The following is a 45,680-nucleotide window of genomic DNA, read 5'->3' on the forward strand; positions in this document are numbered from 1 at the left end:
GTCGAGCCGCGCCCGCTGCGCCCGCACGGCCTGCGCCTCGGACGGCACGGCCGCCCGCGCGCTCGACCACCCGGACCGCGCGTGGTGGCCGGCGACCCGACCCCACCGCACCGCGAACCGACCGAGCCAGACACCGAGCAGCGCCGTGAGGCCCGCCCCGACCACGAGCAGGCAGGTCACGACGACGAGGAGCACCGACAGAGCGGACACGCGCGACCTCCGGGGCAGGCGGACTGGCGTCGACGCTACGGATCCCGGCTGTGAACTCGCCCGGAGCGTCGACACCGTTCCGGCCTCCGGGGCAGGCGAGCCACACCTGTTGTCGCACCGCAGCACCTGTGCGCGCACGAAAGTCCGTGTTCTCGACCCTGGCCGCTCCGGGCGACCCCGGGTTCCGCACCCCGACCGAGGCGGTGGGGAGCGTGGGGAGACCGGATCGTTACCGTGGCCGGGTGACGGTCTCTCCCCCGCCCGGCCCGCCGACCCGCCTGGGGCAGCCCGCGAAGCTCAAGCCCGGCGCGGTGCGGGTGGTCGCCCTGGGCGGCATCAGCGAGGTCGGCCGCAACATGACGGTCTTCGAGGTCAAGCCGCGTGACTCCGGGTCACGGCTGCTCGTCGTCGACTGCGGGATGCTGCTCGGCAAGACCAACGCCCCCGGCATCGACATCACGCTGCCGGACTGGGCCGCTTACGCCGACCGTCTGCGCGAGATCGACGCCGTCGTCCTCACCCACGGCCACGAGGACCACATCGGCGCGTTGCCCTACCTGCTGCGCGAGCGCGCGGACATCCCCGTCTACGGCAGCAAGCTCACCCTCGCGATCCTCGCCGCCAAGCTCGAGCAGTTCCGGATCCTCAACCCCGACCTGCGCACGGTGACCGAGGGCGACCGGATCACGGTCGGCCCCTGGGACCTCGAGTTCTACGCCGTCACGCACTCCATCCCCGACGCCCTCGCGGTCGCGATCCGCACCGACAACGGGACGCTGCTGCACACCGGCGACTTCAAGATGGACCAGACCCCGCTCGACGGCCGCCTCACCGACCTGCCCGGGTTCGCCGAACTCGGCCGCGAAGGCGTCGACCTGCTGCTGGCCGACTCGACCAACGCCGAGGTCAAGGGCTTCAACCCCAGCGAGCAGGACATCGGCCGCACGCTGCACGACGTCATCGGCAAGGTGCAGGGCCGGGTCGTGGTCGCGTGCTTCGCCTCGCACGTCCACCGCGTGCAGCACGTCGTCGACGCCGCGGTCGCCGCCGGCCGGGTCGTCGCGTTCGTCGGCCGCTCGATGGTCCGCAACATGGGCATCGCGGCCGAGCTCGGCCTGCTGCGGATCCCGCCGGGCACGCTGGTCGAGATCAAGGAAGCCGAGCAGCTGCCCTCACGCCGGGTCGTGCTGATCTCCACCGGGTCGCAGGGCGAGCCGCTGTCCGCGCTGTCACGCATGGCCAACAACGAGCACCCGGTCATCAAGGTCGTCGCCGACGACACGATCATCCTGGCGAGCTCGCTGATCCCGGGCAACGAGAACTCGGTCAACGCCGTGGTCAACGGCCTGTCGCGGCTCGGCGCCACGATCGTCGACAAGAGCAACGCGTTGGTCCACGTGTCGGGTCACGCGCCCGCGGGCGAACTGCGCTACCTGCTCAACATCGTCAAGCCCGCGAACCTCATGCCGGTGCACGGCGAGTGGCGTCACCTGCGCGCCCACGCGGCGATCGCGGAGTCCGTCGGTCTCGCGCCGGAGCGCATCATGCTGGCCGAGAACGGCACCGTGGTCGACCTGCGGGACGGCGTCGCGAGCATCGTCGGCGGGTTCAACGTCGGACACGTCTTCGTCGACGGTCTCGCCGTCGGCGACATCGGCGACACCACACTGAAGGACCGCACCATCCTCGGTGACGAGGGGTTCCTGTCGATCCTGCTGGCCGTGGACTTCGGCGCGGGCCGGGTCATCGTCGGCCCTGAGCTCACCGCCCGCGGCTTCTCGGAGGACCCCGCCGCGCTCGACCCGATCGCCGCCGAGCTCGTCGAGGTGGTCGAGAAGGCGCTGGCCGACGGCGTCCGTGACGCCTCGGCGCTGTCGTCGATCGTGCGTCGAACCGTCGGTCGTTGGGTCGACCGCAACTACCGCCGTCGGCCGATGCTCGTGCCGATGGTCGTGGAGGTCTGACGGTGACGGTGACGGCCGGTGTGGTCTCGCCGCGCCTGACCGTCCCGGCCGACATCGCGCGGCCGTTCTACGTCCGCGCCGACGGGTCCTCGCTGCCGCGCAGCGAGTCCGACCACGACGACCCCATGGTCAAGAACCCCGCGACGATCGAGAAGATGCGGGTGGCGGGGCGCATCGCGGCCGACGCCGTGTACGAGGTCGGCCGGCACGTCGCACCCGGCGTCAGCACCGACGAGCTCGACCGCATCGGCCACGAGTTCATCGTCGCCGCGGGCGCGTACCCCTCGACCCTGGGCTACAAGGACTACCCGAAGTCCTTGTGCACCTCGGTGAACGAGGTCATCTGCCACGGCATCCCCGACTCCCGCGTCCTCGCCGACGGCGACGTCGTCAAGGTCGACGTGACGGCGTTCAAGGACGGCGTGCACGGCGACACCTGCGCCACGTTCTTCGCGGGCACCCCGGCCGAGGACGTCCGGCTGCTGGGCGAACGGACCTACGAGGCGATGATGCGCGGCGTGCGGGCGGTCCGCCCCGGCCGTCCGGTGAGCGTCATCGGCCGCGTGATCGAGAGCTACGCCAAGCGGTTCGGGTACGGCGTCGTGCGTGACTACACCGGCCACGGGGTCGGGTGGTCGTTCCACACCAGGCCGACCGTGCTCCACTACGACGAGCCGCGCGCCGACACCGAGCTGGTGCCGGGGATGACGTTCACGATCGAACCCATGCTGACCCTCGGCGGCGTGAGCTGGGACCTCTGGGACGACGACTGGACCGTCGTGACCCGCGACGGCTCCTGGGTGGCCCAGTGGGAGCACACGCTGGTCGTCACCGACGACGGCGCCGAGATCCTCACGCTCCCGTCCGCGAACTGAACCCGTCCGTACCTGGCGCTGATCCGGCGTTAGCACGAACCGGACTGAACCGGGACACTCCGCCCACTAGCGGGGGCTCTTTCACAGCGCCTAGCGTGGGGATTCGTATCCGCCTCTTCAGCGCGCGCCCTCCGGGCGCGCCGGGGCGGTGCAGTCCGTGTGTCACCGAGCCGAAGGACGAGCATGCCCGTACCGCACTCCCGGCGCGTCATCGCGCTGGCCACGGCGGCGATCGCCGTCGCCGGCGGCGCCACCCTGGCCGCCGCGCCGGCCGCCTCCGCCGCCCCCAGCGGCACCGTCACCCTCCAGAACACGCTGCCCCGCTGGCTGTCGAAGGCCACGGCGGCCACCGGCGCGACCCCCAAGGTCGCGACCAGCCAGACCGTCCGGGTCTACCTCGCCCCGAACGGCGGCCTCGCCGCCCTGAAGGCCAAGGTCGCGGACCTCACCACCCCCGGCTCGGCCCACTACGGCCAGTGGCTCACCACGGCGCAGTACAACGCCGCCTACAAGCCCACCGCGGCCGCGGTGAAGTCGGTGACCTCGTACCTGCAGTCGAAGGGCCTCACCGTCTCGGGGACCGCCGCGGGCAACCGCTACGTCACCGCCAGCGGCAGCCCGGCGACGCTCGGGAAGGCGTTCGGCACCACGCTCGCCACCTTCACCCACGACGGCCAGACCGTCACCGCGCCCAAGAGCGCCGTGACCCTGCCGGCCGCCGTCGGCAACGCCGTCCTCACCGTGACGGGCCTGGACACCACCAAGCAGATCAAGACGCACGACCACCTCACGGACCAGCCCGCGGCGCCGACGAAGGCGGCACCGGCCGCCACCCCGTCGGACGACGTCACGCCGCCCCCGGCGTTCGTCAACGCCTACCCGTGCAACACCAACTACGGCAACCTGCTGGCCACGTACCAGGCCGACTTCAGCACCCCGCTACCGAAGTTCCAGGGCCAGACGCTGCCCTACGTGCCCTGCGGCTACACCGGCCCGCAGTTCCGTTCGGCGTACGAGGGTCAGTACGCCGCGGGAACCCCGGACACCGGCCTCGACGGCTCGGGTGTCACCGTCGCGATCACCGACGCGTACTCCTGGCAGCTGATCAAGAAGGACGCCAACACCTACGCGGAGAACCACGGTGACGGCAGCTACGTCAAGGGCCAGCTGACGATCGTCCCGTCGCCGACCGGTTACAACCGTCAGGCCGACTGCGACCCGTCGGGCTGGAGCGGCGAGGAGACCCTCGACGTCGAGGCCGTGCACGCGATGGCCCCGTCCGCGAACATCAAGTACTTCGCGTCGGCCTCCTGCTACGACGACGACTTCACCGACACGCTCGCGCGGGTCGTCGACGACAACACCGCCAAGCTCGTCACGAACTCCTGGAGTGACTCCGAGGAGAACGAGAGCAGCGCGCAGATCGCCGCCTACGAGCAGGTCTTCATGCAGGGCGCGGTCCAGGGTCAGTCCTTCCTGTTCTCCTCCGGCGACAGCGGCGACAACGTCGCGTCCACCGGGATCAAGAGCGTCGGCTACCCCTCGTCCGACCCGTACGTGACCGGCGCCGGCGGCACCTCCACCGGCATCGCCTACGGCTCGAAGCTGTTCCAGACCAGCTGGGGCACCTACAGCTACTCCCTGGCGGCCGACGGCAAGTCCTGGGGCCCGGGCAGCTTCAACGCCGGCAGCGGTGGTGGCTTCTCCACGCTGTTCAACCGGCCGACGTGGCAGACCGGCGTCGTCCCGACCGGGACCTCCTCGGGTCGCGGCGTCCCCGACGTCTCGATGGACGCCGACGCCAACACCGGCATGCTGATCGGGCAGACCCAGACGTTCTCCGACGGGTCGGTCCACTACAGCGAGTACCGCCTCGGTGGCACCAGCCTCGCGAGCCCGCTGCTCGCCGGCTTCTTCGCCCTGTCGGTGCAGGCCAAGGGTTCCGGCTTCGGCCTGCTGAACCCGCTGCTGTACCAGCAGAAGCACACCATCGACGACGTGCTGCCGACCCCGAACTACGTCGGTGTCGTGCGCGTCAACAACAACAACGGCGAGGACGCGACCGACGGCCTGTCGTACTTCGTCCGCACCTTCGGCCACGACTCCTCCCTCCCGGTCACGAAGGGCTGGGACCCGAGCACGGGCCTGGGCGTCCCGGGCGTGAAGTTCCTGGGGAAGTACACGCCGGCCGCGAAGTGACCCGGTAACACCCGCACGACCACGACGGGGCGTCCCTCCCACCCGGGAGGGGCGCCCCGTTCGTCGTGTCCGGGGCGCGCGTCAGTCCGGTGGGGAGCCCGCGTGCTGGCGGATCCAGGCGTGCATCGCGATGCCCGCGGCGACCCCGGCGTTGACCGACCGGGTCGAGCCGTACTGCGCGATCGAGGTCGTCACCGCGGCGACCGCCCGCACCTCGTCGCTGATCCCGGTGCCCTCCTGCCCGAACACCAGCACGCAGCGGCGGGGCAACGCGAGGGTCTCCAGGGGGACCGCGCCCGGCAGGTTGTCCACGGCGACGACCGGCAGGTCGCGTTCGGCGGCCCAGGCCGCGAGGTCGGCGGCGGTCGGCAGGTGGCGCACGTGCTGGTAGCGGTCGGTGACCATCGCGCCGCGGCGGTTCCACCGCCGGTTGCCGACCACGATCACCTCGGCGGCGAGGAACGCGTTCGCGGTGCGGACGACCGTCCCGATGTTGAGGTCGTGCCGCCAGTTCTCGATGGCGACGACGAACGGGTGCCGACGCGTGTCGAGGTCGGCGACGATCGCCTCGACCGTCCAGTACCGGTAGCGGTCGACGACGTTGCGCCGGTCGCCGTGCTCGAGCAGTTCGGGGTCGTAGCGGGCGTCGTCGGGCCACACACCGGACCACGGCCCGACCCCGACCTCCGCTGACGGCTCCGGGGCGCCGTCCGGGTCGGTCACCGCCTCAGGCGAGACCGAGGTCGGCCATGGTGAACGCGGCGCGGTACTCCAGCCCCGCCGCCTCGACCGCGGGTCCGGCGCCGCGGTCGACGATGACCGCGCAGCCCGCGACCTCGGCCCCGGCCTCGCGCAGCGCCTCGACGGCCGTCAGCACGCTCGAGCCGGTCGTCGACGTGTCCTCGACCGCGACCACCCGGCGGCCGGCGACGTCCGGGCCCTCGATCCGGCGCTGCAGACCGTGGGCCTTGCCCTCCTTGCGCACGACGAAGGCGTCCAGCGCCCCGCCGCTCGCGTGCAGCATCGCGGTGGCGACCGGGTCGGCGCCGAGGGTCAACCCGCCCGCGGCCACGGCGTCCCAGCCGGCGACGAGATCGAGCATCACGCGCCCGACCAGCGGGGCCGCCTCGTGGTGCAGCGTCACCCGGCGCAGGTCGACGTAGAAATCCGCCTCCCGGCCGGAGGACAACGTGACGCGCCCGTGCACGACGGCGATGTCCTTGACGAGCTGGAGCAGGGCGGCGCGGTCGGCGGCGAGGTCGGTCACGGGTGCGACGTTATCGTGCGGGGACCGGAGCCGGATCGTCGCTGCACGGTGCAACGGTCACGGGATCAGGAGTTGCCCAGCGCCTTGCGGATCGCGGTGCGGGGCAGGACCTTCACCGCGGCCAGCAACGACTTGTACCGCAGGCTCGGCACGCTGACCGGTCGCCCGCGGCGCAGGTCGGCGAGACCCTCGGCGACGACCTGGTCGGCCTCGAGCCACATCCACTCCGGCACGCGGGTCATGTCCGCCTGCGCCCGCTCGTGGAACTCGGTGTGCGTGTAACCCGGGCACACCGCGCAGACCCGCACCCCGGTGCCGGTGAGCTGCTGCGCGAGCGCCTCGGTGAAGCCGGTGACCCACGCCTTGGCGCCGACGTACGTCGCGCCGCTCGCCCGCGGCACGAACCCGCCGACCGAGCTGACGTTGACGACGTCGCCTCCGCCCCGGGCCGTCATCGCCCCGACCGCGGCGTGGGTCAGGACCAGCACCGAGCGCACGTCGAGGTCGAGCATCCGCAGCTCGTCGGCGAGGTCGTTGTCGGCGAACCGGCCGTAGATGCCGAAGCCCGCGTTGTTGACCAGCATCGACACCGGCTCGTCGCGCAGGACCGCGGCGACCGCGTCGGTCCCGGCGTCGGTCGCGAGGTCGGCCCCGAGCGACCGGCAGGAGATGCCGTACCGGTCGGCGAGCTCGGCCCCGGTGGCGTCCAGGCGGGCGACGTCACGGGCGACGAGGACCAGGTCGTACCCCTCACCCGCGAGCGCTCGGGCGAACGCCGCCCCGATGCCCGAGGTCGGGCCGGTGACGACCGCGAGCGGACGCGCGCCTGCCGCCACCGTCAGCCCCGCCTCTTGCCCTTGGCGCGGCCGGTGTTGCCCGACCCGCCGCCGGGGCCCTTGCCCTTGTTCGGCGGGCGCGTCGCCGCGGGCGCCGGGGGCTTGTCCATCGACACCGTCGACGACGAACTCGTGGGTCCGGATGCCGGGGCGGTGCGCGGGGGCCGTGGCCCGAACAGACCGCCGCCGCCCGCGCGTGCGGGCCGGACCGGGCGACGGGCGTTGAGGTACCGCGTCACCACCGGCACGTTCACGAGCACCGTCGCGGCGGTGAAGGTGATGACGCCGAGGATGAAGACGACGACGAAGAGGGCAGGGAGCCCGCCGGAGAACAGCGAGGTCAGCTGCAGGATCGAGAACGGCACCAGCGGGAACAGGTTGCTCACGAACCAGACACCGACGATGAACCAGCGCACGATCGGCACCCCGCGGAACGCGAAGAGGCCGAGGGCGCCGAGCACCAGCAGCGGCAGCACGCCGGAGAGCAGCTGACGGGACAGCACGCTCGAGGTGTCACCGTCCGAGGCCTTCGCGACCGGCCCGGTGCCGTTGATGCAGCCGTCGATCTGGTCGCGGATCTGCGCGTTGGTCGACGCCCGCGGGGTCACCTTCGGCTGCGGGGTCGGCGTCCCCGAGACCGTCGCGGTGGGCGTCGCGTTGGCCGAGTTCACCGCGACCGAGCAGCCGACGTACGTCCGGTCGGTGTAGAGCGAGAGCGGGAGCAGGAACCCGAGGATCGCCGTGACACCCAGCAGGATCGCCGCAGCGGTCAGCAGCCGGGGACGGGGCCCGGCGTCGGCGGTCGCGGCGGAGGATCCCGAGGAGGCGGCGGTCACGGGCCCGAACAGTACCGGCGAGACCGTGGTCGACACGGTCCTCACCTGCGGCCCACCGCTCGTGGGGACGGAGCGCCCGTCTGCTTCGTTACCCTTCTGACAACCTCACGACCAGACGGCACCGTCGGTGCCCACGACCGGGGACACCCGGGTGACACCTCGAGGAGACGGGTGAGCGCACCGCAGCCGCCGGAGGATCCGACCGCGCCCCCGGGCCGCCCGGATCCGGACCCGACGCGCCCCGACGACGCCCCGTCGGACGCCACCCGCACCTACGAGTTCCACGGCGAGGAGCTCGACTTCGACCCGTACCGGTTCGGCGCGCCCGAACCGGTCGCGCCCGTGTGGGGCCCGCCGGCACCGGCTGCCGGAGGCCCGGCGGGTCCGACACCCGGCCCCGGCGACCGCTGGAGCCCCGGTGGGGGCGAGTCCGCTCCGGAGGTGCGTCCGGGTGACTACTGGCCCAGCGGCGGTGCAGCCCCTCACGGTGACGCCGTCTTCCCGCCCGCGGGCTACACCCCGCCGCCAACCGGCTCGGACACCCGCGTCGACCTCGGCAAGGCGCCCGGCGGCTACCCGCCGCCGACCCATCAGGGCTACCCGCCGCCGCACCAGGGGGGCTACCCCCCTCCCGGCGGCTACCCCGGTCGGCCCGGACCGAGCGAGGCCGACCGCTGGCGCGGCGGCAACAAGCTCGCGGGCTGGGGACTTGGGGTCGGCCTGGTCGGCTGCGTCCTGTTCTTCACCACGTTCTTCGCGATCCTCATCGGCGGCACCGGGTTGGGGCTGTCGATCGCCGCGTACGTCAAGGCCCGCCGCGGCGCCCCGAACAAGGGCCTCGCGCTGGCCGGGATCATCGTCTCGATCGTGGCGATCGTCCTGGGGATCGCGCTGCTGATCTACGCGTTCAGCCAGTACGACCTCAGCTGCATCGTCAAGCTCGACGGCGACACCAGCCGTATCGACGAGTGCGTCCGGTGAGCACCCCGTGGGGCGACGGCCCGCCGCCCGGGCCGTACGGCGAACGCCCGGCCCCGCAGCAGTACGGGGCGGTCGAGCCCTACGGGGGCGGACCGGTCGACCCGTACGCGGGCCAGGCGGCCCCGCCGGTGCCGACGTACAACCCGTACGTCAACCCCGGTTCGTGGGAGCCCGCGCAGTACCTGCCGCGCCAGTCCGCGCCCGGCACGATCGTGGCCGGAACCATCGTCGGCTACGTCTTCTCGCTGTTCCTGTTCGTGACCGGCCTGTTCCTGTTATTTTTCGGCTCGATCATCGGGTCGTCGTTCGGGTCGGACTCCACCTTCACGAACGGTGGCGCCACCCTCGTGCTCGGCGGCCTCGGCAACTGGATCGCGGTGGCCCTGTTCATCACCGGCGGCGTGCTCGCGAGCCTGCGGCGTCCGGCCGGGCTCTACATCACGCTGGCCGCGAGCGGGTTGGTCGTCGTCCTCGCCGTGTACTGGATGATCGCCTACCCCGAGGGCGTGGTCGTCTTCTGGGCGTTCCTGCACGTCGTGCTGGCGCTGGTCCCGGCGGGCCTCGTCGCGCTGCCGCCGGGCAACCGGGCCTGGCTCGCGGGCGTGCCGGGCAGTGGTCCGCCGCCACCCGGGCCGTACACGCCGCCGCCGTTCCCGACCGACCAGTACGGACGTCCCTTCGGTACCTGACCGATCAGGCGACTGACGGCTCAGGACGCCGGGGCGAGCGCGGAGCCGGCGGGCAGGTTCCGGAGCACCGTGTAGACAACCAGCAGCGTCACGACGACCACCGGAACCGTTGCACGCGGCAACGGATGGCCGCGCCACCGTGCGATCACCGGTGGCCGCCCGGTCACGGTCCGGAAGGCCCGCCAGGCGAACCACGGTGCGAGCGCGAACACGACCAGGCTGGACGACGCCGCGGCGCCGATCTGCAGGTGCGCGAGCAGCCACACCGCGCGCAGGCCGCCGCAGAACGGACACCAGAGGCCGGTGGTCACGTGGAACGGGCAGAGCGGCACGTCGTGGTGGACGGGGTCGAAGGCTACGACCCCTGCCGCAGCGACGCCGACCGCCACGAGAGGAGCGGCGGCGGCGCGCAGTCGCTCGCGTCGGAGCGACGTCTGCCCCGCCCCGGTCGACCCCACGAGGGGCGCGACCGGGACGGGGCCGACGGATGTGCTGATGTCGCTGACTACTTGACCGAGATGACCACGGAGTTCACGGCCTTGTCGTGCCAGCCGCGGTACCGGCCCGCGGGCGGGCTGTCCAGCCAGGCCGACCACAGACCGGCGAAGCAGACGTAGTTCGCCAGACCCTGCACGAGATAGCGCAGGAACGCCCGCCCCATGCCGATCGGCTGCCCGTTGTCGTTGTCGACGACCTTCACGCCCATGATCTTCTTGCCCGGCGTCTGCCCCTTTACCCCCAGCATGTAGATCCACGCGACCAGCACGGCGACCCACAGGATCAGGAAGATCACGAACGTGATGATGATGCCGGCGCTCGCACCCGCACCGCTGTCGCAGTTGTAGTTCCCCGCGTCGTCGAAGTTGCAGTTGACCGTCGACGCCGAGCCGATGATCCCCGTGAACAGGATGATCACGGCGATGAGGGCGAGCACGTTGAGGATGAGGCCGTCGATGACGTAGGCGATGACGCGATTCCCCATCGACAGCGGCCCGACAGCGCCCGGCGGCAGGTTGCCCTGCGAGGAGCCGTAGGGGTTGTTGCCGTACTGGTTGGTCGCCGGGGCGCCGTAACCACCGGCCGCCGCGCCGTACGCCGGCGCCTGCTGGCCGTACGACGGTGCCTGCTGGCCGTACGAAGGGGCCTGCTGGCCGTACGACGGCGGCGGGTTGCCCTTGTCGAGGTTGGGTGCCGGTGGCTGCTGGCCGTACCCGGGCTGCTGCCCGTAGCTCGGCGGCGCCGGCGGCTGCTGACCGTACGAAGGCTGTTGGCCGGGCTGGCCTTGACCGCCGGGCTGGTCGCCTGGGTTCCAGGACGTCACGAAGGCATCTCCTCATCCGTGCCGCCCGGTGTGGCGGCGGGAGGATTGTTGCGTAGTGGTCGCTCGGATGCCAACAGATGACACCCGGAAACAGCCCGTAGGGGCACGGGGATGCGCCGATCAGCCACGGGTGCTCACCGCCTGCAGTCCGAAGATCTTGTCGGGCCAACTCTGGTACCGCCCGGAGGCGCCGTCGAAGAACATAGAGAACAACATCAGCAGGAACGCGAGGCCGTAGCAGCCCACGAACGACACCCCGAGGAAGCCGGCGCGGCCCAGGCCGCGCGCGAGGCCCGGATCGGCACCGTCCTTCGTGCGGATGAACCGGACGCCTGCGAGCCGGTCACCGAGGGTCGCGCCGGTCAATCCGATCATGAGCGATTCGTAGCCGACGATCACCAGCCAGACGCCGGCGATCACCGGGTAGATCCACAGGAACTCCAGACCGCTGGAGCTCGAGGTCGGGTAGCCGTAGTCGTAGTCGTAGCTGGTGTCGGTGGCGTCGCGCAGGATCAGGTACATCACGAACACGCCGAGGGCGATGACCACGACGTAGCCGAGGGAGTCGTACAGGCGCCCGAGGCTGCGTTGGCTCGGGGTCGCCGCTCTCATCGGTGGCGCACCCGGGACCAGCACGACCCCCGGCGGGGCCGGCGGTGGCTGACCGGGTGGCGGGCCGCCGTAGGGGCTGCCGGCGTAGGGGTTTCCGGCGTAGGCGTTGCCGGCGTACGGGTTGCCCGCGTACGGATGGGCGCCGTGGGGGTTGCCCGCGTGCGGATCGCCGTACGACGTGCCGTAAGGCGGCTGCGGCGGCGGGCCGTACCCCGGGGCGTCCGGGGGGCCGTAGCTCGGCGGCCCGCCGTACGGAGCGGCGGGCCCGGGCGGGCCGGACCCGGGCGACGACGTCATGCCGTCACCCTGTCCGAACCCGTCCGGACCCGCCAGCGGGAACCGCCTGTGGATCCCTTCCCCGTCAGGGGCGAGCCCAATCAGGGGGGCCAGTCCCGTCAGGGACCGAGCTGCGTCAGCTGACGACGAGCCCCGAGCGGTCCTCGTTCGCCGCGACCGTGACGGTCTGGCCGTCCCGGATGTCGCCGGCGATGAGCGCCCGCGCGAGCTGGTCGCCGATGGCCGTCTGCACCAACCGGCGCAGCGGTCGCGCGCCGTACACCGGGTCGAACCCGGTGAGGGCGAGCCACTCCCGCGCGGCGTCGTCGACCTCGAGCGTCAACCGCCGCCCGGCGAGGCGTTCCCGCAGCGAGTCCAGCTGGATGTCCACGATGTGGGCGAGTTGCTCGACCCCGAGGGAGTCGAACACGACGACGTCGTCGAGCCGGTTGAGGAACTCGGGCTTGAAGTGCGCCCGCACGACCTCCATGACCAGCTCCCGCTTCAGCTCGCGGCTCTGCCCGGAACCGGCGTCGGCGACCAGCGCCTGCGAACCGAGGTTCGAGGTGAGGATCAGCAGGACGTTGCGGAAGTCGACCGTGCGCCCCTGGCCGTCGGTGAGCCGGCCGTCGTCGAGCACCTGCAGCAGGATGTCGAAGACGTCGGGGTGCGCCTTCTCGACCTCGTCGAGCAGGACGACCGTGTACGGGCGTCGGCGTACCGCCTCGGTGAGCTGACCACCCTCGTCGTAACCGACGTAGCCCGGAGGCGCACCGACCAGGCGGGCCACCGAGTGCTTCTCGGAGTACTCGCTCATGTCGATGCGGACCATGGCGCGCTCGTCGTCGAACAGGAAGTCGGCGAGCGCCTTGGCGAGCTCGGTCTTGCCGACGCCCGTGGGGCCGAGGAACAGGAACGACCCGATCGGCCGGTTGGGGTCGGAGATGCCGGCGCGGGCACGGCGGACGGCGTCGCTGACGGCGCGCACCGCCTCGTCCTGGCCGACGACCCGTCGGCCGAGTTCCTCCTCCATCCGCAGCAGCTTCGCGGTCTCGCCCTCGAGCAGGCGGCCGGCGGGGATGCCGGTCCAGGCGGCCACGACCTCGGCGATGTCGTCGGCCGTCACCTCCTCCTTGACCATGACGTCCTGCGCCGCCTCGGCACTGCTGGCCTCGGCGAGCTGGCGCTCGAGCGCGGGGAGCTCGCCGTACTGCAGCCGCGAGGCGGTCTCGAGGTCGCCGTCGCGCTGGGCGCGCTCGATCTGCGTGCGCATCTCGTCGATGCGTTCCTTGAGGTCGCCGACGGCGTTCAGCCCGGCCTTCTCGCGCTCCCATCGCGCGGTGAGGGCGTCGAGCTGTTCGGTGAGGTCGGCCAGCTCGGCACGCAACCGGGCGAGGCGCTCACGGGAGGCGTCGTCGGTCTCCTTGGCCAGCGCGAGTTCCTCCATGTGCCCGCGGTCGACCTGCCGTTGCAGCACGTCGATCTCGACCGGGCGGGAGTCGATCTCCATGCGCAGGCGCGACGCCGACTCGTCGACGAGGTCGATCGCCTTGTCGGGCAGGAACCGGCTGGTGATGTAGCGCTCGGAGAGTGTTGCAGCGGCCACCAGTGCGCCGTCGGTGATGACGACCTTGTGGTGCGCCTCGTAGCGACCCTTGAGTCCACGCAGGATCGCGACCGTGTCCTCGACGCTCGGCTCGCCGACCAGCACCTGCTGGAAACGCCTCTCCAGCGCGGGGTCCTTCTCGATGTACTCGCGGTACTCGTCGAGGGTGGTCGCGCCGATCAGCCGCAGCTCGCCACGGGCGAGCATCGGCTTGAGCATGTTGCCGGCGTCCATCGCGCCCTCGCCGGACGCGCCGGCGCCGACGACGGTGTGCAGCTCGTCGATGAAGGTGACGACCTCGCCGCCGGAGTCGGTGATCTCGGTGAGGACGGCCTTGAGCCGCTCCTCGAACTCGCCGCGGTACTTCGCGCCCGCGACCATGCTCGCGAGGTCGAGGCTGATGAGCTTCTTGCCCCGCAGGCTCTCGGGAACGTCGCCCGCGACGATGCGCTGCGCCAGGCCCTCGACCACGGCGGTCTTGCCGACGCCGGGTTCGCCGATGAGGACGGGGTTGTTCTTGGTGCGACGGGACAGCACCTGCACGACGCGGCGGATCTCACTGTCGCGACCGATGACCGGGTCGACCTTGCCCTCACGCGCCCGGGCCGTCAGGTCGACGCCGTACTTCTCCAGCGCCTGGAACGTGCCCTCGGGGTCGGGGCTGGTGACCCGCTGACTCCCACGGACGGACGCGATGGCGTCGGACAGGCTCTTCGTGGTGACGCCGAGCCGACCGAACACCTCGCGGGTGCCGGGGGCATCGGTCAACGCGAGCAGCAGGTGCTCGGTGGAGACGTAGTCGTCGCCGCGCTCACGGGCGTCGCGCTCGGCCGTGCTGATCACGGCGAGCAGGGCCCGACTGGCCTGCGGCGCGCCCACGGTCGAGCCCTGCGCGCTCGGCAACGCGGCGAGCGCGCTCTCGAGGCCCGACCGGACGGTCGCGGGGTCGACGGCGAGCGCCTGCAGCAACGGCCGGGTCAGTCCCTCGGTGTCGTCGAGCAGGACGATCCCGAGGTGGACGGGCTCGGTGGCGGGGTTGCCGCGGTCGGCGGCGAGTCGCAGGGCCGCCGAGACGGCTCCCTGACTCCGGGTGGTCATGTCCATGCAGAGGTACCTCGTGTCCAGGGGTTGATCGGTTCTGCTGGGTGCAACCTAACCAGAGTTGAGTCTGTTCCACTCAAGGGTCGAGTGCGCCGCGACCTGGTGGCTGCCACGTGGTCCCGTGCGGGACGGCGATCCACGGCGGTTCACCGTCACGGTTGGCGGCCCGGGCGAGGGCCCGACGGATCCGGGCGGCCGTGGCGGCGAAGTCCCGGAGATCGCGCGACCCCCACCGGACCACCTCCAGCTCGAGTCGTTCCAGGTGTTCCTGCCGCCACTTCTCCGCGCCGAGGACGACGTTCTCGCCGTCGAGGTCGGTCGTGTACTTCATCGATCCGTCGACCTCGCCGACCACGCCCGCGCCCCAGTAGAAGTCCGTCCGTCCGACGAGCACGCCGTCGGGGGTGAGGATGTGGACTTGGGTCTGCGGTGCGTCGATGCCGTGCTCGGACAGCTGCCACCGACTGCGCGACTCCAGAGGACTCTCCGCGCGCGGGTCGAGCATGTCCGCGGCGAGCCGAGCCGCGGACACGTCGCTGCGCCGTCCGAGCGTGGCGATGACCTCGTCCAGCTCGCGGCGGTCGATGAGCCCGCGCCTCAGCGCTGCGTCCCCGACCACCAGGGCTGACTCGACACCGAACTCCCGCGCCACGTCGGCGACCGTGCGTTCAGGAGAGGTGACGGCCACGCCACCCGTCGTCCCGAGGTGGCCGTCGTGGACCGCCGACCGGTGGGCGTGGACGCCGGCGACGTGGGTGTGCGTGCCGGGCGTCGTCACGCAGGCCCGTGACGACTCGGCCCAGAAGGGCAGGCCCATGACGTGCGCCGCGGCGAGGTGACTGACGGCCGCCCCGCGAACGACGAGCGTCGCGGCCACCGCCTCTCGAGCGAGGCGGAGGTCCGCCGCAGCGAAACGGTTCAGTTCCGATCCCCGCGGCGGAGCGAAGCAGCCCGCGCGCACCCGCTCGAGCGCGCCCGCACGGACGGCGTGGCGGAGGGCGTCGACCGTCCATCCCGCCGCGAGCGCCTCCGCGCGGGTGAACACGCCACACCGGCGGACCGACAGGGACGGCAACGGACGCACATCCGGGATCGTGACCGATCCGCTCCCGCGTCAGCGCCCGTCGTCCACAGGGGGGTCACTCGTCCACAGACGGATGCCCACCGTTTGACGGACACCTCGTGGCTGTGGGAGGCGCTGACGTGGTCGCCGAGCACCTTTCCCGGCCACCTGGTTCCGCTCGACCCTGCGCGACCCCCCGAATTAGGGGTTACCCTCGGTATCGCCTGTGACCGACCATCACGAGGAGCGCCGTGACCACCACCAGTCCCAGCCGTCCGACCGGGCAGGCCCACAGCGGCCCGCGGCGCGACGCCACCGGTCTCGGCATGGCCGTGTTGAACAAGCTCGCCGGGCTGCCGGTGGTCGAGAAGCTGGGCCTGCGGCAGCCGGTCGAGAAGGTCGTCTACCAGGGCACCAAGGTCGGGTTCCGGACCGCCGGCGTCGCGGCCCGGCAGTTCCAGGCCGCCACGAAGCCCAAGGCCGCCGCCCGGCCGCGCAGCGCGGGGTCGTCGGACCTGTTCGACCTGACCCCGACCGACGAGCAGAAGATGATCGTCGACGCCTGCCGTGCCTTCGCAGCCGAGCAGTTGCGCCCGGCCGCGTCCGCCGCCGACACCGCCTGTGCCGCGCCGCCGGAGCTGCTACAGCGCGTCAACAACGAACTCGGGGTCACGTTCGTCGCCGTGCCCGGGTCGCTCGGGGGAGCCGGTGACGAACGCTCGGCCGTCACCAACGTGCTGGTCGCCGAGGCCCTGGCCCACGGCGACATGGGCCTGGCTGTCGCGGCCCTCGCGCCCGCTGCAGTGTGCAACGCTCTGGTGCTCTGGGGTGACGAGGCCCAGCAGGCCACGTACCTGCCGTCGTTCGTCGGGGAGAGCGTGCCGGTCGCGGCGCTCGCCGTGCTCGAGCCGTCGACGTTGTTCGACCCGTTCGACCTGACCACCACCGCCACCCGCACCGTCGGGGGCGGTTTCCGCCTGGCCGGCACCAAGTCCCTCGTGCCCGGCGCCGCCCAGGCCGAGTTGTTCGTCGTGGCCGCGATGCTCGACGGGGCGCCGCGGCTGTTCGTCGTCGAGGGCGGCAGCGAGGGCCTCACCATCGAGTCGGAGCCCGGCATGGGCCTGCGGGCAGCGTCGACGGCCCGCGTCCTGCTCGACGACGTCACCGTCCCCGCCACCGCCGCGCTCGGTTCGACCGACGACTACCGCGACGCCATCCGGCTCTCCCGCCTCGGCTGGGCGTCGCTCGCGGTGGGCGCCGGCCAGGCCGTCCTCGACCACGTCATCCCCTACGTCAACGACCGCACCGCGTTCGGTGAGCCGGTGAGCAACCGCCAGGCCGTGGCGTTCATGGTCGCGAACATCGGCATCGAGCTCGAGGGCATGCGGCTCGCGACCTACCGCGCGGCGGCGCTCGCCGAGCAGGGCAGGGACTTCGGTCAGGCCACGGCTCACGCCCGCCGGCTGACGGCCGAGTACGGCATGAGGATCGGCACCGACGGCGTGCAGCTGCTCGGCGGCCACGGCTTCGTCAAGGAACATCCCGTCGAGCGTTGGTACCGCGATCTGCGCGCGGTCGGACTCATGGAAGGCGCGGTGCTGGTGTGATCAACCTCGAGACCCCGAAGAAGTTCCGGTCCGTCCTCGCACAGACCCGGCAAGCCGCGGTCGAGGTGTTCCGCGCCAACTCCCGCAAGTACGACCTCGCCGAGCACGAGTACCCCAAGGAACTCGACATGCTCGCGGCGCTCTACGACGGCCTCGCCGCCGGCAACGAGAACGCGGGCGGCGCACGCGGGGTGCGGCGTTCGGCGAACGGGTCCGGGGCGGAGAACCGCAACGGCACCAACCTGTCCTCGGTGCTCACCATCATGGAGAGCTGCTGGGGCGACGTCGGTCTCGTCCTGTCGATGCCGCGTCAGGGGTTGGGCAACTCCGCCATCGCGTCGGTGGCGAACGACGAACAGCTCGCGCGGTTCGACGGCCTGTGGGCGTCGATGGCCATCACCGAACCCGGATGCGGATCGGACTCGGCCGCCATCACCACCACGGCGGTGGCGGACGGCGACGACTACGTCATCAACGGCGAGAAGATCTACGTGACCGCCGGTGGACGCAGCGACGCCGTCGTCGTGTGGGCGACCCTCGACAAGTCACTCGGCCGCGCCGCGATCAAGTCCTTCGTGGTCGAGAAGGGCACGCCCGGCATGGAGGTCGTGCGCCTCGACCACAAGCTGGGCATCCGGGCGTCCGACACCGCGACCATCCGCTTCACGGACTGCCGCGTGCCGAAGGAGAACTTGCTCGGGACGCCCGACATCAACACCGAGGGTTCGTTCGCCGGGGTCATGCAGACCTTCGACAACACCCGTCCGCTGGTGGCCGCCATGGCGCTGGGCGTGGCCAAGGCCAGCCTGGACGAGACCCGCGCCTTGTTCGCCGAGGCCGGCATCACCGTCGACTACGACCGCCCCGCGGTGCGCCAACCGGCCGCGGCCGCGGCGCTGCTGGCGATGGAGGCCGACTGGCAGGCGGCGTACCTCACCACCCTCGAGGCGGCGTGGCTCGCCGACAACGCCAAGCCCAACTCGCTGCAGGCGTCCATGGCCAAGGCCAAGGCCGGGCGGGTCGCGAACGAGATCACGCTGCGCTGCGTCGAACTGGTCGGATCGCTCGGCTACTCCGAGCACAGCCTGCTGGAGAAGTGGGCTCGCGACTCGAAGATCCTCGACATCTTCGAGGGAACCCAGCAGATCCAGCAGTTGATCGTCGCCCGCCGCCTGCTCGGCAAGAGCTCGGCCGAACTCAAGTAGACGGCTTCTCGATCGCCACCGACGTCGCGGTGATGATCCCGGCCGCCATCGTCCCGACGGCCGTGATGGTGCTGCCCTTGTGCACGTCGTCCACGGTGCGGTGGCGGGCGTAGGTTGTCGTCGGCGTCGCCACGACCGTGAGTTGCAGGCCTTGCTCCACGGAGATCGTCCACCGCCCGGGAGCGATCACCGCCACGACCTTGCCCTTGGCCGTCGTGCGCGGTGGAGCCGTCACCGTCACCACGGGCACAGGCGCGGTCCTCGGCGTGCTCGCCGGCGGCGCGGAGGGCGCGAAGAGCGACGCGTCGACCGAGGCCGCCCCGGCCGGGACGGTGTCGTAGTTGCGGGTCGCCAGGACGGCCGCGGTGGTGCCGCCGGCGAGCACGACGGCCGTGCCGATCCCGGCGAGCACGGTGCGGTGACGCACGTACCAGGGCCGACGGCGGTACACGATCGGGCGGTCGCCGCCGAGCGGCGGTCCGCTCGGCAGGGGAGGTCGGTGGGACGCGTCGGCCACCCCTGGATGGTGGCTGACGCGTGTTGGGATCGGTGCCGACCCCCGGTCAGCATCGGGTCAGGGTGGTTCACAGACGCGGTCAATACCGTCGGGCCATGGTCGCCTCCCGGTTCCGTCGTCGAGCCGCCGTCCTCACCGCAGCGGCGGGCGCCGTGGCGCTGGTCGGCGGGTGCACGACATCCGCCGACACCCCGGCGTCGCCGTCCGCGAGCACCACGACGCCCACCGCGAGCCCGAGCGCATCGGGGTCCAGCTCCTCGGCGGCGGGGACCGAAGCCCCGGCGCGCGCCGGCACACCCACGGTCGTCGCCGCGGGCCTGGAGGTGCCGTGGGGCGTGGCGTTCCTGCCCGGCGGCGACGCGCTGGTGAGCGAACGGGACAGCCACCGGATCGTGCGGGTCACGCCTTCCGGGGGCACGACCCCGGTCGGCACGGTGCCGGGTGTCGGCGGCGGCGGCGAGGGTGGACTGCTCGGCCTCGCGCTCTCGCCGGACTTCGCCACCGACCAGCAGGTGTTCGCGTACCTGACGACGGACACGGACAACCGGGTCGTCCGCTTCACCTACGACGGCCGGTCGATGAGCGGGTTCACCCCGATCCGCACGGGCATCCCGGCCGCCGGCAACCACAACGGCGGACGCATCGCGTTCGGACCGGACGGCCTGCTGTACGTCACCGCCGGCGACGCGAACGCCCGCGACCGCGCGCCCGACCCCGCCTACCTCGGCGGCAAGGTCCTGCGCATGACGGCCGACGGAAGGCCTGCGCCGGGCAACCCCGACCCCGCCTCGGTCGTGTTCACCCTCGGCCACCGCAACCCGCAGGGTCTCGCCTTCGGCCCCGACGGCGAGCTCTGGGAGGCGGAGTTCGGCCAGAACTCCCTCGACGAGATCAACCTGCTCGAGGCGGGCAACGACTACGGCTGGCCCGCCGCCGAGGGCACGGAGGGCGACACCGGCGACAGCACCGCCCCGCTGGTCACGTTCGCGACCTCCGACGCCTCACCCTCCGGCCTGGCGTACGCGGGCGGTGCGCTGTGGCTCGCCGCTCTCGGCGGTGAACGCCTCTACCGCATCGCTGTGAACGCCGACGGTTCGCTCGCCCAGCCCGAGACGCTGTTCGAGGGCCGGTTCGGCCGTCTGCGCACCGTCACCCTCGCCCCCGACGGCGCGCTGTGGGTCACCACCTCGAACCGCGACGGACGCGGCGATCCCGAGGCCGAGGACGACCGCATCCTGCGCATCCCGCTCACGACCTGACGGCCCGCACGGGGCGCGAGGCTAGGTTGCGGCGGTGACCGGAACGCTCGCCGACCTGTTGCCGGCGGTGGCGTCGGTGCTCGGCGTACCCGGCGGGACCGACACGATCGCGCTGGCCGACCGGGTCGGCGAGGTGGACCGGGTCTGTCTGGTGCTGGTGGACGGGCTGGGGCACGAACTGCTCCCCCGCCTCGCGCCGCACGCCCCGCTGCTGGCCTCGGTCCTGGCGGGCGTCACCGGAACGCTCGACGTGCTGAGCTCGCCGTGCCCGTCGACGACGCCGACCAGTCTGGTGACGCTCGGGACGGCCACGATGCCCGGTGAACACGGCATCCTCGGCTTTACCCTGCTCGTCCCGGGCACCGACCGCGTGCTCACCCACATCTTCTGGCGCGACGACCCCTCACCCGCGGTGTGGCAACCGGTCCCGACCTGGTGGGGGCGGATCGCCGCGGCGGGCGTCGACACCCGCGTCGTCCTCCCGGGGGCGTTCCTGGGCAGCGGCCTCACGATCGCGGCGTACGGCGGGGCCCGGGCGATCGGGCTCGCCGACGGCGACGACGCCACCGGACGCCTCGTCGACGAGGTGCGAGCCGGACCCGGCCTGGTCTACGGCTACACCTCGGTGCTCGACACCGCCGCGCACGTCCACGGCATCGCGTCGCCGGAGTGGGCGGACGCCGCCGCGCGGGTCGACGCGATGCTGGCCCGGCTCGCGGAGTCGCTGCCCCGCCGCACCGCGCTCGTCGTGACGGCCGACCACGGCGGGTTGGACGTGCCGTCCACCCACCGCGTCGACGTCGGGCGGGAACCGGCGCTGCGCGCGGGAGTCCGGGCCGTGGCCGGCGAGCCCCGGTTCCGCCATGTGTACTGCGTGCGTGGAGCCGCGGACGACGTGCACGCCACGTGGTCGGAGGTCCTCGGCCCACGTGCGACGGTCCTCACCCGCGAGCAGGCGGTCACGAGCGGCCGCTTCGGCCCGGTCGCGGACCGCAACCTCCCGCGTCTCGGCGACGTCGTGGCGATCGCCCGCGACGACTGGGCGATCATGGCCACCGACCGTGAGCCGCAGGCCGTCACCGACCTGGTCGGCATGCACGGCGCGCTGACGTCCGCGGAGACGGCCGTCCCGTTGATCGTTGTCTAGAGCAACGATCAGTTCTGACCCGGCCCACCCGTGGGCGGCGCACCCATCCCGCCGCCGTCTCCACCCGCGCCACCCCCGGCCGCCGTGGACGTGTCGACGCCGACGGCCAGGCGCATCGTGTACCCGGACGACACGTCACCGGTGACGGTCGGCAGTTGGCTCACGCCGCCGTCGTCGCCGAAGACGTTGTCGCCGTCGAGGCTGACCTTCGCGAGGTTGGTGACCGACTGCTCGTAGCCCTCCGTGGCGTACACGGTGTCGCAGACGTCCTGCACCATCGCGATCTGCGAGGTCGCGATCGCCGAGGTGGAGTCGGTGATGCTGTCGACGTCGGGATAGACCTCGAAGTGGATGTGCGGCCAGCGGCCGTCGTAACAGGCCGGGAAGATGCTGGTGAACGTGACCTCGCCGTTGCTGTCCGCGACCTGCACCCCGCGCAGGTAGTTCTGCTCCGTCACGCCGTCGGAGTACAGCGAGTAACGGCCCTCGCGGTCGCAGTGCCACACGTACACCGCGACCCCCTCGAACGGCACGTCGCCCGAGGCGAGGTCGGTCAACGCCAACGTCACCGTGACCGGCACCCCCTCGGCCGTCCCGGACATCTCGCCGAAGCTGGTGGTGATGTCGCGGCGCACCACGCCGGACGTCTCGAGGACGTCAGGTCCGTTCGAGCCGTCGCCGGGGTACGGACCCGCGGTCTCCTCGGGGATCTCGCTCTCGGCCGCGGTCGTGGTGCCGGTGGCGGCTGCAGACGACGAGGACGACGAGGACGACGTCGTGGAACTCGACGACGAGCCACCTCCGGCAACACCGGCCGCACCGCAGGCGGTCAGCCCGGCGGTCGCGGCGCCGAGCCCGAGGAACTTCAGCACGGACCGGCGGCTCAGGGTGCCCAGGTCGAACGCGAGGCCCTGGTCGACGACCTCTTCGTCGGGGCGTGGGAGCGGACGTCCCTCGTAGGTGGGGCGTCGGGTCATGGCGGGTCCTCCGGTGGTCGGTCGTGATGTGGGTCCACCCTCACCGGGCGCGGGTCACCGGCACGTCATCGGACCGTCAACAGCAGGTCAAGCGCGGCTGGGGTGGTGGCCGCCCGTCTGAGCCCGGCGGGCACGGGGCAAGGTGGAGGTGTGAGTTCCCGACCCGCCCGCGCCCACGTCGTCGGCGCCGGGCCGAACGGCCTCGCCGCGGCCATCACCCTCGCCGAGCAGGGCATCCCCGTCACCGTCTTCGAGGCGTCGTCGACCGCCGGCGGCGGATGCCGGACCGCCGAGCTGACCCTGCCGGGTTACCGCCACGACGTCTGCTCCACGGTCCAGTCGATGGTCGAACTGTCGCGGTTCTTCCGTGGGCTGGACCTGGAGGGCATGGGGGTGCGGATGCGCCGGCCCGAGGCCTCGTTCGCGCAGCCGCTCGACGGCGGCCGGGCGGCGGTCGCGTACGCCGACGTCGAACGCACCGTCGAGGGTCTCGGCGCCGACGGCCCGGCCTGGCGGTCGCTGTTCGGGCGGCTGTCGGAGTCCGCGCCGGAGGTGCTCGGCGACGTGTTCTCCGACCTGCGCCACGTGCCGCGCCACCCGCTGCTGCTGGCCCGGTTCGGGCTGCCGGGTCTGCTGCCGGCGACGACGTTGGCCCGCACCCGCTTCTCCACCGACGCCGCGCGGGCGTTGTTCGCCGGGCTCGCGGCCCACAGCGTCCGAGACCTCGGCGCCCCGCTGACCTCGGCGTTCGGCCTCGTCCTGGGTGTGAGCGCCCACGCCAGCGGCTGGCCGGTCGTCGAGGGCGGCAGTGGTGTCCTGGCCGACGCCCTCGTCACGCACGCCGAGTCACTCGGGGTGGAGTTCGTCCTCGACCACGAGATCCGCTCCCTGCGCGAGCTGCCACCCGCCGCGTCGACCCTGCTCGACATCGGCCCCCACCAGTTCGCCGCGATCGGCGGCGACGACCTGCCGGCACGCTACCGCCGCACACTGCAACGGTTCCGCTACGGCGGCGGGGTGTTCAAGCTCGACTACGCGTTGTCCGGCCCGGTGCCGTGGACCAACCCCGAGGTGCGGACGGCCGGCACGGTGCACCTCGGCGGCACCCTCGAGGAGGTCGCCGCGAGCGAGGCCGCGATGGAGGCGGGCCGGCACAGTGAGCGGCCGTACGTCCTCGTCGTGCAGGCGGGGGTCGCCGACCCGACCCGCACGCCCGACGACGGCGAGACCCTCTGGGCCTACTGCCACGTGCCGAACGGGTCCGACCTCGACCGCACCGACGCGATCGAGGCCCAGATCGAACGGTTCGCACCGGGGTTCCGTGACCTGGTGGTGCACCGGACGAGCCGGACGTCGTCCGGGTACGAGGCGTACGACGCGAACTACGTCGGCGGTGACATCAACGCCGGTCGCGCCGGGATGTACCAGTCGGTGGTGGGCCCCACGCCGTCGCTGTCGCGGTACGCCACCCCCGTCGACGGCGTCTACCTGTGCTCGTCGTCGACCCCGCCCGGCGGCGGGGTACACGGCATGTGCGGTTGGAACGCCGCCCGCAGCGCCCTCGCCCGCGACTTCGGGACGCGACTGCAGACGCCGGTGCTCACCTGACCGTCGGTCCGCTCAGCGGCCCAGGCGCCGCCGGGCCCGTCGCGCCTCGGCCTTGGGGCCGGTGAACAACGGCGGCAGGAACCGGAACATCAGCGTGGACCACGTGAGATGGGTGAGCAGCGGGGCCTGGATGCCGCCCGTCGCGCGGCGTTGGGCCGCGAACAACGTGCCCATGACGGCCGCGGCGAGCACCAGGGCCGGGTTGCGGGTGGAGACCGTGGCCAGGGTGTAGACCGCGGTCGTCTTGGCCACCGGCTTGGACGTCCCTGCCGCGGCGTACATGGCACCGCGGAAGAAGACCTCCTCGGCGGCCCCGTTGGCCAGGGCCGTACCGAGGGTGAGAGCCGAGTTCCCCTCGTCGGCGAAGGTCAGGATCTTGGTGAGCGCACGGTCGAGGAACGGGATCTCCCGCGCGACGAGCGCGACGGCGTAGAAGACGCCGAACGCGCCGACCCCGAGCGCGACCGGCGTGAGCAGCGGCCGTTCGAGTTCCTGCTCGGTGCGCCGCTGCTGGTATCCCAGGTGCAACGGTCCGGATCCGAACCCGCCGACCACCCAGGTGCCCGCCACGGCCGCCGTGAGCCCGTAGAACTCCTTGGTGTCGGGTTCCGCCGACAGCGACAGGCCCAGCAGCGACGCCCCGACCACCGTCGTCCCCGCCACGACCCGACGACGCCGGGTGAACGCGGCGTCGGACTCCCAGTGGTCGCGCGGGACCTTCTCGGTCAGCCAGGACGGCAGCCGTCGGCTCAGCTGCGCGGCGCGGTCGTTCAGGGCGTTCACGCGTGGGCCCCGCGCGCGGCCCGCGCCCGCTCCCCCAACGCCACCAGGACCATCTCGTCGTAGTCCATCGGCTCGAAGGGCACGACCTCGCGGATCGCGTCGTCCTTCACCACGACCTCGTTGCTCATGGACTCGATGAGCGAACGTCCGGTCTGTCGGTCGACGTCGGTGACCAACGACAACCACCGCGAGGACAACGACTTCGACAACACGGGAACGGGCACGATGATCATGGTCCGCCCCTCGATGACCGCCACCCGCCGCAGCATGTCGACGTACCGCAGGACCTCGGGCCCGCCGATGTCGTAGTGGTGGCAGTCGGGGTCGTCGACGTCGAGCACGCCGACGAGGTAGCGGACCGCGTCCGCGATGGAGATCGGCTGGGTGCGGGTCCGCACCCAGCGCGGCGTGATCATGACCGGGAGGTGCTCGACCAGCTGCCGGGTCAACTCCCACGACACGCCGCCGTGGCCGATGACGATCCCGGCCCGCAGAGCGGTGGTGGGGACGCCGGAGTTCTCGAAGATGTGCTCGACCTGACGCCTCGAGCGCAGGTGGGGGGACAGGTCGTCGTGGTCGTCCCCGAGGCCGCCCAGGTAGACGATGCGCCGCACGCCCGCGGCCTTCGCCGCCGACGCGAACGCCTCCGCGGCCTCGGCGTCGAGCTTCTCGAAGTTCGCCTCGTCGAGGGAGTGCACGAGGTAGTAGGCCGCGTCGCAGCCCTCGAGCGCCGGCGGCAGCGTCTCCGGGTCGAAGACGTCGGCGCCGACGGCCTCACCCGCTCCGCGGTAGGTGTCGGGGTGACGGGTCATGGCCCGGACGTCGTGACCGTCGTCCGCGAGTGCCGCCGCGAGCCGACCGCCGACGAACCCGGACGCGCCGGTGACGAGGATGCGCACACCGTCAACCTGCCCGGATCCGGGCGTCCCTGCACGCTCCGTGGGGTGGTGCACAGCCCGGGTTCCCGGTGTCCGCGCGCCGCGGTGTCTCGTACGGTCGTCGTCGTGGACGACGCGCTGCTCGAGTCCCTGCTGGCCGCGCTCGCCGGGCGGCCGGACGACCTGCCGCTGCGACTGCACGTCGCGGACCAGCTGCTCGCGGCCGGGCGGCACGCCCAGGCGGTCGGGGTGGTGGCACCGGCGCTCGCGGCGGACCCCACGGACGCCCGGATCCAGGCCCTCATGCAGCGCGCGCTGGCCGGTCCTCCTGCCACCACGCCGGAGACCACCGACCCACCCTTCGACTGGGGGCACGCCGAGGCCCAGCTCGACGGCCCACCGCCGGCGTTCGTCGAGACCGGCGAGGCGCCGCCCGCGGCCGACGCGTACGACCTCGAACTGCCCACGGTGACGCTCGCCGACGTCGGCGGGATGGAGGCGGTCAAGGAGCGTCTCGACGCCGCCTTCCTCGCCCCGATGCGCAACCCCGAACTGCGTCGTCTGTACGGCAAGAGCCTGCGCGGCGGGTTGCTGCTGTACGGCCCGCCCGGGGTCGGCAAGACCTTCCTGGCGCGGGCCGTGGCGGGTGAGCTCGGTGCCGGGTTCGTGTCGATCGGTCTCGCCGACGTCCTCTCCCGCTGGCTCGGCGAGTCCGAACGGGCGCTGCACGAGCTGTTCCAGCTCGCCCGCCGCAGCGCGCCGTGCGTGGTGTTCATCGACGAACTCGACGCGCTCGGGGGCCGACGGAGCCAGCAGCGCACGACCGGTCTGCGGACGATGGTCAACTCCCTGCTCACCGAGCTCGACGGCGTGGAGGCGGTCAACGAGGGCGTGTTCGTGCTGGCCGCGACCAACCAGCCCTGGGACGTCGACCCGGCGTTGCGGCGTCCCGGGCGCCTCGACCGCACGGTGCTCGTGACCCCGCCCGACGCAGCAGCCCGCCGCGCCATCCTCGAGACGCACCTGCGTGACCGGCCACTGGCCGGCATCGACCTCGGCCGGATCGCCGAGCGGACAAACGGTTTCTCGGGCGCGGACCTCGCCCACGTCTGCGAGACCGCGTCCGAACGCGCTCTGCTCGACAGCGCCCGCTCGGGGACCGTCCGGCTCATCGACATGCGCGACGTGGACGCCGCGCTCGCCGAGATCCGGCCGTCGATCGGGCCGTGGTTGGACACCGCCCGCACCGTCGTGAGCTTCGGCGACGACGACGGCACCTACGCCGACCTGCGGGCCTACCTCAGGGAGGTCAGACGGCTGTGACCACGACCGGCGGCGAGACGCCCGACACCGTCGCCCTGCTCGAGCGGGCCGATGTGCTGATCGACCTCGACCGCTACGCCCAGGCCCGCGAGACCCTGCGGCCGGTCATCGCCGAGGATCCCGACGACCCGTTCGCGCTGCTGATGCTCGCGCGGTGCGCGCTGGGAGAAGGGGAGGTCGGTGACGGCCTGCACCTCGCCGAGCAGGTCCTCGCCGTCCGCCCCGGGGACGACCAGGCCCACCGGATCGCTGCACTGTGCAACGCCGGTCTACGTCGTGTGGACGCCGCCCGGCAGCACGCCGACGCCGCCGTCGCGGCGCTCCCGACCAGTTGGACCGGCTACGTCGTGCGCGCTCAGGTCGACCTCGTCACCGGCCGGGTCGACGACGTCAGCGTCGCCGCCGCCGAACGGGCGGTGGGCCTGGCGCCGCAGGAGCCCTCCACCCATCTGATCCTCGGCCAGGTGCGGAACGCGAAGGTCGACACCGACGCCGCACGGGCCGCGCTGCAGGAGGTGCTGCGGCTGGACCCCGAGAACGCCGACGCGCTGCGCGGCCTCGGTGAGGTCAGCACGACCCGCCTGGAACTGCACGACGCGGTGCGCACCTACCGGCGGGCCGCCGCGCTGCGGCCGGGCGACCCGCGCATCGGCCGCGACCTCGCGGCGGTGGTCCGGCGGTTCTTCACCGTCTTCAGCCTGCTGCTGCTCGCGGCCGACGGCATCGGCATCCTGCTCCGGAACGTCGGCACCGGCCGGATCTTCTTCACCGCGCTGATCAGCGTGCTGCTGTTCCGCACCGCCCGTCGGTTCCGCCGGGTGCTCGGCGAGGGTGGCCGCTCCCAGCGCCGGGCCATCCGCCGCGCGACACCCGGCAGCGTCATCCGCACGACCGGACTCGCCCTGGCCCTCGTGACGTTCTGGGCCGGCGCGTTCGTCCTGCCCGGGGCCCGGGTGCCGGTCCACCTGGCGAGCGCCGGGTTGGTGGTCGGCAGCGCGGTGCTGTCCGGCCTCTGGCGGTTCGTGCTGGAGGTGTGGCGGCAGGCCCGCGCGGCCCGCTGACCCGACCTCAGCCCTCCATGTGCGGGTAGCGCCAGTCCGTCGCCGGGACCAACGTCTCCTTGACCGAGCGGGTCGAGGTCCACCGCATGAGGTTCTGCGGCGCACCCGCCTTGTCGTTGGTGCCCGAGGCCCGCGCCCCGCCGAACGGCTGCTGCCCGACGACCGCCCCGGTGGGCTTGTCGTTGACGTAGAAGTTGCCGGCGGTGTTGCGCAGCCGCTCCGACGCCCGGGCGACGGCCGCGCGGTCCTGCGCGACGATCGAGCCGGTCAGCGCGTACGGCGAGGCGGAGTCGACCTGGTCCATGACGGTCTCGAAGTCGGCGTCGTCGTACACGTGGACGCCGAGGATCGGCCCGAAGTACTCGGTCGTGAAGACCTCGTCGGTGGGGTCGCTGCCCTCGATGATGGTCGGACGTACGAACCACCCGACGCTGTCGTCGGTGGTGCCGCCGGCGACCACCTGCAGCGACGACGACTCCGTTGCACGCCGCAACGCCGCCTGGTGCTTGGCGAAGGCCCGGTCGTCGATGACGGCGCCCATGAAGTGCGAGAAGTCCGTGACGTCGCCGACCGTGATCGACTCGGTCTCGGCGATCAGGTCGTCCTTCATGCGGTTCCACACCGAACGCGGCACGTACGCCCGCGAGGCGGCCGAGCACTTCTGGCCCTGGTACTCGAAGGCGCCGCGGATCAACGCGGTCCGCAGGACGTCGACGTCGGCGCTGGGGTGGGCCAGCACGAAGTCCTTGCCGCCGGTCTCGCCGACGATGCGCGGGTAGGCGCGGTAGCCCCCGATGTTCTCGCCGACCGTGCGCCACAGGTGCTGGAAGGTCGGCGTCGAACCGGTGAAGTGGATGCCGGCGAGGTCGGGGTGGGCGAGCGCCACCGACGACACGTCGAGGCCGTCACCCGGCAGCAGGTTGATGACGCCCGCGGGCATCCCCGCCTCCTCGAGCAGCCGCATCGTGAAGTGCGCGGCGAACTGCTGGGTCGGCGACGGCTTCCACAGCACGACGTTGCCCATGAGCGCGGGAGCGGTCGGCAGGTTGCCGGCGATGGCCGTGAAGTTGAACGGGGTGATGGCGTAGACGAAGCCCTCGAGCGGGCGGTGGTCGAGCCGGTTCCAGATCCCCGGGCTGTTGGCCATCGGCTGCTCGGCGAGGATCTGCCGGGCGAACGCGACGTTGAAGCGCCAGAAGTCGGCGAGCTCGCACGCGGCGTCGATCTCGGCCTGGTAGGCGGTCTTGCTCTGACCGAGCATGGTCGCGGCGTTCAGCGTCGAGCGCCACGGCCCGGCGAGCAGGTCCGCCGCCTTGAGCAGGATCGCCGCGCGGTCGTCGAAGTCCATCGCGGCCCACGCGGGCGCCGCGTCCTTCGCGGCCGCGATCGCCGCGGTGGTGTCGGCGGCGCTGGCGCCCCGGCCGGTGCCCAGCACGTGCTCGCGCCGGTGCGGCTGCACGACCGAGAACTCCCCGCCGCCGCCGAGCTTCTGCTCACCGCCGATGGTCGCGGTGAGCTCGACCGGCGACTTCACCAGCTCGGTGAGCGACGCCTGCAGCGCCGCCCGCTCGGTCGATCCGGGGGCGTAGGTCCGGACCGTCTCGTTGACGGGGGCGGGGACGGAGGTGATGGCGTCCATGTGGGATGTCCTTCCGCGAATGGTGTGTCCCGCTGCAGCCTGGGGCTGCAGGAGTCCACAGGATCCGGTCGTTGAGGGTGGGTCAGCGGGAGACGAGCGCGCGGACGAAGAAGCCGACGTTGGCGGGGCGTTCAGCCAGACGACGCATGAAGTAGCCGTACCAGTCGTCGCCGAACGGGACGTAGACGCGCAGGCGGTGGCCGGCGTCGTGCAGGCGCTGCTGCTCACCGGTGCGGATGCCGAACAGCATCTGGAACTCGTAGCTGTCGGAGGTCCGGCCGTACTCGACGATCATGCGTTCGGCGGCGTCGATGAGGGCCGGGTCGTGGGTGGCGACCTGCGGGTAGCCCTCGCCCGCCATGAGCAGACGCAGGTTCCGGGCGTAGGCGTCGTCGACCTCGGCCTTGCTCTGGTAGGCGGCCGACGCCGGTTCGGCGTACGCCCCCTTGACCAGCCGGATGCGCGAGCCGGTGTGGGTGAGGTGCGCGAGGTCGCCCTCGGTTCGGCGGAGCATCGCCTGGACGACGGTGGCGACCCACGGGAAGTCGGCGCGCAGGGCCTGCACCGTCTCCAGGGTGGCGTCGACCGTGGTGTGGTCCTCCATGTCGACGCTGACGGTCGTGCCCGCGGCCGCCGCCGCCTCGCAGACACGACGGGCGTTGTCGAGGCTGATCGCGGGGCCGTCGGCGCCGAGGGCCTGGCCCATGGCCGAGAGCTTGAGCGAGACCTCGGCCGCCGGGGTGAGACCCGCGGTGCGCAGGTCGTCGAGGAACCCGACGTAGGCGGCCGCGGTGGCGTCGGCGTGCTCGCGGTCGGTGACGTCCTCCCCGAGCCGGTCGACGGTGACGTCGAGGCCGCGGCCGATGAGCTCGCGGACGCTGGCGAGCGCCTGCTCCTCGGTGGTGCCCGCGACGAAGCGGTCGACCACCTGGCGGGTGACCGGCAGCGACGTGGTCAGCCGCCGCACCCGGTCGTTGCGGGACAGCTTCATGAGCACCGGGTTCGCCATGACGGTCAGTGTTCCCGGCGCCGCCCGGAGGCTCCATGGACAGACGTCGAGCGTCGTTCCACCCTCGTCAGACATATGCTCAACCCGTGCGCCCGGAGCTGCAGGGGATCGTCGAGGAGGCCGCCCGGCTGCTGGGCGCGCCGATCACGCTGGAGGACCGGAACTTCGACCTCGTCGCGTACGGCACCCAGCGGCCCGACGTCGACGCCGTTCGCCAGGGTTCGATCCTCACCCGAGGGTCCACGCCCGAGGTGCGGGAGTGGTTCGAGCGCTACGGCATCGCCACGACCCCCGACCCGGTGACCATCCCCGGCGACAGTCGGCTCGGCATCGCCCCACGGCTGTGCCTGCCCGCGCGGTGGCGCGGGGTCACCTACGGCTACGTCTGGGCCTACGACTGGACCGGCGACGTCCGGTCCCCCGCCGTCCGCGCCGCGGCCGACCTCGCCGAGCACGCCGGGACCTTGCTGGCCGCGCAGAGCCGCACCCGGGAGAACGCCGCCTCGACCCTGGCCGACCTGCTCTCGGCCGACGCCGACGACGTCACCCGGGCGATCGCCGCGGTCCGCGAACGCTCGGAACTGCCGCACGACGTCCCGGTGGTCGTCGTCGTCGCGGGCGCCACCGGCGACGACGGCCGCGACCTGTCGCTCAACCTCTGGCGGCTGCCGCGGGCCGTCCTCGCCTCGAGCACCGAACTCGGCACCACCCTGCTCGTGCCGCTGACCCCCAGGCGCAACCCGGCCCGCGACGCCGACCTCCGCCCGGCCGAGGACGTCGCGCGCCGCACGCTCGACCTGTACGCCGAACGCGTCGCCGACCGGACCTCGCTCGTCGCCGGGATCGGTGCACCCACCACCGATCTGCGCCAGGCCCGCACGTCGTGGCGCCAGGCCCGGCTCGCCGTGCGGGTCGCGCGTGTCGACCCGGCCCGGCGACCCGTCGCCGCCTGGGACGACCTCGGCGTCTACCGCCTCCTGGCCGCCGATCCGGCGCCGGGACTCGTGCTCGACGCACCGGTCCGACGGTTGCTGGACGATCCCGAACTCACCCGCACGATGCGGACGTTCCTCGACCTGGCCGGCTCCGTCGCCGAGACCGCGGCGGCCCTCGGCATCCACCGGCAGACGCTCTACCACCGCCTCGGCCGGGTCGAGACGCTCACGGGACTCTCGGTCAAGCGGGGCGAGGACCGCCTGCGCCTGCACCTCGGCCTCACCCTCGCCCCGCTCCTGACCTGACGAAACGACCGAATTCTGTGTACTCCTGCGGCGTGGGGCCGCAGGAGTACACAGAATTCGGCCAAACGGGGTCAGGCGTACTGCGCGACCTTCGCCCGCCGCGGGAGGAACCAGCCGACGACGAAGGCCACCGCGATCAGCACCAGGGCCACCGTCATCGTCGCCTCGATCGCGTCGAGGTGACGGCCGGCTGCCGCGGCCGCCGCCGGTCCGCCGCGCTCGAGGGCGAGGTGACCGAAGAACACGGTGCCGAGCACGGCCACCCCGAGCGAGGCACCGAGCTGCTGGAAGGCCTCGAGCATCCCGGACGCCGAACCGACCTCGTGGTCGTCGATCTCGCCGGTGATGATGCTGAACAGCGGCACGAAGATCATCCCCATGCCGAAGCCGTAGACCACCAGGCCGGGGATGACGGTGCCGCCGCCGACCGTCGAGCCGGCCGAGACCGCGTGCAGGCACACCAGTTCGACCACCACACCGACGGCCATGATGGCGAGGCCGATGTGCAGGATCGGGCGCCCCACGGCCTGTGCCGCCCACGCCCCGACCCCCGAACCGAAGAACGCGCCGACGGCCAGCGCCGCCATCCACAGGCTGGCGTGGATCGGCGACAACCCCAGTCCGAGCTGCAGGAACAGTCCGACGGTCAACGAGAAACCGACGAGCGCACCGAAGAACACCATCGTGAACACGATCCCGGCGACGTAGGAACGCTTGCGGAGGACGCTCGCCTCGAGCAGCGGGGTGCGTCCGGTGCGCACGCGCCGGCGCTGCTGCGCCACGAACACCGCGAGCACCGGGACGGCCGCGGCCAGGACGGCGAAGATCCAGGTCGGCCAGCCGAGCGTCCGGCCGTCGACCAGCGGGAAGACGAGCAGGAAGCTGACTGCTGCCATGAGCAACGTTCGGACCAGGTCGAGCCGGATCGTGCGCGTACCGGCGCCCTTCGGGAGCACCTTGGCCCCGACGACCAACGCGAACACGCCCATCGGGACGTTGATGAAGAAGATCGAGCGCCAGTCGCTGCCGCCCGGGTTCCACTCGATGAGCAGTCCGGCCACGATGGGCCCCGCCACGGTCGAGATCCCGATGACCGGACCGAACGCCGCGAAGGCCTTGCCGAGCTGGTCCGCCGGGAACAGGTCGCGGATCAGGCCGAACGTCTGCGGGGTCAACAGCGCGGCCGCGAGCCCCTGCACGACCCGGAAGCCGATCAGCGAGGCCGGCGACCAGGCGAAGGCGCACGCCGCCGAAGCCGCGGTGAACCCGGCCAGGCCGATCAGCAGCATCCGTCGACGCCCGTACCGGTCGCCGAGGCGGCCGCCGGTGAGCAGCCCGACCGCGATGGCCAGCGTGTAGGCCGCGGCGGTCCACTCCAGCTGGGAGGACGACGAGCCGAGGTCGCGCTGGATCGACGGCGCCGCCACGTTCAGCACGGTGGAGTCGAGCAGGTTCATGATCATCGCGGTCAGCACCACCGCGAAGCCGGTCCACCGGCGCCGGGCGTCCGGGTCGCGGGGGCGCGCCGGTGCGTCGGCGGGCGCTGTGTCGGTGGGGAGGGCTGCGGGTTCGAGCGTCGTCGTCATGTCGACTCCTGGTCGGTCGGCCGTTCTGGACGACCACACCTTCCCGAGGCATCAGGAACGTTTCGTTCCGCTTGGTCGACTAGTTTCGACGACATGGCCCAGACGTCCGGACGGCTCCTCACGCTGCTGTCGTTGCTGCAGACCCCGCGCGAGTGGCCCGGTCCGGAACTGGCCGCGCGGCTGGAGGTCAGCACCCGGACCATCCGCAACGACGTGGAGCGCCTGCGCGCGCTGGGGTATCCGGTCGAGGCGACGCGCGGCTCGGTCGGCGGCTACCGGCTCTCGGCCGGCGCCGCGATGCCGCCGCTGCTGCTCGAGGACGACGAGGCCGTGGCGATCGCGGTCAGCCTGCGCACGTCCGCGGGCGGCGGGGTCGAGGGCATCGAGGAGACGTCGTTGCGGGCCCTGACCAAGCTGCAACAGGTCCTGCCGCAGCGCCTCGCCCACCGCGTCGACGCATTGCAGTCCTACACGGTGCGGGCCACGCCCGGGGCGCGTGGCGTCCAGGTCGACGCCGCCGTGCTCGGCCTGCTGGCCGCGGCGGCGCGTGACCACGAGATCGTGCGCTTCGCCTACTCCGACCGGTCGGGCGCGGCGACCGAGCGACGCGTCGAGCCCTACCGGCTGGTGAACCTCGGGCGCCGCTGGTACCTCGTGGGCTATGACCTCATCCGCGACGACTGGCGGATGTTCCGCCTCGACCGGATGACCGAGCCACGATCGGTCGGCCACCGGTTCCGCGACCGGCCGCTCCCCGCCGACGACCTCGGGGAGTGGGCGGCCGGCAAGACCCGCACGAGCAACCCGTTCCGCGCCACGGTCGTCGCCCACACCTCGAGCGCGGACATCGCGGCCAGCATGGGAGCGTGGGCCGAGGGCAGCATCGAGGACCTCGGACCCGACCGGTGCCGGCTCACGCTCGGCGCGCGCTCGGCCGCCGACCTCGCGAACTGGCTGACGTTCCTGCGGTGCGACTTCGAGGTCGTGGACTCACCGGAGTTGACCGCGGCCGTCGCCACCCTCGCGGACCGCTTCGCCCGCGCCGCCGCGACCTGAGACCCACCCCCCGGCGAGTGGTCACCTACCCCCTCGAATGGTCAGGAATTCCCGCCCACTCGCAGGCAGAGGTGACCACTCGCCGGCGGGGTGAACGCGCTCGGGCACCCTCGCGGACCGCTCCGCCCGCGCCGCCGCGACCTGACGGGTCAGTAGCCGCGGCGCTCGGTCCCGCCGCCGCCGGTGACCTTCCGGATGTTGCGCTTGAGGTTGCCGAGGACGCCGGCGTGCTTGCCGCCGGTCCGCTTGTTGACGGCGTCGACGGCCTTGCCCACGCCGCGCTCGACGCCCTGCGGGTTCTTCTGTGCGTAACGACGTGCCTTGTCCAGCAGGCTCATGACGGTCCCCCCGTTGACGGTGCGCTGACACGAACGTCATGCCCCGCTGAGCTCGGGGGTCACTGTGGGTCGGCTGGGGACGGGCGTCGCGCACACTCGTGGCGTGACCGCAGCCCTCGACCGTGCGCTGCCGCTGCTGCGGTGCCCCGTCGGTGCGGAACCACTGGCGCGCGTCGACCGGTCGCTGCGGTGCAGCGCGGGCCACAGCTTCGACATCGCCCGGCAGGGCTACGTCTCGCTGTTCGCCGGGGCGCGACCGCACGCCGGCGACACCGCCGCGATGATCGCGGCCCGCGACCGTTTCCTGGCGTCGGGGCACTATGCAACGATCGCGGCGGCCGTGGCGCGGGCCGTGGCGGAGACCGCGCCGGCGGGACCGGTCCTCGACCTCGCGGCAGGCACGGGTTGGTACGCCGCGCAGGTCCTCGACGCCGAACCCGAACGCCTCGGCGTGGCCGTCGACGTCTCCGTTCCCGGCCTGCGACGCGCGGCGCGGGCGCACGACCGGTTGGCCGTGGTGGGAGCGGACGCGTGGGCCACCCTGCCGGTGGCGGACGGCGCGTTCGCCGCCGCTCTGAGCGTCTTCGGGCCACGCGACCCGGCCGAACTCGCCCGGGTGCTGACGGCGTCCGGCGTGGTGGTGACGGTGACCCCGACCCCGGGTCACCTCGCTGAGATCATCGGCCCGCTCGGGATGCTCGAGGTGGGCAGCGACAAGTCGACCCGGCTGCACGCGGCGTTCGGTGGCTTCGACCGCCTCGCCACCGAACGGGTCGAGCGCGTCGCCACGCTCGACAACGCCACGCTCGCCGACCTCGTGGACATGGGGCCGACCGGGCACCACCAGGACCCGGCCGCGACCGCCCGCCGGGTCGCGACCCTGCCCGACGCCGTCCCGGTGACGGTGTCGGTCGAGGTCACGACGTTCCGGCGGCGGTGAGACTCAGGAGCGCCGGACGTCGTTGCGCTCGGCGTCCTTGCCGGTGAGCACGTCGCCCGCCTTGTCCTGCGCCTGGTCGACCTTGTCGGCGTACTTGCCCCCGGTCTTCTGGTCGACCAGGTCGCCCGCCTTCTCGATCCCCTGCTCGACCTGCTCGGCGTGCTCGCTCGCGAACTTCTTGGCGTTGTCGAGGAATCCCATGCGCTCAGCCTAGGGCGGGCCTCACGGCACCCGCATCGTCACGCGGACGACCGGCGGCGGGTAGGGCGAGTCGTCCTCGAGCACCACGGCTGCCTGGTAGCTGCCACCGGACGGCGTGACCGCCACGGCGGTGAGGCGCACCCGGATCGTCGCGGTGGCACCGGGCGCGATGCGGACCGGTGCGTCGGCGACGGAGAGCCACGGCGCGTCCGTCGCGCTGCCCGTGCCCCACCCGGGCAGCACCCAGGTGGACCGCAGCGGCGTGGCCGTCCCGGTCGAACCACCGACGGCGAACAGCCCGCTCGCGCCCCCACCGCGGTAGCTCGCCACCGGCGCCGCCGGCAGGGACGACCAGGCGTCGATCGCCGGGTCGTACGCCCAGGTCCGGTTCGTCAACGCCCGGTTCTCCACCACACCCCCACTGACGACCAACCGTCCGTCGCCGACGGCGGCCGTGCCGCCCCACTGGTCGGTGGGCAGGTCGGCGAGCCGGGTCCAGGTGCTCGTGGCCGGGTCGAACCGCTGCGTGGTGCGGATCTGCGTGTCGTTGTCGTCGGTCCCGCCGGCGCAGTACAGGGCGTGGCCGATCCCGCCGCACGCGGCGAACGACGTCGCCTTGTCGGTCCCCGGCGCCCACGTCCAGGCGTCGGACGCCGGGTCGTACACCTGCAGGTCGTACGAGCCGCACCAGTCCCGTGAGCAACCGCCGACGAGGTAGAGCTTGCCGTCGACCGCCCCCTCGCCCATGGCGGCGTACGGCAGCGGCACCGGCGCCCGCGACGTCCACCGGTCGGTGGCGGGGTCGTAGACCTCGGTGACCGACGACGTGCCGCCCCCGTCCACCCAGCCGCCGGTGACGTAGAGCTTGCCGCCGATGAACACCGCGGAGGCCTGCGCCCGGGCGACCGACGCGTCGGCCTTCCGCGACCACGTGCCGGTCCGCAGGTCCAGGCGGTAGAGCGCCGCGCTGTAGCCCTTCGGCGTGACGCCACCGACCGACCACAGCGCGGTGCCGTTGCTCGCCGTGGCGTTGTCGAAGACCGCAGCCGGAGCGTCGGCCAGCGCGCGCCAGCCACCACGACCGGCAGGGGTCGGAGCGGTCGCGGCGGCACCGGCTGCACCGGCCGCGGAGACCGGGGCGGCGGAGCGGCTGACCGTGGCCGGGACGTCCACGGCGGGCGCACCCGCTCCCGGCGAGGGCACCCCGTAGCCCGAGGCCTGCTCGTGCGGGCGGACGACGACCGGCGCCGTCCCCGTGTTCCGCACGGTCACGTCGACCGTGCCGGTCCCACCCGCGGCCACCGTCGCGGCGACGCCGCGCTGCGCGGGCACGGACCGGCCCGAGCTGAGCGGCAAGGCGACGGTGGTGACCCGGTCGGCGACCACGGTGACCGGCACCGTCACGGGCCGGTAGCCGGGGCGGCTCGCGGTCCAATCGGCCGTCCCGGCCGGGACGAAGACCTCGAACCGGCCGTCACCGATCGCACCGCCGGCGCCGGTGGCCGTGTGCAGGTCGCCGGGTCCGCTGACGTCGACCGCCGGCAGCTTCGCACCGGTCGTGGCGTCCTTCGCCGTCCCGAGCACGAGACCACCGGGGACGACGGCCTGTTCGCGGTCGCCCAAGGCGACGTCGTCGACCTCCCACCAGGTCGCCCACGTGCCGGTGTAGTGGAACCGGACCTGGACGGCGCGCTGGTGCACGGCCGTCGGCAGCGGCACCGAGACGACTCCACTGACCGTCGACGACGTCCCCGCCGGGTTCCACACGGTCGACCACGTGGAACCGCCGTCGACGCTGAGCTCGACCGTCGTGTCCTGGCCGTCGTAGGGGTTGACGTAGGTCGAGAACTGCAACGTGGGGTGGTCGGCCGCGTGCAGGTCGGTGACCGGGCCGGTCAGCAGGCTGTCCTGGTGGTGGCCGCTGCCCGCGGCGTCGGAGTCGACGATCGCGAACCCGCCGCTCCCGCCGGTCTCGTTGCCCCGGGTGCGGGGATCGTCGAAGCGCCACCCGGGGGTGTCGCCGGTGTCGGCGACCGTCCAGCCGGTCGGCACGGCGCCGGCGCCGAAGCCCTGGTTGCGCCCGTCGAAGCGGGTCTCGTACCCGGGCGCGGCGACGCCCGCGGCGTCGACGGTCAGCGGCACGTCCAGCGCGACGTCGGCCGCCCCCACCTTCACCGTGCGGGTGACCGGCAGGTAGCCCGGCAGCCCGGCGGTGACGTGGAGCGTGTAGCTGCGCCCGGCCGGGAGCGCGAGCGTGTACCGGCCGGTCGCGGGCGCCGCGGTGACCGGGCCGCCCGGGACGTCGTCGACGGTCACGGTCGCGGGCAACGCCCAGCCGTGTCCGGACGCGTCGGTGACCCGGCCGGAGACGGTGCGGACCGCCCGGGGCTTCAGGGTGACGTCGGCGGGCGTCGTGGCCCCCGCGGTCACGGTGACGGTGGCCGAAGTGCCGTCGTAGCTGCCGTACGCCGACGCGGACACCGTCCAGCTGCCCGCGGAGAGGGTGAGGTCGTAGTGGCCGTCGGCGTCGGTGACGGCCGTGGCGCGGTCGGTGGCGTCGGCCGTCCCGTCGACACGGGTGGCGGTGACCGCGGCCCCGGCGATCGGCGCGTGCCCGGCCGCCGTCGTGGTCACCTCGCCCGCGAGGGTCCCGTGCGGGCCGGTGACGAAGGCGGAGGTGCCGCGCGGCGTGCCGAGGCCGGTGGGGCCGTCCCACCCGGGGCCGGCGGTGCACCAGACCGCGGGGTCGCAGCTGCCGTTGGACCCGCCCGTGACGTCGAACAGCGCGCCACGGTGGGCCCAGGGGTAGGTCACCGGCTCGGTGCCGGGCTCGGCGCGACCCGCGAGGGCGTAGACCCCGGCCACCACCGGTGCGGCGAGGCTGGTGCCGCCGACCTGGATCCAGCCGTGGCCGGAGTACGAGTTGTAGGAGGCGAGACCGGTGGCGGGGTCGGCCACGGCTGCGACGTCGGCGCTCGCGCGGTGGTCACAGCTGGTGCCGGTCTGCCACGTGGGCTGGGGTTGCTGCACCGAGCACCCGCTGCCGGCGCCGTCCCAGACCGTCTCGCGCCAGCCGCGGTTCGTGCCGGAGGCGCGGGCGAGGCTGGTGCCGCCGACCGCCGTCACGTGCGGCGACGCCGCCGGGTAGGCCACGCCGAAACCGTCGTCACCGGTGCTGGCCACGACCGCGACGCCCGGGTGGTCGTAGTACGCCGCGTCCTGCTCGAGCTGGTCGGGGTTCTCACCGCCGGTCGGGCTGCTGGCGTAGCGGCTGCCGTAGCTGTTGGAGACGACGTCCGCCCCGAGGGCGACGGCGGTGGCGACCCCCTTGCCGAGGTCGTCGACCAGGCTGGAGTCGGTCTCGACCAGGAGCAGGTCGGCCAGCGGGGCGACGGCCGAGACGGCGTCGAGGTCGAGCGCGATCTCCCCCGCCCAGCCCGCGTCCGGCGCGGGGATGTCGGTGCCACCGCGCTGGTCGACCTTGCGGAACTGCCCCGGCTGCAACGCGGGCAGGCCCATCGTCTTCCGGTACACCGCGAGGTCGGCCTCGGCCTTCGGGTTGTCGTAGGCGTCGACGATCGCCACGGTGACGCCCGCGCCGCCGTTGGCCGGCAGCTGGTACGCCGACCGCAGGTTGGCCGGGGTCAGCCCCTTCGGCGTGGTGCCCTTGGACTGCCCGTCGGTGACCTGCGCGACGGCGAAGCACCGGGCGTGTCCGGGCGCGACCTCGGAGGCGCACAGCGGCACCGTGTGGGTCGACCGGTCGGTGGGCGCCGCGGCGGCCGTGGACGTGAACCCGGGGGCGACGGCTGTGGCCACCACCGCGGCGAAGGTCGCGGCGACCACGACGAGACGACGAGTGATCGGTGCAGTGTGCAACGTACGAGCTCCAAGCATCAGGGGCGGCCACGTCGTGGGGCGCGGCCACTCTCTCGGCGCGGAGCAGACGCGGCAAGATGGTGCGCGTGTCGGGTTCACGTCGGATGTCGTCATACGGACAACCGCTGACCGCGGTCGGGATCGACGATCCGGTGGCGTCCGACGTCTACGTCACCCTCGTCCTGGAGCCGGGTGTCGCCGCGGACATCGTCGCGGCGCGGACCGGCCACCCGCCGGCGCGGGTCGCCGCTGCGCTGCAGCGACTGGCCGACGCCGACCTGGTCGTCCACGACGGTGCGGGCGCCTGGGACGCCGTCAGCCCCGACTCGAGCCTGGCGAGCGCCCTGGTGCGCCGGGAGGAGGGGGTGCGGGAGGCCAAGCGGGCGCTCGGGGTCCTGGAACGGGAGTTCCGCGCGGCGCGGCGTTCCGCGCACCCCGGAGACGTCGTCGAGATCCTCACCGGCGCCGAGGCGGTCGGCACCCGGTTGCGGGAGGCGCAGCGCGGCGCGAACCGGAGCATCCGCGGCCTCGACCGCCCGCCGTACGTGAGCGTGCGGCCGGGCTCGAACCGTGACCTGCTCGCGAAGGTCGAGGAGGGGCTCGACGTCCGCATCGTGCTGGACGGCGCGGCCGCCGCGTGGCCCGGCCGGTTGACCGGCGAGATCCTCGAGTGGCGCGCGGCCGGGGACCGGGTCCGGATCGCGGAACAGCTGCCCACCAAGGTGTTCCTCGTCGACGACGAGATCGCGCTCGTCCCCGTCGTCTCGACCGAGGCGAGCCTGCAGCAGTCGGCCTACGTCGTGCACCCCGGGTCGCTGCTCGACGCCCTCGCGGCGTTGTTCGAGCGCGAGTGGGAACGTGCGTCGGTGCTGCCGTCGGTCGAGCAGTCCGAGGTCGACGACGCCACGGCGGCGTTGCTGACGTTGCTCGCCGCCGGTCAGACCGACGCCGCCATCGCCCGCGCGTTCGAGGTGAGCGAGCGGACCGTGCAGCGCCGGGTGCAGACACTGCTGGCCCGCCTGGGCGTCACGAGCCGGTTCCAGGCGGGCCTGCGCGCCCGTGAGCGCGGGTGGATCTGAGCCGGGTCAGCGGCGGGCGGACGGCCGCCACACCACGAGCGCGGTGGACGGCATCGAGCGGGCGACGAGTTCGTCCTGCATCCGCAGGATCTCGGCGCTCATCTCGGCCAGGCGGGAACGCAGGGCGTCGACCTGCGACTCGAGCTCGATGATCCGCTTGATGCCCGCCAGGTTGACGCCTTCGTCCTGCGAGAGGCGTTGCACCTCGCGGAGCAGAGCGACGTCGCGCGCGGAGTAGCGCCGGCCACCGCCGAGCGTGCGCGACGGCGTGACCAGGCCGAGCCGGTCGTACTGCCGCAGCGTCTGGGCGTGCATGCCGGCGAGTTCGGCCGCGACCGAGATGACGAAGACCGGGGCGTCCTCCGGAACGGCGTGGCCGACCGGGCGACTCATCGGGTCACCCCGTTCAGGGCCGCCGTGATCTGCGGACGGGGATCCTCGGGCTGGGCCGCGGCGTAGGCCTCGATGGCCTCCCGCGCGGCGGAGTCGAGCTTGGCGGGGACCGCCACCTCCACCGTCACCAACAGGTCACCGGTCTTCTTCGCGGTGGCGATGCCACGCCCCCGGACCCGCAGCGTGCGGCCGGACGCGGTACCCGCGGGCACCTTGAGCGAGACCGCGCCGTCGAGCGTGGGGACCCGCAGCGTGGTGCCGAGCGCGGCCTCCGGGAACGTCACCGGGACGGTGAGCCGGAGGTCGTCACCGGAGCGGGTGAACAGGGGGTCGGGGCGGACGTTGACCACGACGTAGAGGTCGCCCGCCGGGCCGCCCCGCTGACCGGGCGTGCCCTTGCCGGGGATCCGGAGCTTGGCGCCGTCACGGACGCCCTGCGGCACCTTGACGGTGATGGTGCGGGTGCGGTTCTCGACGCCGCTGCCCCCGCACTGTGGGCAGGGGGTGTCGACGACCTGACCGCGGCCGAGGCACTGCGGGCAGCGCTCGGAGAACCCGAAGCCGCCCTGGTTCTGCGTGATCGAACCACTGCCGCCGCAGGTCGGGCAGGTGTGCGGGGACGTGCCCGGTGCCGCGCCGGAACCGTGACACAGCGAGCACTGCGCGGGGCCGGTCAGCTGCAACGGCAGCGTGACGCCGTGCGCCGCCTCGCCGAAGTCCAGGGTGACCTGCGACTCGACGTCCTGGCCGCGCTGCGGACCCGAACCCTGCGGGCGACGCGCGCCCCCGCGGCGACCCGCGCCCGCCGCGCCGGCGTTGCCGAACAGGTTGCCGAACAGGTCGGCGTACTCCGCCGACGAGCCGGTACCGCCGGCCCCCCGGAACAGGTCGTCGATGTTGATGCCGCTGGTGAAGCCGCCACCGCCACCGCCGCCGCCCGGGAAGCCGCCACCGCCGCCGGGGAATCCGCTGAAACCGCCGCGCGCCCCGAGAGTGCGCAGCTCGTCGTACTCCTTGCGCTTGGCGGCGTCCGAGAGCACGTCGTAGGCCTCGGAGACCTCCTTGAAGCGCTTCTCGGACGCGGCGTCACCCGGGTTCTTGTCCGGGTGCAGGTCGCGGGCGAGCTTGCGGTACGCCTTCTTGATCGCAGCGCTGTCGGCGTCCTTCGCGACGCCCAACGCGGCGTAGAAATCCTTCTCGAGCCAGTCCTGCGCAGCCATCGCCGGACGTCACCTCCTTCTCCACTGCCGAATTCTGTGTCTTCTTGCGGCCGGGGGCCGCAAGAAGACACAGAATTTGCGTTCTTCGCTTACTCGGGGGCGGTCACGCCCACCATCGCGGGCCGCAGCAGCTTGTCGCCGATGCGGTAGCCCTTGCGCATGACCACCGTGGTGGTCGGGCGCTCGACGTCCGCGCTGGTGTCGTGCGTGACGGCCTCGTGGACCGCCGGGTCGAACTCGTCGCCCTCGGTGCCGAAGGCCTCCAGGCCCGCGGCCGCGAGTGCGCCCTCGAGCTTGTCGGCGACGGCCTTGAACGCGCCGGTGAGGTCGTCGTGCGCGCGGGCCCGGTCGACGTCGTCGAGCACGGGCAGCAACGACGACAGCGCCTTGGCCACCGCGTTCTGCGCGCTGACCTCGCGGTCGCGCTCCATCCGCCGGCGGTAGTTCGCGAAGTCCGCGGCCGCCCGTTGGAGGTCGGCGGTCCGCTCGGCGAGCTCGACCTCCAACTCCATCTCGCGGGTCACCACGAGCTCCTCCTCGACTGCCGGCTCCGGCGCGCCCAGCGCCTCGGCCAGACCGTTGCCTTCAGCAACGATCTCTTGATCGGATTCCGACGCCACGTGGCGCGGTTCGCCTGTGACCGGATCGATCCGGCGCTTGTCACGGATGACGACGCGCTCCGGATCGTCCGGGTCGCGGCGAGGGTCCTGGCCCTCGCCGCTTCCCGGGGCGGTCACTGCTTGGTGAAGTCGGGGCCGTCGGGACCTTCGTCCACGACCTCGGCGTCGACCACGGTGTCGTCGTCGGACACCGTCTGGGTGGACTCGCCGCCGGCCGCACCGGTGCCCGCGTCAGCGTTCGCCGCAGCGCTCGCCTCGTACATCGCGGTGCCGGCCTGCTGGGCGACCGTGGCGAGCTTCTCCTGCGCCGCCTTGATGGCGTCGAAGTCGTTGCCCTCCAGGGCCTTCTTCAGCTCGGCGATGCCGTCGTCCAGCTGCGTCTTCGTCTCGGCCGGGAGCTTGTCGCTGTTGTCGGCGACGAACTTCTCGGTCGTGTACTGCAGGGACTCCGCGGTGTTGCGCACCTCGGACTCCTCGCGGCGCTTGCGGTCCTCCTCGGCGTGGGCCTCGGCGTCCTTCATCATGCGGTCGATCTCGTCCTTGCTCAGACCGGAACCGCCGGTGATGGTCATGCCCTGCTCCTTGCCGGTGGCCATGTCCTTCGCCGACACGTTGACGATGCCGTTCGCGTCGATGTCGAAGGCGACCTCGATCTGCGGCACGCCACGCGGCGCCGGGGGCAGGCCGGTCAGCTCGAACATCCCGAGGCGCTTGTTGTACGCCGCGATGTCGCGCTCACCCTGGTAGACCTGGATCTGCACGGACGGCTGGTTGTCGTCGGCCGTCGTGAAGATCTCCGAGCGACGGGTCGGGATCGTCGTGTTGCGCTCGATGAGCTTGGTCATGATGCCGCCCTTGGTCTCGATGCCGAGGGACAGCGGGGTGACGTCGAGCAGCAGGACGTCCTTGACCTCACCCTTGAGGACACCGGCCTGCAGGGCGGCGCCGACGGCGACGACCTCGTCCGGGTTGACGCCCTTGTTGGGCTCCTTGCCACCGGTCAGGCTCTTCACCAGGTCGACGACGGCCGGCATGCGGGTGGAACCACCCACGAGCACGACGTGGTCGATGTCGTTCACCGAGATGCCGGCGTCCTTGATGACGTTGTTGAACGGCGTCTTGGTGCGGTCGAGCAGGTCCTGCGTGATCCGCTGGAACTCGGCCCGCGAGAGCTGCTCGTCGAGGAACAGCGGGTTCTTCTCGGCGTCGACGGTGATGTAGGGCAGGTTGATCGAGGCCTGCTGGTTGTTCGACAGCTCGATCTTGGCGCGCTCGGCCGACTCACGCAGCCGCTGCATCGCCATCTTGTCCTTGGTGAGGTCGATGCCGTTGGCGGCCTTGAACTTGTCGACGAGCCACGTGATGATCCGCTCGTCCCAGTCGTCACCACCGAGGTGGTTGTCACCGTTGGTCGCCTTGACCTCGATGACGCCGTCGCCGATCTCCAGCAGCGACACGTCGAACGTGCCACCACCGAGGTCGAAGACCAGGATGGTCTGCTCCTTGTCGCCCTTGTCCAGGCCGTAGGCGAGCGCCGCCGCGGTCGGCTCGTTGACGATCCGCAGGACGTTGAGGCCCGCGATCGCGCCGGCCTCCTTGGTGGCCTGACGCTGGGCGTCGTTGAAGTACGCGGGAACGGTGATCACCGCGTCGGTGACGTCCTCACCCAGGTAGGCCTCGGCGTCGCGCTTGAGCTTCTGCAGCACGCGGGCGCTGATCTCCTGGGGCGTGTACTTCTTGCCGTCGATGTCGACGGTCCAGTCGGTGCCGATGTGGCGCTTGACCGACCGGATGGTGCGGTCGACGTTGGTGACGGCCTGCCGCTTGGCGACCTCACCGACGAGGACCTCGCCGTTCTTGGCGAACGCGACGACCGACGGGGTGGTCCGCGATCCTTCCGAGTTCGCGATGACCTCCGGCTCGCCGCCGGTGAGGGTGGCGACGGCGGAGTTGGTGGTACCGAGGTCGATACCGACGGCTCGTGCCATGTGGGGATGCTCCTTCTGGATGTCTCTAGGTGCCAGGTGGTGCTGGACTCTCAGTCATCACAACTGAGTCGGGGTCGCTCAAGTTCCAGGGTAGGGTGTGACCTGGGCCACCTGACGAGGTCTGCCCGTTCCGTCCTTGTGGGCCCCCGGGCCGCCCGTCAGGATCACGTTCGTGACAGGTCAGGTGGCGAGACGGGCGGTGCTGGCCGCGGCGGCCGGGGGCGGCGCCGCGGGCGTCCTCGGTGCGTGGGCGGCTCCGGCGTCGGCCGCGACCCCTGCCCTGCCGCGAG

At 72.6% G+C, this 45,680-nt stretch carries 40 protein-coding genes; 16 read left to right on the forward strand and 24 right to left on the reverse strand.

Going from position 1 to position 45,680, the window contains the following annotated elements:
- On the reverse strand, positions 1-210 hold a 210-nt coding region (locus ACXR2U_RS18135; protein ID WP_458826477.1), incomplete at its 3' end, for a hypothetical protein.
- A 242-nt stretch (positions 211-452) separates the two neighbouring features.
- On the opposite strand from ACXR2U_RS18135, the gene ACXR2U_RS18140 reads away from it, so the two are divergent.
- The 3 genes from ACXR2U_RS18140 to ACXR2U_RS18150 all read left to right on the forward strand — a co-directional run bounded on the left by ACXR2U_RS18140 (position 453) and on the right by ACXR2U_RS18150 (position 5,248).
- Positions 453-2,174 (forward strand): ribonuclease J, encoded by a 1,722-nt coding sequence (locus ACXR2U_RS18140; protein WP_458826478.1) that lies wholly within the window; start codon positions 453-455, stop codon positions 2,172-2,174.
- Positions 2,171-3,049 (forward strand): type I methionyl aminopeptidase, encoded by an 879-nt coding sequence (gene map, locus ACXR2U_RS18145; protein WP_458826514.1) that lies wholly within the window; start codon positions 2,171-2,173, stop codon positions 3,047-3,049. Before ACXR2U_RS18140 ends, map begins: the two co-directional genes overlap by 4 nt.
- Before the next feature lie 183 nt (positions 3,050-3,232).
- Positions 3,233-5,248 carry a S53 family peptidase gene (locus ACXR2U_RS18150; protein WP_458826479.1) on the forward strand — a complete coding sequence of 672 codons (2,016 nt, stop codon included), beginning with the start codon at positions 3,233-3,235 and terminating at the stop codon, positions 5,246-5,248.
- An 81-nt stretch (positions 5,249-5,329) separates the two neighbouring features.
- Here ACXR2U_RS18150 and ACXR2U_RS18155 read toward each other — a convergent pair whose 3' ends face one another.
- The 4 genes from ACXR2U_RS18155 to ACXR2U_RS18170 form a co-directional block, all read right to left on the reverse strand.
- Positions 5,330-5,971: a TrmH family RNA methyltransferase gene (locus ACXR2U_RS18155; RefSeq protein ID WP_458826480.1), complete on the reverse strand. Its 642-nt coding sequence runs from the start codon at positions 5,969-5,971 to the stop codon at positions 5,330-5,332.
- A gap of 4 nt (positions 5,972-5,975) precedes the next feature.
- The gene (pyrE, locus tag ACXR2U_RS18160; RefSeq protein WP_458826515.1) at positions 5,976-6,485 is read right to left on the reverse strand and encodes an orotate phosphoribosyltransferase; all 510 of its coding nucleotides are present in this window, start codon (positions 6,483-6,485) and stop codon (positions 5,976-5,978) included.
- A gap of 95 nt (positions 6,486-6,580) precedes the next feature.
- Positions 6,581-7,351, reverse strand: a complete 771-nt coding sequence (locus ACXR2U_RS18165) for an SDR family NAD(P)-dependent oxidoreductase (RefSeq protein WP_458826481.1) — start codon at positions 7,349-7,351, stop codon at positions 6,581-6,583.
- 2 nt (positions 7,352-7,353) lie between these two features.
- Positions 7,354-8,187, reverse strand: coding sequence for a hypothetical protein (locus ACXR2U_RS18170; RefSeq protein WP_458826482.1), 834 nt, complete (start codon positions 8,185-8,187; stop codon positions 7,354-7,356).
- Positions 8,188-8,358: 171 nt separating this feature from the next.
- Between ACXR2U_RS18170 and ACXR2U_RS18175 the strand changes: the two genes are divergently transcribed.
- Complete coding sequence (locus ACXR2U_RS18175) at positions 8,359-9,168, forward strand: DUF4190 domain-containing protein (protein WP_458826483.1); 810 nt, start codon at positions 8,359-8,361, stop codon at positions 9,166-9,168.
- A complete protein-coding gene (locus ACXR2U_RS18180; protein WP_458826484.1) occupies positions 9,165-9,857 on the forward strand; it encodes a hypothetical protein in 693 nt (230 codons plus the stop codon). Before ACXR2U_RS18175 ends, ACXR2U_RS18180 begins: the two co-directional genes overlap by 4 nt.
- A gap of 20 nt (positions 9,858-9,877) precedes the next feature.
- Here ACXR2U_RS18180 and ACXR2U_RS18185 read toward each other — a convergent pair whose 3' ends face one another.
- The 5 genes from ACXR2U_RS18185 to ACXR2U_RS18205 all read right to left on the reverse strand — a co-directional run bounded on the left by ACXR2U_RS18185 (position 9,878) and on the right by ACXR2U_RS18205 (position 15,857).
- Positions 9,878-10,246, reverse strand: a complete 369-nt coding sequence (locus tag ACXR2U_RS18185; protein WP_458826485.1) for a DUF2752 domain-containing protein — start codon at positions 10,244-10,246, stop codon at positions 9,878-9,880.
- A 116-nt stretch (positions 10,247-10,362) separates the two neighbouring features.
- Positions 10,363-11,178 (reverse strand): RDD family protein, encoded by an 816-nt coding sequence (locus ACXR2U_RS18190; protein WP_458826486.1) that lies wholly within the window; start codon positions 11,176-11,178, stop codon positions 10,363-10,365.
- Positions 11,179-11,298: 120 nt separating this feature from the next.
- Positions 11,299-12,087 (reverse strand): RDD family protein, encoded by a 789-nt coding sequence (locus ACXR2U_RS18195; RefSeq protein WP_458826487.1) that lies wholly within the window; start codon positions 12,085-12,087, stop codon positions 11,299-11,301.
- 115 nt (positions 12,088-12,202) lie between these two features.
- On the reverse strand, positions 12,203-14,776 hold the full coding sequence (gene clpB / locus ACXR2U_RS18200; RefSeq protein WP_458826488.1) for an ATP-dependent chaperone ClpB: 2,574 nt from the start codon (positions 14,774-14,776) through the stop codon (positions 12,203-12,205).
- 73 nt (positions 14,777-14,849) lie between these two features.
- A complete protein-coding gene (locus tag ACXR2U_RS18205) occupies positions 14,850-15,857 on the reverse strand; it encodes a type IV toxin-antitoxin system AbiEi family antitoxin domain-containing protein (protein ID WP_458826489.1) in 1,008 nt (335 codons plus the stop codon).
- A gap of 305 nt (positions 15,858-16,162) precedes the next feature.
- Here ACXR2U_RS18205 and ACXR2U_RS18210 point away from each other — a divergent pair, with 305 nt between their 5' ends.
- On the forward strand, positions 16,163-17,443 hold the full coding sequence (locus tag ACXR2U_RS18210; RefSeq protein WP_458826516.1) for an acyl-CoA dehydrogenase family protein: 1,281 nt from the start codon (positions 16,163-16,165) through the stop codon (positions 17,441-17,443).
- On the forward strand, positions 17,440-18,648 hold the full coding sequence (locus ACXR2U_RS18215; RefSeq protein ID WP_458826490.1) for an acyl-CoA dehydrogenase family protein: 1,209 nt from the start codon (positions 17,440-17,442) through the stop codon (positions 18,646-18,648). The genes ACXR2U_RS18210 and ACXR2U_RS18215 overlap by 4 nt, the downstream gene beginning before the upstream one ends.
- On the opposite strand, the gene ACXR2U_RS18220 is transcribed toward ACXR2U_RS18215, so the two are convergent.
- Positions 18,641-19,165, reverse strand: a complete 525-nt coding sequence (locus tag ACXR2U_RS18220) for a hypothetical protein (RefSeq protein ID WP_458826491.1) — start codon at positions 19,163-19,165, stop codon at positions 18,641-18,643. The genes ACXR2U_RS18215 and ACXR2U_RS18220 overlap by 8 nt on opposite strands.
- Before the next feature lie 95 nt (positions 19,166-19,260).
- On the opposite strand from ACXR2U_RS18220, the gene ACXR2U_RS18225 reads away from it, so the two are divergent.
- Positions 19,261-20,424 carry a PQQ-dependent sugar dehydrogenase gene (locus ACXR2U_RS18225; protein WP_458826492.1) on the forward strand — a complete coding sequence of 388 codons (1,164 nt, stop codon included), beginning with the start codon at positions 19,261-19,263 and terminating at the stop codon, positions 20,422-20,424.
- Between the two features lie 34 nt (positions 20,425-20,458).
- Positions 20,459-21,571 (forward strand): alkaline phosphatase family protein, encoded by a 1,113-nt coding sequence (locus ACXR2U_RS18230; RefSeq protein WP_458826493.1) that lies wholly within the window; start codon positions 20,459-20,461, stop codon positions 21,569-21,571.
- A gap of 8 nt (positions 21,572-21,579) precedes the next feature.
- On the opposite strand, the gene ACXR2U_RS18235 is transcribed toward ACXR2U_RS18230, so the two are convergent.
- Positions 21,580-22,548, reverse strand: a complete 969-nt coding sequence (locus tag ACXR2U_RS18235) for a dioxygenase family protein (RefSeq protein ID WP_458826494.1) — start codon at positions 22,546-22,548, stop codon at positions 21,580-21,582.
- A 150-nt stretch (positions 22,549-22,698) separates the two neighbouring features.
- On the opposite strand from ACXR2U_RS18235, the gene ACXR2U_RS18240 reads away from it, so the two are divergent.
- A complete protein-coding gene (locus ACXR2U_RS18240; protein ID WP_458826495.1) occupies positions 22,699-24,156 on the forward strand; it encodes a phytoene desaturase family protein in 1,458 nt (485 codons plus the stop codon).
- Positions 24,157-24,168: 12 nt separating this feature from the next.
- On the opposite strand, the gene ACXR2U_RS18245 is transcribed toward ACXR2U_RS18240, so the two are convergent.
- A complete protein-coding gene (locus tag ACXR2U_RS18245; RefSeq protein ID WP_458826496.1) occupies positions 24,169-24,939 on the reverse strand; it encodes a lysostaphin resistance A-like protein in 771 nt (256 codons plus the stop codon).
- The gene (locus ACXR2U_RS18250) at positions 24,936-25,838 is read right to left on the reverse strand and encodes an NAD(P)H-binding protein (protein ID WP_458826497.1); all 903 of its coding nucleotides are present in this window, start codon (positions 25,836-25,838) and stop codon (positions 24,936-24,938) included. The genes ACXR2U_RS18245 and ACXR2U_RS18250 overlap by 4 nt, the downstream gene beginning before the upstream one ends.
- A 105-nt stretch (positions 25,839-25,943) precedes the next feature.
- Here ACXR2U_RS18250 and ACXR2U_RS18255 point away from each other — a divergent pair, with 105 nt between their 5' ends.
- Together ACXR2U_RS18255 and ACXR2U_RS18260 are read left to right on the forward strand one after the other, a co-directional pair.
- Positions 25,944-27,140 carry an ATP-binding protein gene (locus ACXR2U_RS18255; RefSeq protein ID WP_458826498.1) on the forward strand — a complete coding sequence of 399 codons (1,197 nt, stop codon included), beginning with the start codon at positions 25,944-25,946 and terminating at the stop codon, positions 27,138-27,140.
- The gene (locus tag ACXR2U_RS18260) at positions 27,137-28,201 is read left to right on the forward strand and encodes a tetratricopeptide repeat protein (RefSeq protein ID WP_458826499.1); all 1,065 of its coding nucleotides are present in this window, start codon (positions 27,137-27,139) and stop codon (positions 28,199-28,201) included. The genes ACXR2U_RS18255 and ACXR2U_RS18260 overlap by 4 nt, the downstream gene beginning before the upstream one ends.
- A gap of 7 nt (positions 28,202-28,208) precedes the next feature.
- Here the strand turns inward: ACXR2U_RS18260 and pruA are convergent, their stop codons facing one another.
- Entirely contained in the window at positions 28,209-29,840 is a 1,632-nt protein-coding gene (gene pruA, locus ACXR2U_RS18265; protein ID WP_458826500.1) for an L-glutamate gamma-semialdehyde dehydrogenase, read from the reverse strand.
- An 82-nt stretch (positions 29,841-29,922) separates the two neighbouring features.
- Positions 29,923-30,849, reverse strand: coding sequence for a proline dehydrogenase family protein (locus tag ACXR2U_RS18270; RefSeq protein ID WP_458826501.1), 927 nt, complete (start codon positions 30,847-30,849; stop codon positions 29,923-29,925).
- Between the two features lie 86 nt (positions 30,850-30,935).
- Here ACXR2U_RS18270 and ACXR2U_RS18275 point away from each other — a divergent pair, with 86 nt between their 5' ends.
- Positions 30,936-32,090, forward strand: a complete 1,155-nt coding sequence (locus ACXR2U_RS18275; protein ID WP_458826502.1) for a PucR family transcriptional regulator — start codon at positions 30,936-30,938, stop codon at positions 32,088-32,090.
- A gap of 71 nt (positions 32,091-32,161) precedes the next feature.
- Here the strand turns inward: ACXR2U_RS18275 and ACXR2U_RS18280 are convergent, their stop codons facing one another.
- Positions 32,162-33,676, reverse strand: a complete 1,515-nt coding sequence (locus ACXR2U_RS18280; protein ID WP_458826503.1) for an MFS transporter — start codon at positions 33,674-33,676, stop codon at positions 32,162-32,164.
- 93 nt (positions 33,677-33,769) lie between these two features.
- Between ACXR2U_RS18280 and ACXR2U_RS18285 the strand changes: the two genes are divergently transcribed.
- Positions 33,770-34,732, forward strand: coding sequence for a helix-turn-helix transcriptional regulator (locus ACXR2U_RS18285; protein ID WP_458826504.1), 963 nt, complete (start codon positions 33,770-33,772; stop codon positions 34,730-34,732).
- 149 nt (positions 34,733-34,881) lie between these two features.
- On the opposite strand, the gene ACXR2U_RS18290 is transcribed toward ACXR2U_RS18285, so the two are convergent.
- Positions 34,882-35,070, reverse strand: a complete 189-nt coding sequence (locus ACXR2U_RS18290) for an antitoxin (RefSeq protein WP_458826505.1) — start codon at positions 35,068-35,070, stop codon at positions 34,882-34,884.
- Between the two features lie 103 nt (positions 35,071-35,173).
- Between ACXR2U_RS18290 and ACXR2U_RS18295 the strand changes: the two genes are divergently transcribed.
- A complete protein-coding gene (locus tag ACXR2U_RS18295) occupies positions 35,174-36,010 on the forward strand; it encodes a putative RNA methyltransferase (RefSeq protein ID WP_458826506.1) in 837 nt (278 codons plus the stop codon).
- Between the two features lie 3 nt (positions 36,011-36,013).
- Here ACXR2U_RS18295 and ACXR2U_RS18300 read toward each other — a convergent pair whose 3' ends face one another.
- Both ACXR2U_RS18300 and ACXR2U_RS18305 read right to left on the reverse strand, forming a co-directional pair.
- On the reverse strand, positions 36,014-36,211 hold the full coding sequence (locus ACXR2U_RS18300) for an antitoxin (RefSeq protein ID WP_458826507.1): 198 nt from the start codon (positions 36,209-36,211) through the stop codon (positions 36,014-36,016).
- Between the two features lie 21 nt (positions 36,212-36,232).
- Positions 36,233-40,057 (reverse strand): carboxypeptidase regulatory-like domain-containing protein, encoded by a 3,825-nt coding sequence (locus ACXR2U_RS18305; RefSeq protein WP_458826508.1) that lies wholly within the window; start codon positions 40,055-40,057, stop codon positions 36,233-36,235.
- Between the two features lie 137 nt (positions 40,058-40,194).
- Here ACXR2U_RS18305 and ACXR2U_RS18310 point away from each other — a divergent pair, with 137 nt between their 5' ends.
- On the forward strand, positions 40,195-41,169 hold the full coding sequence (locus ACXR2U_RS18310; protein ID WP_458826509.1) for a LuxR C-terminal-related transcriptional regulator: 975 nt from the start codon (positions 40,195-40,197) through the stop codon (positions 41,167-41,169).
- A gap of 6 nt (positions 41,170-41,175) precedes the next feature.
- Here the strand turns inward: ACXR2U_RS18310 and ACXR2U_RS18315 are convergent, their stop codons facing one another.
- The 4 genes from ACXR2U_RS18315 to dnaK all read right to left on the reverse strand — a co-directional run bounded on the left by ACXR2U_RS18315 (position 41,176) and on the right by dnaK (position 45,390).
- The gene (locus ACXR2U_RS18315) at positions 41,176-41,562 is read right to left on the reverse strand and encodes a heat shock protein transcriptional repressor HspR (protein WP_458826510.1); all 387 of its coding nucleotides are present in this window, start codon (positions 41,560-41,562) and stop codon (positions 41,176-41,178) included.
- Complete coding sequence (gene dnaJ / locus ACXR2U_RS18320) at positions 41,559-42,782, reverse strand: molecular chaperone DnaJ (protein WP_458826511.1); 1,224 nt, start codon at positions 42,780-42,782, stop codon at positions 41,559-41,561. Before dnaJ ends, ACXR2U_RS18315 begins: the two co-directional genes overlap by 4 nt.
- 89 nt (positions 42,783-42,871) lie before the next feature.
- Entirely contained in the window at positions 42,872-43,402 is a 531-nt protein-coding gene (locus tag ACXR2U_RS18325) for a nucleotide exchange factor GrpE (RefSeq protein ID WP_458826512.1), read from the reverse strand.
- Positions 43,403-43,515: 113 nt separating this feature from the next.
- Complete coding sequence (gene dnaK / locus ACXR2U_RS18330) at positions 43,516-45,390, reverse strand: molecular chaperone DnaK (protein WP_458826513.1); 1,875 nt, start codon at positions 45,388-45,390, stop codon at positions 43,516-43,518.
- Positions 45,391-45,680 lie beyond the last annotated feature (290 nt).

Source organism: Jatrophihabitans sp. YIM 134969 (genome assembly GCF_054456675.1).

What these genes read in the sequence shown, in the direction of transcription:
- ACXR2U_RS18290 (WP_458826505.1), bottom strand. Translation starts at nt 35,070, where the DNA reads ATGAGCCTGCTGGACAAGGCACGTCGTTACGCACAGAAGAACCCGCAG.
- ACXR2U_RS18235 (WP_458826494.1), bottom strand. Translation starts at nt 22,548, where the DNA reads ATGACCCGACGCCCCACCTACGAGGGACGTCCGCTCCCACGCCCCGAC.
- dnaK (WP_458826513.1), bottom strand. Translation starts at nt 45,390, where the DNA reads ATGGCACGAGCCGTCGGTATCGACCTCGGTACCACCAACTCCGCCGTC.
- ACXR2U_RS18280 (WP_458826503.1), bottom strand. Translation starts at nt 33,676, where the DNA reads ATGACGACGACGCTCGAACCCGCAGCCCTCCCCACCGACACAGCGCCC.
- ACXR2U_RS18270 (WP_458826501.1), bottom strand. Translation starts at nt 30,849, where the DNA reads ATGGCGAACCCGGTGCTCATGAAGCTGTCCCGCAACGACCGGGTGCGG.
- ACXR2U_RS18150 (WP_458826479.1), top strand. Translation starts at nt 3,233, where the DNA reads ATGCCCGTACCGCACTCCCGGCGCGTCATCGCGCTGGCCACGGCGGCG.
- ACXR2U_RS18315 (WP_458826510.1), bottom strand. Translation starts at nt 41,562, where the DNA reads ATGAGTCGCCCGGTCGGCCACGCCGTTCCGGAGGACGCCCCGGTCTTC.
- ACXR2U_RS18285 (WP_458826504.1), top strand. Translation starts at nt 33,770, where the DNA reads ATGGCCCAGACGTCCGGACGGCTCCTCACGCTGCTGTCGTTGCTGCAG.
- ACXR2U_RS18195 (WP_458826487.1), bottom strand. Translation starts at nt 12,087, where the DNA reads ATGACGTCGTCGCCCGGGTCCGGCCCGCCCGGGCCCGCCGCTCCGTAC.
- ACXR2U_RS18210 (WP_458826516.1), top strand. Translation starts at nt 16,163, where the DNA reads ATGGCCGTGTTGAACAAGCTCGCCGGGCTGCCGGTGGTCGAGAAGCTG.
- ACXR2U_RS18300 (WP_458826507.1), bottom strand. Translation starts at nt 36,211, where the DNA reads ATGGGATTCCTCGACAACGCCAAGAAGTTCGCGAGCGAGCACGCCGAG.
- ACXR2U_RS18225 (WP_458826492.1), top strand. Translation starts at nt 19,261, where the DNA reads ATGGTCGCCTCCCGGTTCCGTCGTCGAGCCGCCGTCCTCACCGCAGCG.
- dnaJ (WP_458826511.1), bottom strand. Translation starts at nt 42,782, where the DNA reads ATGGCTGCGCAGGACTGGCTCGAGAAGGATTTCTACGCCGCGTTGGGC.
- ACXR2U_RS18310 (WP_458826509.1), top strand. Translation starts at nt 40,195, where the DNA reads ATGTCGTCATACGGACAACCGCTGACCGCGGTCGGGATCGACGATCCG.
- pruA (WP_458826500.1), bottom strand. Translation starts at nt 29,840, where the DNA reads ATGGACGCCATCACCTCCGTCCCCGCCCCCGTCAACGAGACGGTCCGG.
- clpB (WP_458826488.1), bottom strand. Translation starts at nt 14,776, where the DNA reads ATGGACATGACCACCCGGAGTCAGGGAGCCGTCTCGGCGGCCCTGCGA.